At 60.6% G+C, this 51,129-nt stretch carries 54 protein-coding genes, 1 tRNA gene and 2 pseudogenes (1 of these 57 running past the window's edge); 31 read left to right on the plus strand and 26 right to left on the minus strand.

Annotated elements, in window-relative coordinates; translation table 11 throughout:
* The 5 genes from AC5IJH_RS02340 to AC5IJH_RS02360 all read right to left on the minus strand — a co-directional run.
* Positions 1–3,100: the 5' portion of an outer membrane beta-barrel protein gene (locus tag AC5IJH_RS02340; protein ID WP_491901181.1), read on the minus strand. The gene continues 218 nt to the left of window position 1, outside the view; only the first 3,100 of its 3,318 coding nucleotides appear in the window; the start codon lies at positions 3,098–3,100; its stop codon lies beyond the left edge, outside the window.
* Positions 3,101–3,270: 170 nt separating this feature from the next.
* Positions 3,271–5,031: a CRTAC1 family protein gene (locus AC5IJH_RS02345; RefSeq protein WP_491901182.1), complete on the minus strand. Its 1,761-nt coding sequence runs from the start codon at positions 5,029–5,031 to the stop codon at positions 3,271–3,273.
* Between the two features lie 80 nt (positions 5,032–5,111).
* Positions 5,112–6,605 carry a tetratricopeptide repeat protein gene (locus tag AC5IJH_RS02350; protein ID WP_491901183.1) on the minus strand — a complete coding sequence of 498 codons (1,494 nt, stop codon included), beginning with the start codon at positions 6,603–6,605 and terminating at the stop codon, positions 5,112–5,114.
* A gap of 48 nt (positions 6,606–6,653) precedes the next feature.
* Complete coding sequence (locus AC5IJH_RS02355; protein ID WP_491901184.1) at positions 6,654–9,293, minus strand: glycoside hydrolase family 127 protein; 2,640 nt, start codon at positions 9,291–9,293, stop codon at positions 6,654–6,656.
* A 516-nt stretch (positions 9,294–9,809) separates the two neighbouring features.
* Complete coding sequence (locus AC5IJH_RS02360) at positions 9,810–10,886, minus strand: LacI family DNA-binding transcriptional regulator (RefSeq protein ID WP_491901185.1); 1,077 nt, start codon at positions 10,884–10,886, stop codon at positions 9,810–9,812.
* Positions 10,887–11,056: 170 nt separating this feature from the next.
* Here AC5IJH_RS02360 and araD point away from each other — a divergent pair, with 170 nt between their 5' ends.
* The 6 genes from araD to AC5IJH_RS02390 all read left to right on the plus strand — a co-directional run bounded on the left by araD (position 11,057) and on the right by AC5IJH_RS02390 (position 17,495).
* Positions 11,057–11,755 carry an L-ribulose-5-phosphate 4-epimerase AraD gene (gene araD, locus AC5IJH_RS02365; RefSeq protein ID WP_491901186.1) on the plus strand — a complete coding sequence of 233 codons (699 nt, stop codon included), beginning with the start codon at positions 11,057–11,059 and terminating at the stop codon, positions 11,753–11,755.
* Positions 11,756–11,770: 15 nt separating this feature from the next.
* A complete protein-coding gene (locus AC5IJH_RS02370) occupies positions 11,771–13,495 on the plus strand; it encodes a sodium:solute symporter family protein (protein WP_491901187.1) in 1,725 nt (574 codons plus the stop codon).
* A gap of 14 nt (positions 13,496–13,509) precedes the next feature.
* On the plus strand, positions 13,510–13,719 hold the full coding sequence (locus tag AC5IJH_RS02375; protein WP_491901188.1) for a hypothetical protein: 210 nt from the start codon (positions 13,510–13,512) through the stop codon (positions 13,717–13,719).
* A 61-nt stretch (positions 13,720–13,780) separates the two neighbouring features.
* Positions 13,781–15,202 (plus strand): L-fucose/L-arabinose isomerase family protein, encoded by a 1,422-nt coding sequence (locus AC5IJH_RS02380; RefSeq protein WP_491901189.1) that lies wholly within the window; start codon positions 13,781–13,783, stop codon positions 15,200–15,202.
* Positions 15,203–15,205: 3 nt separating this feature from the next.
* Positions 15,206–16,813 carry a ribulokinase gene (locus tag AC5IJH_RS02385; RefSeq protein ID WP_491901190.1) on the plus strand — a complete coding sequence of 536 codons (1,608 nt, stop codon included), beginning with the start codon at positions 15,206–15,208 and terminating at the stop codon, positions 16,811–16,813.
* A 127-nt stretch (positions 16,814–16,940) separates the two neighbouring features.
* Entirely contained in the window at positions 16,941–17,495 is a 555-nt protein-coding gene (locus tag AC5IJH_RS02390; RefSeq protein WP_491901191.1) for a hypothetical protein, read from the plus strand.
* Between the two features lie 23 nt (positions 17,496–17,518).
* Here AC5IJH_RS02390 and AC5IJH_RS02395 read toward each other — a convergent pair whose 3' ends face one another.
* Positions 17,519–18,709 carry an alpha/beta hydrolase-fold protein gene (locus AC5IJH_RS02395; protein WP_491901192.1) on the minus strand — a complete coding sequence of 397 codons (1,191 nt, stop codon included), beginning with the start codon at positions 18,707–18,709 and terminating at the stop codon, positions 17,519–17,521.
* Between the two features lie 80 nt (positions 18,710–18,789).
* Positions 18,790–19,092 carry a preprotein translocase subunit SecG gene (gene secG / locus AC5IJH_RS02400; protein WP_491901193.1) on the minus strand — a complete coding sequence of 101 codons (303 nt, stop codon included), beginning with the start codon at positions 19,090–19,092 and terminating at the stop codon, positions 18,790–18,792.
* Positions 19,093–19,559: 467 nt separating this feature from the next.
* On the opposite strand from secG, the gene AC5IJH_RS02405 reads away from it, so the two are divergent.
* From AC5IJH_RS02405 to AC5IJH_RS02470, 14 genes are all read left to right on the plus strand, one after another.
* Positions 19,560–20,225: a hypothetical protein gene (locus AC5IJH_RS02405; RefSeq protein WP_491901194.1), complete on the plus strand. Its 666-nt coding sequence runs from the start codon at positions 19,560–19,562 to the stop codon at positions 20,223–20,225.
* 9 nt (positions 20,226–20,234) lie between these two features.
* Complete coding sequence (locus AC5IJH_RS02410) at positions 20,235–20,726, plus strand: hypothetical protein (protein ID WP_491901195.1); 492 nt, start codon at positions 20,235–20,237, stop codon at positions 20,724–20,726.
* Positions 20,726–21,121: a hypothetical protein gene (locus AC5IJH_RS02415; protein ID WP_491901196.1), complete on the plus strand. Its 396-nt coding sequence runs from the start codon at positions 20,726–20,728 to the stop codon at positions 21,119–21,121. The genes AC5IJH_RS02410 and AC5IJH_RS02415 overlap by 1 nt, the downstream gene beginning before the upstream one ends.
* Before the next feature lie 133 nt (positions 21,122–21,254).
* On the plus strand, positions 21,255–21,563 hold the full coding sequence (locus tag AC5IJH_RS02420; protein WP_491901197.1) for a hypothetical protein: 309 nt from the start codon (positions 21,255–21,257) through the stop codon (positions 21,561–21,563).
* Positions 21,560–21,952, plus strand: a complete 393-nt coding sequence (locus AC5IJH_RS02425) for a hypothetical protein (protein WP_491901198.1) — start codon at positions 21,560–21,562, stop codon at positions 21,950–21,952. The genes AC5IJH_RS02420 and AC5IJH_RS02425 overlap by 4 nt, the downstream gene beginning before the upstream one ends.
* A gap of 9 nt (positions 21,953–21,961) precedes the next feature.
* Positions 21,962–22,387 (plus strand): cell wall hydrolase, encoded by a 426-nt coding sequence (locus tag AC5IJH_RS02430; RefSeq protein WP_491901199.1) that lies wholly within the window; start codon positions 21,962–21,964, stop codon positions 22,385–22,387.
* Positions 22,388–22,396: 9 nt separating this feature from the next.
* Positions 22,397–22,885: a hypothetical protein gene (locus AC5IJH_RS02435; protein WP_491901200.1), complete on the plus strand. Its 489-nt coding sequence runs from the start codon at positions 22,397–22,399 to the stop codon at positions 22,883–22,885.
* A gap of 9 nt (positions 22,886–22,894) precedes the next feature.
* The gene (locus AC5IJH_RS02440; protein WP_491901201.1) at positions 22,895–23,074 is read left to right on the plus strand and encodes a hypothetical protein; all 180 of its coding nucleotides are present in this window, start codon (positions 22,895–22,897) and stop codon (positions 23,072–23,074) included.
* Positions 23,071–23,298: a hypothetical protein gene (locus tag AC5IJH_RS02445; RefSeq protein ID WP_491901202.1), complete on the plus strand. Its 228-nt coding sequence runs from the start codon at positions 23,071–23,073 to the stop codon at positions 23,296–23,298. Before AC5IJH_RS02440 ends, AC5IJH_RS02445 begins: the two co-directional genes overlap by 4 nt.
* A gap of 135 nt (positions 23,299–23,433) precedes the next feature.
* Positions 23,434–23,865: a terminase small subunit-like protein gene (locus AC5IJH_RS02450; RefSeq protein WP_491901203.1), complete on the plus strand. Its 432-nt coding sequence runs from the start codon at positions 23,434–23,436 to the stop codon at positions 23,863–23,865.
* A gap of 54 nt (positions 23,866–23,919) precedes the next feature.
* Positions 23,920–25,470: a terminase gene (locus AC5IJH_RS02455; RefSeq protein WP_491901204.1), complete on the plus strand. Its 1,551-nt coding sequence runs from the start codon at positions 23,920–23,922 to the stop codon at positions 25,468–25,470.
* A gap of 19 nt (positions 25,471–25,489) precedes the next feature.
* Entirely contained in the window at positions 25,490–25,813 is a 324-nt protein-coding gene (locus AC5IJH_RS02460) for a hypothetical protein (RefSeq protein ID WP_491901205.1), read from the plus strand.
* Positions 25,803–26,114, plus strand: coding sequence for a hypothetical protein (locus AC5IJH_RS02465; protein WP_491901206.1), 312 nt, complete (start codon positions 25,803–25,805; stop codon positions 26,112–26,114). Before AC5IJH_RS02460 ends, AC5IJH_RS02465 begins: the two co-directional genes overlap by 11 nt.
* A 3-nt stretch (positions 26,115–26,117) precedes the next feature.
* On the plus strand, positions 26,118–27,695 hold the full coding sequence (locus tag AC5IJH_RS02470; protein ID WP_491901207.1) for a hypothetical protein: 1,578 nt from the start codon (positions 26,118–26,120) through the stop codon (positions 27,693–27,695).
* A gap of 200 nt (positions 27,696–27,895) precedes the next feature.
* Here AC5IJH_RS02470 and AC5IJH_RS02475 read toward each other — a convergent pair whose 3' ends face one another.
* The 12 genes from AC5IJH_RS02475 to AC5IJH_RS02530 all read right to left on the minus strand — a co-directional run bounded on the left by AC5IJH_RS02475 (position 27,896) and on the right by AC5IJH_RS02530 (position 33,465).
* Positions 27,896–28,126 carry a hypothetical protein gene (locus AC5IJH_RS02475; protein ID WP_491901208.1) on the minus strand — a complete coding sequence of 77 codons (231 nt, stop codon included), beginning with the start codon at positions 28,124–28,126 and terminating at the stop codon, positions 27,896–27,898.
* On the minus strand, positions 28,126–28,656 hold the full coding sequence (locus AC5IJH_RS02480) for a hypothetical protein (RefSeq protein WP_491901209.1): 531 nt from the start codon (positions 28,654–28,656) through the stop codon (positions 28,126–28,128). Before AC5IJH_RS02480 ends, AC5IJH_RS02475 begins: the two co-directional genes overlap by 1 nt.
* Before the next feature lie 871 nt (positions 28,657–29,527).
* Positions 29,528–29,887 (minus strand): hypothetical protein, encoded by a 360-nt coding sequence (locus AC5IJH_RS02485; protein ID WP_491901210.1) that lies wholly within the window; start codon positions 29,885–29,887, stop codon positions 29,528–29,530.
* A gap of 2 nt (positions 29,888–29,889) precedes the next feature.
* Positions 29,890–30,186 (minus strand): hypothetical protein, encoded by a 297-nt coding sequence (locus AC5IJH_RS02490; RefSeq protein ID WP_491901211.1) that lies wholly within the window; start codon positions 30,184–30,186, stop codon positions 29,890–29,892.
* On the minus strand, positions 30,183–31,070 hold the full coding sequence (locus AC5IJH_RS02495; protein WP_491901212.1) for a lambda exonuclease family protein: 888 nt from the start codon (positions 31,068–31,070) through the stop codon (positions 30,183–30,185). Before AC5IJH_RS02495 ends, AC5IJH_RS02490 begins: the two co-directional genes overlap by 4 nt.
* Positions 30,953–31,276: an XkdD/Y8K6 family phage-associated protein gene (locus AC5IJH_RS02500; protein WP_491901213.1), complete on the minus strand. Its 324-nt coding sequence runs from the start codon at positions 31,274–31,276 to the stop codon at positions 30,953–30,955. Before AC5IJH_RS02500 ends, AC5IJH_RS02495 begins: the two co-directional genes overlap by 118 nt.
* Entirely contained in the window at positions 31,269–32,015 is a 747-nt protein-coding gene (locus AC5IJH_RS02505; RefSeq protein WP_491901214.1) for an ERF family protein, read from the minus strand. Before AC5IJH_RS02505 ends, AC5IJH_RS02500 begins: the two co-directional genes overlap by 8 nt.
* Positions 32,012–32,269, minus strand: coding sequence for a hypothetical protein (locus tag AC5IJH_RS02510; protein ID WP_491901215.1), 258 nt, complete (start codon positions 32,267–32,269; stop codon positions 32,012–32,014). The genes AC5IJH_RS02505 and AC5IJH_RS02510 overlap by 4 nt, the downstream gene beginning before the upstream one ends.
* Entirely contained in the window at positions 32,266–32,622 is a 357-nt protein-coding gene (locus AC5IJH_RS02515) for a hypothetical protein (protein WP_491901216.1), read from the minus strand. Before AC5IJH_RS02515 ends, AC5IJH_RS02510 begins: the two co-directional genes overlap by 4 nt.
* On the minus strand, positions 32,619–33,128 hold the full coding sequence (locus tag AC5IJH_RS02520) for a hypothetical protein (protein WP_491901217.1): 510 nt from the start codon (positions 33,126–33,128) through the stop codon (positions 32,619–32,621). The genes AC5IJH_RS02515 and AC5IJH_RS02520 overlap by 4 nt, the downstream gene beginning before the upstream one ends.
* A complete protein-coding gene (locus AC5IJH_RS02525; RefSeq protein WP_491901218.1) occupies positions 33,125–33,331 on the minus strand; it encodes a hypothetical protein in 207 nt (68 codons plus the stop codon). The genes AC5IJH_RS02520 and AC5IJH_RS02525 overlap by 4 nt, the downstream gene beginning before the upstream one ends.
* Complete coding sequence (locus AC5IJH_RS02530; protein ID WP_491901219.1) at positions 33,328–33,465, minus strand: hypothetical protein; 138 nt, start codon at positions 33,463–33,465, stop codon at positions 33,328–33,330. The genes AC5IJH_RS02525 and AC5IJH_RS02530 overlap by 4 nt, the downstream gene beginning before the upstream one ends.
* A gap of 139 nt (positions 33,466–33,604) precedes the next feature.
* On the opposite strand from AC5IJH_RS02530, the gene AC5IJH_RS02535 reads away from it, so the two are divergent.
* Entirely contained in the window at positions 33,605–33,829 is a 225-nt protein-coding gene (locus AC5IJH_RS02535; RefSeq protein ID WP_491901220.1) for a helix-turn-helix domain-containing protein, read from the plus strand.
* 208 nt (positions 33,830–34,037) lie between these two features.
* Positions 34,038–34,937 carry a tyrosine-type recombinase/integrase gene (locus AC5IJH_RS02540; RefSeq protein ID WP_491901221.1) on the plus strand — a complete coding sequence of 300 codons (900 nt, stop codon included), beginning with the start codon at positions 34,038–34,040 and terminating at the stop codon, positions 34,935–34,937.
* A gap of 55 nt (positions 34,938–34,992) precedes the next feature.
* Here AC5IJH_RS02540 and AC5IJH_RS02545 read toward each other — a convergent pair.
* Both AC5IJH_RS02545 and AC5IJH_RS02550 read right to left on the minus strand, forming a co-directional pair.
* Positions 34,993–35,077: transfer RNA gene (locus tag AC5IJH_RS02545), tRNA-Leu, on the minus strand.
* A 225-nt stretch (positions 35,078–35,302) separates the two neighbouring features.
* Positions 35,303–36,556, minus strand: coding sequence for a hypothetical protein (locus AC5IJH_RS02550; RefSeq protein ID WP_491901222.1), 1,254 nt, complete (start codon positions 36,554–36,556; stop codon positions 35,303–35,305).
* A gap of 888 nt (positions 36,557–37,444) precedes the next feature.
* Between AC5IJH_RS02550 and AC5IJH_RS02555 the strand changes: the two genes are divergently transcribed.
* The 6 genes from AC5IJH_RS02555 (at position 37,445) to AC5IJH_RS02580 (ending at position 46,240) form a co-directional block, all read left to right on the plus strand.
* Positions 37,445–38,353, plus strand: a complete 909-nt coding sequence (locus AC5IJH_RS02555; protein ID WP_491901223.1) for an NADP-dependent oxidoreductase — start codon at positions 37,445–37,447, stop codon at positions 38,351–38,353.
* Between the two features lie 135 nt (positions 38,354–38,488).
* Positions 38,489–39,235: an SDR family NAD(P)-dependent oxidoreductase gene (locus AC5IJH_RS02560; protein WP_491901224.1), complete on the plus strand. Its 747-nt coding sequence runs from the start codon at positions 38,489–38,491 to the stop codon at positions 39,233–39,235.
* Between the two features lie 285 nt (positions 39,236–39,520).
* Entirely contained in the window at positions 39,521–40,171 is a 651-nt protein-coding gene (locus AC5IJH_RS02565; protein WP_491901225.1) for a hypothetical protein, read from the plus strand.
* A 294-nt stretch (positions 40,172–40,465) separates the two neighbouring features.
* Positions 40,466–43,468, plus strand: a complete 3,003-nt coding sequence (locus AC5IJH_RS02570; RefSeq protein WP_491901226.1) for a sensor histidine kinase — start codon at positions 40,466–40,468, stop codon at positions 43,466–43,468.
* 134 nt (positions 43,469–43,602) lie between these two features.
* On the plus strand, positions 43,603–44,271 hold the full coding sequence (locus AC5IJH_RS02575) for a response regulator (protein WP_491901227.1): 669 nt from the start codon (positions 43,603–43,605) through the stop codon (positions 44,269–44,271).
* Positions 44,272–44,467: 196 nt separating this feature from the next.
* Positions 44,468–46,240 carry an FAD-dependent oxidoreductase gene (locus AC5IJH_RS02580; protein WP_491901239.1) on the plus strand — a complete coding sequence of 591 codons (1,773 nt, stop codon included), beginning with the start codon at positions 44,468–44,470 and terminating at the stop codon, positions 46,238–46,240.
* Positions 46,241–46,514: 274 nt separating this feature from the next.
* Here the strand turns inward: AC5IJH_RS02580 and AC5IJH_RS02585 are convergent, their stop codons facing one another.
* Complete coding sequence (locus AC5IJH_RS02585; protein ID WP_491901228.1) at positions 46,515–47,423, minus strand: NADP-dependent oxidoreductase; 909 nt, start codon at positions 47,421–47,423, stop codon at positions 46,515–46,517.
* A 163-nt stretch (positions 47,424–47,586) separates the two neighbouring features.
* Here AC5IJH_RS02585 and AC5IJH_RS02590 point away from each other — a divergent pair, with 163 nt between their 5' ends.
* The 3 genes from AC5IJH_RS02590 (at position 47,587) to AC5IJH_RS02600 (ending at position 48,899) form a co-directional block, all read left to right on the plus strand.
* A complete protein-coding gene (locus AC5IJH_RS02590; protein ID WP_491901229.1) occupies positions 47,587–47,937 on the plus strand; it encodes a UBP-type zinc finger domain-containing protein in 351 nt (116 codons plus the stop codon).
* An 86-nt stretch (positions 47,938–48,023) separates the two neighbouring features.
* Positions 48,024–48,626: a TMEM175 family protein gene (locus tag AC5IJH_RS02595; protein ID WP_491901230.1), complete on the plus strand. Its 603-nt coding sequence runs from the start codon at positions 48,024–48,026 to the stop codon at positions 48,624–48,626.
* Positions 48,627–48,650: 24 nt separating this feature from the next.
* Positions 48,651–48,899, plus strand: coding sequence for a hypothetical protein (locus AC5IJH_RS02600; protein ID WP_491901231.1), 249 nt, complete (start codon positions 48,651–48,653; stop codon positions 48,897–48,899).
* 317 nt (positions 48,900–49,216) lie between these two features.
* Here the strand turns inward: AC5IJH_RS02600 and AC5IJH_RS02605 are convergent.
* The 4 genes and pseudogenes from AC5IJH_RS02605 to AC5IJH_RS02620 all read right to left on the minus strand — a co-directional run.
* Positions 49,217–49,417: pseudogene (locus tag AC5IJH_RS02605) on the minus strand (hypothetical protein); the annotation flags it as partial.
* Between the two features lie 77 nt (positions 49,418–49,494).
* Positions 49,495–49,776 (minus strand): annotated as a pseudogene (locus AC5IJH_RS02610) (cyclic nucleotide-binding domain-containing protein); the annotation flags it as partial.
* Between the two features lie 270 nt (positions 49,777–50,046).
* Positions 50,047–50,442, minus strand: coding sequence for a YybH family protein (locus AC5IJH_RS02615; RefSeq protein WP_491901232.1), 396 nt, complete (start codon positions 50,440–50,442; stop codon positions 50,047–50,049).
* A gap of 243 nt (positions 50,443–50,685) precedes the next feature.
* Positions 50,686–51,129: MarR family winged helix-turn-helix transcriptional regulator (locus tag AC5IJH_RS02620; RefSeq protein ID WP_491901233.1), on the minus strand; the 444-nt coding region annotated here is incomplete at its 5' end.

The following is a 51,129-nucleotide window of genomic DNA, read 5'->3' on the forward strand; positions in this document are numbered from 1 at the left end:
ACTGCATCGGTCTCTGGTTGCCCTCGCTGCCAAAGGCAGGAGTGGTGAAATCGGTCTTTGGAATGGCCCCGGTTAACCACGCCTTGTTGTCATGCGATTGCTTATACGTGACCACGTCGGGGTAGTCGAGATTGTTGCCGTCCGCGTTGTAGTCACCGCTTCCCGGCGCGTATCCAACGGCTGGATTCGCAGCCGAAGGACATGGCGCCGCGCTGTCGGAGGTGTCCTGGCACAGCGGGATATACGAGTTGAAGTTCGTTGGTGTCAGCGGATATCCCGACTGGAATACAGTCGTGCCGCTCAATCCGTATCCACCCGTAAGACGCCCGATCGCGCCCTTTCCGTCGTTGAGTCCTTTCAGCGAGTAGTTCCAGCTGAGCGAGACTCGATTGGGGACATCGAAGACGGACGGCGCATAATACCGGCCCGGATTATCCGGCGTGGGGTATGCCAGGGCGTCATCTTTCGAACTGGCACGCGTGTACGAAGCGTCCACGAACCCGCGAGAGAATCGTCCTCTAACTGCGAAGAAGACTGCGTGGTAGTTAGCGTAGCGATCATTCTGAACATAGGTGATCGAGCCGAAGCTAGGGTTGAGCCGGGTTGGTGAGATTCGTTCATGCGTGATCAGGTCGCCTGGCTGGACATTGATGTCCACACCATAGGAGACGAGCCCGATCGCATTTCCATTGCTCGCCATATCGTAGGAGTGGGATGCGCTGTAGCCAACGGAGGCGGCAAATGCCTTGTTGATCTGGCGCTCCACACTGGCGGACCAGATATTGGACTTGGGTGATTTCAGCAAAGGATCAATGCCGCCAATGGCGAAGTTCGCGCCCGTGACGCCGCCCTGTGCATTCAAGCCGCCAGAGAACGTTGGGAACGTGAATCCAAACGGGGGCTTACTCGTGTTCCCGAGTCCAAAGATCGGAGCATTGGCCGACCCGGCAAAGAATACTGGCATGACCAGTCCGGGCGGGCTGCCGCGGAACTCCTCCTGCACGTTGGCGGATGTGAGCCAATTGTTATAGATGCCGAAGCCACCGCGAACTACCCAGTCGCCTTTGCCCGTAGGATCCCACGCCACGCCAACACGCGGACTGTACAGGTTGTTGACCGAGTGGAGCAGGGCATTGTGAGTGGCCTTGGCATACCCATTGGCGATCTGTTGCTGGCGGGTCGTGCCTGTGCCGAGATAGAAGTTGCCGAAGACAGTCGAGGGGCTCTTCGACCACGGATTGCCGCTGTCATCGTAGCGGAGACCCAATGTAAGAGTGAGGTTGTTCCTCGCTTTCCAGGTGTCCTCGACGAAGATTCCAAAGGTTCTGGCCGCGGCATTCCAATTCCAGAGCTGCTGCGTGCCGGTTGCCGGGTTGTAGGTGACGCCGTTCTCGTTGGTGGGCGCGTCTTGAGCGAGCTTCAGAAGATTGTCGAAAGCGAACTTTGGCTGCGACCACGGACCCTGGAATGGCTCAACGTCATCGCCGTACCAGCCTTCGTATCCAAGTTTGAGCGTGTGCGTGCTGCGAACGTGCGTGAGCACATCGCGCCAGTGATAGTTGTGTTGAATGAAGTCGCCCTGCGCGAAGCCCACACCGTAGGCCTGGCCGCTATCTGCGTTGATGCCGTTCACGGAGATTGAGGGCACCGTGTAGTCTTTCGCACCGCTACCCGACACGCCCTCTACCCGACTCTGTCCTGCGGTGACTTCGTTCAACGTGGCGCCGGAGAAGGTGTGCGTCCATGAGACCTGGCCAGCTACCTGCCAGGTGTGATTCAACGTGGAGAACTGTGGCATCGGCGAGGCCGCGCCATTTTCAAGAAGCGTCCGGAAAAGACTGACGTAGATCCGTTCCTTCTTGAACCCCTGATCGATGCGGGCAAAGTACTGGGTGCCATTGCGAATCTGCGTGGCGCCGAACGAGCCCTGGTCGATCATGGGCAGATCGCAGGGGACGCCGTTGCCGCCGCATGCGGAGCCAAAGACATCCTTTGCCGTTTGCTGGACGCTGACCGCACCCACCCCGGTTGGCGTGTACTTGGTGAGTACCTGGGTGCCGACCGTGTTCGGATAGTTCGTCTGCGCAAAGGAGATGAACTGCGGGTCTGCGAAGGTAACAAATCCGCCCGAGCTCGCGGACGCTCGCAGGGGCTCTACCGCGAAGTAGAAGAAGCTATTGTGGTGCGGAAAGATCGGACCGCCGATGGAGAAATCCATGTTGTTCGAGTGGAAGGGCTTGTATGGATTGTCCTTGGACGTGACGAAGTGCTGGTTTGCGTACATGCCCTGGTAGTTGAACCAGTCGGCCGCCGCACCGTGAAACTGGTCCGTGCCCGAGCGGGTTGTGAAGACCGTCTGCAGGCCTGCTGCGCGGCTGTGCTCGACCGAGTAGGTATTCACCTGAACGCTGGTTTCCTGGATGGATTCCGGCTGAGGCGTCAGGTTCAACACGCCCTGCCGGATGCCGCTGGTCACGTCCAGCCCATCGATCACGTACTGATTGTTGTTCTGTCCCTGGCCATTGGCGCTGGCGTCGACCTGCTCTTCAGTGGAAAAGTTATCGACACCGGAAGCGGGGCTGCCGGATGTGCTGGTGCCTAGCCCGGAGACGCCGGGCGCCAGCGTCACAAGGGTGACGAGGTTGCGACCAACAATAGGCAACTCAGTCACGGCCTGGTTCGACAGCGTGAGCTGAGTGCGGGTATCTGCCGTATCTACAATGGGAGTCGCCGTGGTTACGACGATCGACTCCGACGCCGACCCCACCTTGAGAGCAATGGGAACGTTCAGATTCTGTTCGGTCAGAAGGGTCACATCTGTCTGAACCTTCGAGAATCCCGCGGCATCGGCCGTGATTGTGTATTTGCCGGGAGCCAGACTGATAAATCGATAGTTGCCGGACGCATCTGCCGTAGCAACCTTGGTCGCTCCCGTGGCGTTGTTGACGAGTTGCAGCGAAGCGTTCGCGACATCTGCTCCTGACTGGTCTTGAACAACGCCCTGAATGCTCGCGGTGAACTGAGCGAGCACGGGAGTTGCCATCAGAATGAGCAGCACGCAAAGCACACGGATAGCGCGACAATTCACGAGCCGAGCCATAGAACCTCCACGGAATGTTTCAAAAGTGGCCCGCGTTTTCTTTAGCGATGTCTGCTTTAGGTGATGCAGACGTGGAAAACGTTTGCTGGCGACTGTGTATAGGTGTTCCAGGAGGCGATTGTCAACCACTTTTTCGTAATGCCCGATAAGTCGAGAACAAGCTGCGCGCTTTAGCGCTTCCAGCCCTTGTTCTTGACGAGTCCCACACCTTCGCGGATCGTGACGAGCTGGTCGGCGGGAACTTTCCGGTACTGCTCGCGCAGCCCGTTTGGCCAGAACACCTCGACATCAGCGATCGAGACTGAGCCCAGTCCAAAATGCAGACGGGGATCGTCGCAAGAGTAATAACTCGACTGACTCACGACAGCCTGTGCTTGTACCTTCGTCCCGTAGCGCACCAGAACCCGGGCTCCGATGGCGCTATGGTTCGATTTGACTCCTTCGAGCTTTACCTTGAGCCAGTGCTCGGTCCCGGGCACGTCGTTTCTCAGGAGCGAGGGCGGCTCATTCAGGTTCACAATCAGCACGTCCATGTCGCCGTCGTTGTCGAAGTCGCCGAAGGCGCAGCCCCGGCTGCTGTGAGGGGCGGCGAGTCCGCTGCCAGCGGGTGGATCCACTTCTTCGAACGTTCCATTGCCCAGGTTGCGGAACAGGACCCGGGGAGTCTTGTACGGGTACTGCGGAAGTTTGCGCTCCACCTCGGGGTACACGCTTCCAGTGACGAAGAAGACATCTGGGTTCCCGTCGTTGTCGAGATCCACGATGCCGGCGCCCCAACTGGTGAAGCGCGTCTCAACCCCGATCCTTGCGGTTCGTGTCACCTCGTCGAAGTTGCCGGTGCCATCATTGCGGTAGAAGCCGCAGGTGTCGCCGATGAAGTGGGTCTTGAACAGGTCGAGGTGGCCGTCCAGGTTGTAATCGCCCAGGCCAACCCCCATTCCAGCCTGTTCCATACCGTCGTCACTCAACGCAACGCCGCGTGTGACTCCTTCTTCGCGGAACGTGCCGTCGTGATTGTTCATGAACAACAGGCTAGGGGTGGAATCGCAGGCTACGAATATGTCGGGCCAGCCATCTTCGTCAAAATCGGCTGTAACGACCGTCATACCGTAGCTTTCGACCGCGCCGCCAATGCCCGCCTGCTTGGTGACGTCGGTGAAGGTTCCATCGCCATTGTTGCGATAAAGAGTATGCCTGCCGGTGGGGAGGCCACGAGGGCCACAGTTGACCGGTACGCCTTTCCAGTTACACGTAGAGTTTTCGCCGGGCGCGGGAGCGTGTTCGATAGAGAAGCGTATGTAGTGGGAGACAAACAAATCGAGATGGCCGTCTCGGTTGTAGTCAATCCAGGAACAGCCGGCTCCCCATTGCGCCGGGCCGGAGTCCCACAACCCCGCCTGTTTCGTCACATCGGTGAAGGTGCCATCGCCGTTATTCCGATAGAGACGATTCTGCCCGAAGTAAGTGCAGAAGATGTCGTCGTAGCCGTCGTTGTTGTAGTCGGCGATGCACACCCCATTGGCCCAGCCGGCCGCATGAAGTCCCGCCTTTTCGGTGACATCGATGAACGTGCCGTCGCGATTGTTCTTATAAAGGCGGTTCGTCGCCTCCGGAGGATCGCCGCCGAGACGTGTGCCGGAGAGCAGGAAGATATCCATCCAGCCATCGTTGTCGTAGTCGATGAAGGCGCAGCCGCAGCCATTGGCTTCGATGATGTACTTCTTCGAGTCGACGCCACCGTAGATGACAGGCGCCCGCAGGCCAGCAGCTGAGGCGACGTCAGTAAAGTGCGCGTTGAAGGGTCGCCCGGAGGGTGCCGGCCGGGGCTGCCCCTTCACATCGCGGGAGGCAATCCCCTGGTTTTGCCCGACGAGTTGCTGGGCCGAGGCGCACAGGGACAAAAGCACGAACGAACGGCGAGAGAGAGTCATGAGCGGAGCACAATGTGGCCTTCATATTGTCAGTATCGGAGCCATGAGTAAAGACGCTGACACCTCTTGAACGCCGGCAGCTACTGTGAAACGAAGGAAGTAACGACCAGCTTGTAACGGTTCTTTTCCGCTTCCTGTCTGGTTGCGTCCTGACGTGCTTTCGCCAGGCGCTTGAGCAGATCGGGTATCTCCGCTGGTTGATTGGTTTTTCGCAACGCGAGAACCAGGTGGTAGAGCGCGGACTGGTCGGTTGGGTTTTGCTCGAGAACTTTGCGGCACTCCTGGGCAGCTTCCGCGTACTTGCCGGAGTCCAGGTAGTACTTCGAGAGCACATTGTGAGCGGGAGTCAGAGAGGAATCGAGGGCGACGGCTTTTCGCGCCGAAGCGAGGCCTCTCTGGAACTCAGGCGAGCCAGGTTCCGGCGCTTTCTGCGAGAGAATCGCTGCCTTGAGATACCACAGAAACGCATCGCCAGGTGCCTTCGCGAGTTTGGCTTGCAAGGTTGCCAGCGCCTGCTCCGGATCTTTCTGGTTGCGCTCCTCGGCAACCATTCCCTGTGCGGCGGCACTCAGGCCCTGGAGCGGATCGAGCCGCTCGGACTTATCGAAGTCTGCCTGGGCCTCGTCATACTTGGCCAATTGGACATACAGGACGCCACGAGCAAGATAGAGGTCCGCCGCAGACGGCTGGAGTTTGAGACCCGCATCGATCATTTCGATGCCGGTCTGAAACGATTGATGACTCATCGCCAGGTTTGCGAAGTCAACATACAGCGAGGTCTCGAGCGGATTTTTGACGATCGCGTCATGCAGGATCTGCACAGCATGCGGCGTGTCCTGGCAGGCCTCATAGACCTTTGCCGCGAATCGCATGGTGCTGACATCGGGATTGGCGTTCAGCAGCGGCTGCAGGGTCGCGAGCGCATCCTGGGGGCTCCCTGCAGCGAACTCCATCATGGCCAGTTCGCGGCGTGCGCGAGGGTCGTCCGGCTTCGACGCGAGTAGTTCTCGAAACAGCCGCAGAGCTTTCTCGGTTTGCTTCAGCTTCAGAAGGCAGGCGCCGTATTCCTCCACAGCGCCGGGCTGAGAATCCAGAACCTGGCCGCTTTCAGAGAAATGCCGCACCGCAGTCACACAATCCGATCTCTTGTAGGCCAGAACGGCAAGCATGGCGTGACTGGTGGTGTCTTGCGGACGCAGCCGAAGAACATGTTCAAGCAGGGGCGCGGCACGCGCGCTGCCGGCTTCGTACTCGAGTTGAGCTGCGCCTTCGAGAGCCGGCAGATAGTCCGGAGACAGCTTCAGTGCCTTCGCATAGGACTGGCGCGCTGCGGCCTGATCGCCCTTGCCGGAGTAGGCCAGCCCTTGAAACATCCAAAGCTGCGGATTGCCGTGAGCGCCTTCGAGGAGGGGCTGCAGCAACTCCAAGGCCCGGTTGAACTCGTGGTGCTCGAGTGCGGACACGATCGACGCAGAGCGGTCGCTCTGCGTCTGCGCGATGACCGTTAACGACAGTGCCAGAAATACCGCGACAAGAGCAACAACGATCGGATTGCGGCCGCAAGGGAGCTTCATCGGTACTCGCGCGGATTCCTGGTGAGTTGTCTGCCTAGATCTACACCTTCAGATCCACACCTTCGAATCCACAGACGGTCCTGAGGCCGTGGGCCGATTGCTCTCTGGATCGCTCGGATATTCGCGTGGAGGTCCGCTCCGGTTCATGCGGGCGAAGTTCGGGACTGCCAGCATGGGGGAACCGTCCTCCCACTTGCCGGTGAGCACCATGACACCGCCGAGAAGGTCCGGACGCCATTCGGCTTGCAGTGGAGCGTCGCTTAATTTCCGTTCGATTTTGCCATTGTCCGCCGTCTCTACGTTGTAGACGAGCGGCCCATACTGCAAGGCGACGGTTCCCTGGTCAGCCTTGATGCGACTGTCGGCCACGACGCGTTGCGGCTCCATCGGCAGTTCCAGGTCGATGCGATCGCCCGCCTTCCACTCACGTGTGACGATGGCATAGCCCTTGCTGATGATCGGTGTCTGTTCCTGGCCATTGATCGCAAACCGCTTCAGGCCCTGGACGTGGGGAGAGTCCTGGTAGAGCTTGCTGGTGGTGCGGTTCGGAACCCGCACATACACAGAGAAGGTTTTGGCCTCGTCAGGATTCACGGTGATCGTAACTGCCCCGTGCCAGGGATAGTTCGTCTCCTGCGTGACTTGCACGTTGGTGCCTGCCACCTCGCCCACATGAATGCGGCTCCCCGCGAACATGTTGACGTACAGGCCGTCGTTGCTCTTTACATAGGTCCAGGTGGGAATCATCAGCAATGTGCGAGCCACGTTGCCGACGCAGCAGGGGCACACGTGCCACTTCGCGCGTTCCGTGTTCACCAGGGGGTTGGTGTAGCAGTAGCTCTGTCCGTCGAGAGCCAACCCACCCAGGACAGCGTTGTACATCGTCTGTTCGTAAAGGTCTGCATACTTCGCGTCGTGGTAGGCCAGGTTCAGTTTGTATTGGAAGAACACCAGTCCGCAGCTCGAACAGGTCTCGCAATAGGCTTCGTTGCGCAGTGAGTAATTCGGTCCGAAGCCCTCGGAGGTTTCACCGCTGCCGATGCCGCCCGTCAGGTAGTACTTGCGATTGACCATGTTGTCCCAGAGCGAAATCACCGCGCTTTGATAGTCGCGGTCCTGGGTTTCAGCAGCAATATCTGCCATGCCCGAGTAGAAATAGGTCGCACGAACGGCGTGTCCCACGGCTTCGTACTGCTGGCCCGGAGGCAGGTGGCTCTGGTCATACTCGTTTCCGCCGCGGCGCGAATCGAGAAGGAACTTGGCGAGCGCGATGTAAGCATCGCCGCGATGATTTCCTTCCTGGTCGTTGACGAACCGGCCAAATCGCACCAGGGCCTGCTCCATCTCCTGGTGGCCGTCGAACCACTCCTTCTTGCCGGGTCCGATATTCGCGACCCAGCAGTCGGCCAGCTTCTTCGCGCCGTTGTACAGGCGAAGGTCTTTGCCGTCCGAGAGCGTGTAGTGATTGATCGCGGATTCGATGAAGTAGCCGGACACGTACCCTTCGTGATTGCCGCGATGCTCGGGCGACCAGCGCTCCGGCCACTCCTTGCGATCGGCGAGGATGTATGCGGTCTGCAGATAGCCGTCCGGCATCTGTGCAGCCAGGATGATAGGGATCCACCGCTCCAGCGTAGTGTGCAACAGTTGCTGTGCCTGAATGATCTCCGGGTCGCCCTCTGGATCGACCATCAGGGCGATACACATGGACTCAACTGTCTGGTGCACCCAGGCATTCGAGAAGACAAAACCCTTGTGCTTGCCGTGCGGCTCGCCGCGGTTGGCCTTGGCGGCCTCGACGAAGTTGTCGATCCCGCCGTCACCACGCATCGTGGGGATGTCGGTTTTCTCACACATCGCGATGCAATGCGGAATCCAGTTCACGATGAGAGCCTTGGCGCGTTCTTTCCACATCGGGCTCGTGATCGAATACTGCCGCGTGTACACGACATTGAGACGATTCGCGGGAGGTGCGGATTCCACGTGCACGCCGATGGTGTGCGCCGGCCCCTTGCTCTCAGACGCCTCGAGCGCCAGCGTGTAATCGCCTGGTTGAGAGAACGTCGCCGTGGTCACAGTCGAAGCCGCATCGGCAAAGGCGACCGCGCCCGGTCCTGAAGCCTTGACCCAGCGAGCCCTGTTCCTGCGTGACTCTTCGAGCCACGTCACCTTACCCGAGAGATAAGTGCGACCGTTGCTGACGACAGAGCGGTCCACGCCCGCATCGACCACCGGGGGAAGCGACGGATTCGGACCATAATTGAACACGCGCCATTCGAGGATTCCCGCCGGGCGGTCCTGCTGGGGGACCACTTCAATGCGGAGCTTGCTCGTCTTCACGGGTGCGAAGGTTGTGACATTGAAGGTGTCGAGCGCGACGCCAAGACCCCTGGCGTCAGACACCGGAACGAAGTCGTTGCCATCCCAGTGGAGAATCCGGTAAGTCTCTGGCGCTGCGATCCGGTACACATAGCTGCCCGCGAATTCACCTGGGCGCGAGCGATCGACCGCCCAGTAGATCTCAACTTTGTCGACCTTGATGGGCTCCGTCCAATCGTACTGAACCCAGCTTTTGCGACTGGCCTGCGACGGGTCTGCCGACACGGCATAGTGCGCGTGCGAGCGGTCCAGCGAGTTCGCTGGTGTGAAGCCGTCGTTCAGGGCGGAGATCTTGTTTTCGCTCGCCATGGTCAGACTCGTTGGAATGGCTACCCGTGCGACGTTAAGCGGATGAACGGGCGCCTGGGCAAAGGACCGGCGGGCCGACAGGGCAGTCAGGACAGCGGATCCCCCGAGCCCCGTGAGGAACTCTCGACGGTTTGGCTCCGATGACTGGCTATTTTTCGGCGAACGGCGGGTGAATTGGCCCGGCGCGTCTGAACGGTGATTCCGACTCATGAAGGACTCCTGCAAACTGCTCGTTCCGCCGGGGTGGGCATCCAGGAAACGTTTGCTGGCTGAGTAGCGTAAAGCTCCGAAGAGCCGTTGTAAAGAGAAACACTCGCCCAAATGAGCGCCCTGCGACCCAGCCTGGGTCGTTCCCGAGTGGCAGCCTACCAGCAGTGATCGTGGAAGTGACCGCCTCGCCGTCTTCTGGGCGACTTCCTACAGTTAGATGAGCGTCATCCCTCGGCAGCGTCCGAAATGGCGAGCTGCTGCGGCGCGACAGAACTTCGCAGCAGGTGCAAACTCCTGTTCCTTACCTCAACTCGTTTGCGACCCTCGTGGTGGCGCCGTGGTCTGCCGGACGACCAGGCTGGTGTGCACCGGGGGTGACGCCTTGCGTGTACCGCTTGCCTCGATACGGTGGCGCAGGACGGAGAACGCTGCCTCTGCGATATCGGCGCAGGACATGCGCACCGTGGTGAGTGGCGGCAGCATGAACTGCGCAATATGGACATCGTCGAAGCCGATGACGGAGAGTTCCTCAGGCACGTGCCTGCCTGCCTCAAATAGACCGTGCAGCACGCCGATTGCGGTGAGGTCATTCGAGCAAATCACCGCAGTCGGCGGCTCGGGTAGGGCCAGCAGGCGATCGACCGCAGTCATGCCGCCTTCGAGTGTGTGATCGCCCTCCACCACCAGATGGGGCGGGACCGTGAGCCGGTGACTGCGCATGCCGCGCCGGAACGCTTCCTTGCGCAGATGTGCCGAGGTCTGCTGCAGCGGCCCGCTGACGAAGGCGATGCGACGATGACCGAGCTCGGCGAGGTGCGCGATTGCCTCATGGATGCCCGCGTTGTAGTCCACCTGGACCGCATCGATGCGGCCGCGCGGTGCACGGGCGGGGCCGCTATCCATCACTACCAGCGGCACAGCATGGCTGGCGAGCTCTTCGAGAATCGGCGCCTCGCGGCCGAACATCATCACCGCGACTCCGTCGACCTTGCGCTGCAGCACACGGCGCACCGAACGGGCGATGCTCCCTGCGTCGGATGCGGTGGAGGCGAGCAGCACCTCGTATCCGCTTTCGACTGCCAGCTCCTCGAAGCGCTGGATCAGCTCCGGGAAGAACGGGTTGGTGATCTCCGTCACCATCAGGCCGATGATGTGGCTGCGGCCGGAGACCAGTGCGCGCGCCTGGGCATCGGGTTGGTAGTTCAGTTCGCGGACAGCGCGCCACACGCGGTCGGCCATCTCGCGGTTGACGGTGCCCTTGCGATTGGTGACGCGCGACACAGTCGAAATGGAAACGCTGGCGCGCTTGGCCACATCACGAATGTCGACGCGGGCAGAACGTTTCTCTTGTGGGGCGGAGCGGCGGCCCGGGCGTACTGACATGGCGCGAGTATAGATGGCCTGAGCACGATTACGTGGCAGAATGCAGACCAGGGGAGTGCCCGGAAAACGTTTCTTACGAGGGGTCTGCTGTGCGATACTGCTGCGCGGCTCGACAAAAGCTTGCAATCGCAGGCTCGTTCCCGTCGTCCGAACTCGTCGAGGATACTTGTATGCGTGCTGAAGCTCTTCGTGTCGCCGTTCTGGAAGCCAATCTGGAACTGGTGCGCCGCGGGCTGGTGCTTTACACCTTTGGGAATGCCAGCGGCATCGACCGGAGCAGTGGCATCGTCGCCATCAAGCCGAGCGGGGTTCCGTATGAAGACCTGAAGCCCGCCGACCTGGTGCTGACGGATCTCGAGGGGAACATTCTGGAAGGAAAGCTTCGCCCTTCGTCGGATCTGGGCACGCACCTGCTGCTCTATCGCGCGTTTGAGAGCATTGGCGGCGTGGTGCACACGCACTCCGAGTTTGCGACCGCGTGGGCACAGTCCGGACGTGAGCTCCCGGCCTATGGCACGACGCACGCGGATTATTTTTACGGCCCTGTGCCAATAACGGAAGAGCTGACAGCGGACGAGGTCGCGGGCGACTACGTCGGCAATACGGGCCATGCGATCATCCGTCGCTTTGCTGGCCTCGATCCGCTGGCTATTCCAGCGGTGCTGGTGGCCGGCCACGCACCGTTCTGCTGGGGCCCAACGGCCGGCGATGCGGCGCACAACGCAGTCGTGCTCGAGTCAGTGGCGCGCATGGCGTACTACACTGCCACATTGAACGCCGCCTGCTCCGGAGTGCCGCAGCACCTGCTGGACCGCCACTACTTTCGCAAGCACGGCGCCTCCCGGACCTATGGCCAGACAAGGAGCTGATCCATCCCGCCACTCATGATCTCTGCCTTCCTCTCGCCATTGCTGGCCGCCACCTTCGCCACGCAGTCGCTCGCGCGGCTGAACGCGGTCGACATCCTGGTGATCGCGATCTACTTCGCGATCGTGTTGTTCATCGGCTTCTACCTGAAAGGCTCCTCGAACACGAGCGAGGAGTTCTTCATGGCGGGTCGCGAGATGACCGCCTGGATTGCCGGGCTGAGCTTCGTCTCGGCAAACCTCGGCTCGCTCGAACTGATGGGTTGGGCGGCGGCGTCCTACCAGTACGGCATTCTCGCCACGCACTGGTACTGGATCGGCGCGATTCCGGCGATGCTGTTTCTCGGCATCGTGATGATGCCGTTCTATTACATCTCGAAGACGCACTCCGTCCCCGGCTACCTGCAACTGCGGTACGGCGATGCGACGCGCGCCCTCTCTGCGATCACCTTCGCCGCAATGACGGTGCTGATGAGCGGCATCAACATGTACTCGATGGCGCTGGTGATGAAGGTGGTGCTGGGTTGGGATCTGAACTTCTCGATCTGGGTCAGCTCCATCACGGTCGCCGTCTACGTCATGCTCGGCGGTCTGCGCTCAGCCATCTTCAATGAGGTGCTGCAGTTCATCCTGATCTGGGTAGGCGCGGCGGTCGTGCCGATCCTAGGCCTGATCGAGGTCGGTGGCTGGACCAACCTGCGCCGGCAGATCGCGGTCAACCTGGGCCGCACCGATTACATGCACCTGTGGAGCGGGCTTGGGCACTTCAACACCAACCCCATGGGCGTGCACTGGTCGGGCATCGTCTTCGGTCTCGGCTTCGTGGTCGCGTTCGGCTACTGGACCACCGACTTCCTCGTCGTCCAGCGAGTGCTCGCCGCGGACAACATCCGCTCGGCGCGCATGGCTCCGATCATCGGTGCCGCGTTCAAGATGGCGGTGCCGTTCATCGTCATTCTGCCCGGACTGCTCGCCCTCTCGGTGCTGCCGTTCCATCTGGTGGGCGAAGCGCAGGCCGTGGCCACGCACCAGCACAGCTACAACGAAGTGCTGCCACTGATGCTGGTCCACTACTGCGGTCCTGGGCTGCTCGGACTGGGTGTGACCGCGCTGATCGCAGGCTTCATGTCCGGCATGGCGGGGAACGTCAGCGCCTTCTCGACCGTGTGGACGTACGACATCTATGGGGCGTTCCTGAACAAGCGCGCGAACGATCAGCACTATGTCTGGATGGGTCGCGCGTCCACGCTGGTAGGCGTCCTCGTGTCCATCGGCACGGCGTACCTGGTGCAGCACGCGGCCAGCATCATGGATTATGTACAGGCACTGTTCTCGTTCTTTATCGCGCCGCTGTTCGGCACCGTGATTCTCGGCATGCTGTGGGCACGCGCTACCAAGCAGGGCGGCTTCTGGGGCCTCCTGGCGGGTACCTGCACCTCGATCGGGCTCTTCCTGTGGGTGAAGCACGATCCGTCGGCGCTCCGCTACGTCGCGCTCTCGCCCGATGCGAAGGACATGGCAGAGAACATCTATCGCGCGCTGTGGTCGTGGCTGGTCTGTGTGCTCGTCACGGTCGTGATCAGTCTGCTTACGAAACCACGCCCGATCGGCGAATTGGCCGGACTGGTCTATGGCGCGTCACCGCTGCCCGAAGAGCATGACGAACACTGGTACCAGAAGCCCGTAATCTGGGCGTCGGTCGTGTTCGCTGTGTTCCTCGTGCTCAACATTATCTTCTGGTAAGGGAGAAAGACCCGATGCGAGCCACTCTGTCGATCTGGTTCTTCGCCGGCGTCATGCTGCTGGCCTACGGTGTTGTCATCCTGGCGGCCGGGCTTTGGGAGTTGAGCCACCCACTGCCGAACCCGCCGGCGCTCGCGAATCTGCACGCGCCGATCTGGTGGGGCGTGCTGCTCACTCTTGCCGGCGCGGGGTACACCATGCGCTTCTGGCCGCGTCGCCACTAACGATCAACCCGGTGCTTCCTCTGCGTGGAAGCGCCTCACACCAAGGAGAGTTTTGTCCGCCATGGCACAGCAGTTGACGTTCGGCTTGATCGTCGGCAATCGCGGTTTCTTCCCCGATCACCTGGCCCGCACCGGGCGCGAGACGATGCTCCGCGTGCTGGAAAAGGCCGGCATTCGCGCCATCGCGCTCACCCCGGAGCAGTCGAAGTTCGGCGCGGTCGAGACGCCCACCGAGGCGCGCCACTGCGCGGAACTCTTCCGCAGGCATCAGGACGAGATCGACGGCATCCTGATCACGTTGCCGAACTTCGGTGAGGAGCGCGCGCTTGTCGACGCCATCCGCCACTCCGGGCTGACGGTGCCTGTGCTGGTGCAGGCCACGCCGGACCGCACGGACGACATGAAGATCTCCGACCGCCGCGACAGCTTCTGCGGCAAGATGTCGGCCTGCAACAACCTGACGCAGTACGGCATCCGCTACTCGCTGACCTCGCTGCATACGTCGGCGCCGGAATCGGAGAGCTTCGCGAAGGACCTGGAGTGGTTCTCCAGCGTCTGTCGCGTGGTGCGCGGCTTTAAGAATTTGCGCGTCGGCGCCATCGGCGCACGCCCGGGAGCCTTCAACACGGTGCGCTACTCGGAGAAGCTGCTGGAGCGTGCGGGCATCTCCGTCGAACCGGTTGACCTCTCCGAAATCCTTGGACGTATCGACCGCATGAAGGACAACGACGACGCAGCGCAGGCGAAGCTGCAAGCGATCAAAAATTACGTCTCGACGAACAACATCCCTGAGGTCGCGCTGGTAAAGATGGCGAAGCTCGGCGCCGTCATCGAAGGCTGGATGAAGGAGACTTACTGCACCATCTCCGCTGTGCAGTGCTGGACCGCGATGGAGGAGTACTTCGGCGTGGTGCCTTGCACGGTCATGAGCATGATGAGCGAAAACCTGTTCGCGGCCGCCTGCGAAGTGGATGTCTGCGGCGTGCTTGGCATGCACGCGCTCGCACTGGCCAGCCAGACACCGAGCGCGCTGCTCGACTGGAACAACAACTATGGCAACGATCCGAACAAGTGCGTCTGCTTCCACTGCTCCAACCTGCCGAAGCACTTCTTCGAGGATGTCGTTATGGATTTCCAGGCGATCATCGCCGGCACGGTCGGCAAGGAGAACACCTACGGCACCTGCGTTGGCCGCGTGAAGGCCGGCGCGATGAGCTTTGCCCGCTTCTCGACGGACGACTTCACAGGTCGCATCCGCGGTTACGTGGGCGAAGGCGAGTTCACGCGCGATCCGCTTGAGACCTTCGGCGGCGCGGGTGTAGCGTACATTCCTCGGCTGCAGAAGCTGCTGCACTTCATCTGCGAGCGGGGGTTCGAGCACCACGTTGCGGCGAACTTCTCGAAGACTGCCAACGCTGTCTACGAGGCGTCCGTTCGCTACCTCGGTTGGGACATGTACTACCACAACCAGCCGGAGAGCTAGCCCATGCCGATCGTGGCGGGAGTCGACTTCGGAACCCTGAGTGTGCGCGTCACGCTGCTCGACAGCGAAGCGGGCAGCAGCGGCCGTGCGCGTGGCCGGCTCGGCACTGCAGTCGCCGAGTACCCACTGCACCGGCGGCGCGAGGATCCCGACTACGCCACGCAATCGCACGATGACCAGATGAGTGCCTTGGTGCGCGCCATGCGAGCAGCGCTCGCAGACACCGGCGTGCAGGGAAGCGACGTGGCTGCACTTGCGCTCGATACCACTGGGTCGAGCGTCGTGCCGGTCGACGCGCAGATGCGTCCCCTCGCCGAGTACTACCTCTGGTGCGATCACCGTGCGAAGAAGGAGGCGCAGGAGATCACAGCGCTTGCGCATCGCGAGCGGCTGGCGGCGATTGAGTGGTGCGGCGGTGTCTACTCGCACGAGTGGGGCTTCGCTAAGCTGCTGCACTTTCTGCGGCACAATCCCGACAAGCGCGATGCCTTTGCAAGTGCGTTCGAGCATTGCGACATGGTGGCGGCAACGCTGTGCGGTATCACGGATCCGAAGCAGGTGAAGCGCAGTGCCTGCGCGATGGGTCACAAGTGGATGTGGAATCCGCGCTGGGATGGGCTGCCTCCGCAGAGCTTCCTTTCAAAGCTCGACCCGCTCTTCGATGGCGTGCGTGACAAGCTCGACGGCGAGTACCTGACCTCGGACCACGTCGCCGGCCACCTGAGCGAACACTGGGCGGAGGCGCTAAGCCTGCGCGCCGGCATCCCCGTCCCTGTCGGCGCCTTCGACGCGCACTGGGACGCCATCGGCGCTGGTTGCCGCGAGGGCGACGTCGTGAATGTCGTCGGTACGTCCACCTGCATCATCGCGATGGAGCAGCGCACGGCTCTTGTGCCCGGCGTCTGCGGTGTTGTGCCCGGCAGCGTGCATCCCGCGTACACCGGTGTCGAGGCGGGGCTATCTGCGACAGGCGACATCTTTGAAGCCATCGCGCGCCGTGCAGGCACGGACGTCCGGCAATTGTCACAGGGGCTGGATCAATATCGGGCGGGACAGACTGGTCTGCTGCGCCTGAGCTGGGATAACGGTGACCGCACGGTGCTCGTAAATGCCGAGCTGGGGGGCATCACGCTTGGCTGGAACCTGGTCCACACGGCGCAGGACGAGCTCTTCGCAGCCATCGAGGGCACGGCGTTTCACACGCGCATCATTCTGGAGCGCATGGCCGAGCACGGCGTACCCGTGGAACGCATCATCAACGCAGGCGGCATTCCACAGCAAAATGCGGTGCTGAACCAGGTGTATGCGAACGTGCTGAACAAGCCGGTCCTCGTACCGGACGGCACGCCGACCAGCCTCGGCAGTTGCATCTTCGCCCTGCTGGCTGGTGGAGGCATCCAGTCGATTGAAGAGGGGCAAAAGCTGCTCTGCCTGCCCCACCGGACGTTTCTGCCGCAACCCGAATCGGTCGTTGTCTACGAGGAGCTCTTCCGTCAGTACAGAGCTATTTACTTCGCTCTGGGGAGTCGTGACGCGGCGCCTGTGGCGCTCGGCGCGGTGCTTCCGGAGCTGAAGCGTATCGCTGCAATGGCGCGTAGCTCCTTCGCTTAGCCGTCCCTATTCCGGAACGGGATCGCCGCCACGTCGAACCAGTTCGGGAATGATCTTCGCTTTTTTATCGCTTTTCCCTCTCTCGCCAAACTTGTCCTGCCGATAAGGATGTTGACAGGGGAGAGCCATGGAGCACACCGGTTTACGAGCGCAGGGAAGTCTTTGGATACGTGTTGCTGTCTGGCTGACGCTGCTGATGGTCGCGCTCGGTCCGGCAGTGCGGCAGGCCTTCGGGGAGGCGCACCCGGTGACAAATAAGGTGGTCGTCGCCTCCATCGAAGCGCCGTCATCCGCGATCTCCAGCTCTTTTGACCGCTCGTTCCTGGTGCGTCCGGCAATGACTCCTCTACCCCGCCCGGAGCAGCCAAAGTTTGTTGACCACGCGCTCTACCTTGCAATTGCTGCGTATCGCACCATGGACCTGGTCAGCACCCAACATGCCATCGCTCTCGGTGCCCGCGAGGTCGAGCTGCCCCAGTGGGTGGTGGCCAACACGGCGACATTCGCCGCCTTCGAAGGGCTGGCCACCGCAGGCGAGGTGGGCGCGTCGGTCTGGCTCATCCATCGTCATCACCGCCGCCTGGCCCGCACAGTCAACATGGTCAGTATCAGCCTGGGCACCAACACGGTGCTGCACAACTACCACCAGAGCCTCTGGTCACCGGTCACAGGCGGACGCTGACACGAGCGGACCCCGCTCGAGACCTAACGGAAGAGCAGCGGCGCGAACTGGATGAGGTTCTTCCGCCAAACCATCCAGGTATGGCGCCCTGGTGTCTCGATCGCCGTCACCGGGACCTGCTTCTGCCTGAGCCACGCTACCAGTGCGCGATTGGGCGTGATCAGGTGATCATCCACGCCGCAAGCGACCCAGAGTAGCTTCAGTTGATCCTTTTGTTGTGCGAGTTGCGGGAACGCCTGGTCGTAGTTCATCTCCTGCACTGCGGAGGAGAAGGCGCCCACATATGCGAACTGGTCGAGGTGATCCAATCCGGTGAGCACGCTCTCGCCACCGCCCATCGAGAGCCCCGCGATCGCGTGCTCTGTTCGGTCGGGTGAGATCGAGTAGGCGCCCTCGACCATCGGCTTCACTTCATTCAGCAGAATCTGCGTGTAGCGCGAGAAGTTCCGGTCGATCAACGTCCGATCGCTCCACGCCGTCCAGCGGCGCTCGATGACCTCCATCGTGCCGTAGCCGAGAGGCATCACCACGATCATCGGCTTCGCCTTGCCCTGCGCGATCAGGTTGTCAAGGATGACGTTCGCGCGACCGACGGCGGTCCAGCCGCTTGCATCGTCGCTGTAACCATGCAGCAGGTAGAGGACGGGGTACTTCGTCGCGGGGTTGTACTGCGGCGGCGTGTAGACGTACACATCGCTCTGCCGGCCGAGGATCTCCGAGCGATAGAACTGGTGATGCAGGGTACCGTGCGGCACATCCTGCGTGTCCCAATCCTGCGGCGTCGGTCCGGGAACCTCGATCATGTTCTGCAGGCTGATCAGGTTCGTTTTTACTGACACGCTTCCCGGGTCGAGGAACGGGATGCGATCGATCAGAAAGCTGTAGCCGTAAACCTCGGGATCCAGGGGCTTCGTGGTGAGGCTCCAGCTTCCGTCGGCGGCGCGCGTCATGGACTGTGGGTCCGCGCCTTCCAGATTCAGCTGGACAGTGGTGGCTTGGATCGGGGGCAGACGAAATGTGATCGTTCGGTCGGGATTGACGGTCGGACCAGGGGCGGTGACCGGCTGGGTTTGCGCCGTAGGCGCAGGGGGGATCGTCACCTTCTGGGGCGGGGTGTGGTGATTGCGCATGGTCGGCTGGGCAGTGAGTGGGAAGGTGCTGAGCGAAACGAAAACCAGCAGGGTTGAGGAGAGGACGCGCAGAGGGTTCCGCATATGGCCCAACAGTCTACCCCGGAGCCCCATTTCATCTCGCAAGCCAGCAACCAAGAGACGCGCGCGCTCGTCCCGCAAAACTACTTCTTGGCAGGTGCCTGCGAGTGCGCGGGGGCCGCCGTCGTTCCGTCGAGGACGGAATGGCCGGTCGCATGGCGACCGATGAGCACGAAGAGCGAGATCGACGTGAACATGAAGATAATGGCCGCCCAGGTCGTCAGGCGCGTCAACAGGTTTGCAGCGCCACGCGGCCCGAAGGCTGTCTGCGATCCCTGGCCGCCGAAGGCACCGGCCAGATCAGCACTCTTGCCCTGCTGCAGCAGGACGACGCCGATGAGAAAAACACAGACAATGACGTGAATGATGGTGAGAAGGATGATCATGCGACTGCTTTCTACTGAGGTCTGAGGAGGACCGATTGGTGCGGAAGGGGGGACTTGAACCCCCATTTCAGTTGCTAAGTTCTAGCAGCCACTCGCAAGCACTAGTCAGGAGTACTCCACTTTGCCACCATTTTACAGAGAATCGTCCACGGATCGTCCAGAGTTTGAAAACGGGAATCGAGACTCCGGTTTTCATGTGACGATGACGCTCTCCTGTTGCTTCGCTTGGTTCCAGGAGATAGGGTTTGCCGGATGCTAGTGCATTCCCTAGGTCTTCCGTCCCGAAACGGACATACAGTCGTCTCAGCGCGGCGCTCCGCGTTCGAGGTGACTCATGAAGAATCTGCGTCTTGCCTTCTGCGTGGCCATGGTGGCCGCGCCCATGTTTCTCTTGCACTCTGGCACCCGCGCCGCTTCACTAATCGGCCCACCAGGATCGCCACAGCCCCCGTGCTGCAAGGTGACGCGTGACGCCGGCACAGTTCAGCTACCCGCTCATCGCGCTCGGTGAGCTTACCCTACTGCTTCAGGCGCGGTCGTCCACTGGTCCTGTAGCGACCGCGCTGCGTGTCTGGCTCGCCGGCCAGCTTCTCTGCTTCGCCGTGCTTGAGCCCGCTTTCTTGTTTCATCTTCCGATATACGCGGCGGTCTACTCCGCGGCCTCCGTGGCCAGCTTCTTGCTAGACCTAATCGTCCTGTCTACGGTGCTCCGCCAGCAACTACCAGCACGCGAAGGCCTAAGGGCTCTGGCGATCTCGGCATTGGTGGCCATCACCTTGGGCCTCACCCTGTTCGGGATTGCGCGGGAGGCGACGGGGGTCTCCTGGCTGGTCACTGAGCAGCTCCTGCAATACCTGCGGACTGCTGCGCTCATCGTTATAGCTGTGCGCGGGCGGCGCTCGCCCGAGGCATGGCCGAGCCAGATCGCTTGGGCATGGCTGGCACTCGCCGGCTACGCCTTTCTTGATGCGGTCATGATTCGTATTCAAATCGCCATTGCACATACGGGCGGCCCGCTGGATGTCCTCGGCGCGAGCGCTGCCCTGTTTGAAGTGTTTGCCTTCCGCCAGTCTCTGAAGGCAGTTGCGCGGTCGGAGTCTAGCCAGCTTGTTGCAGTGCTGGCAAAGGCGTGAGAGGGAACCATGGGTCTTGCTATCTTCGCCGCGTTCGTAGGCGTTCTTCCCGTATTGGCAGTGCATGTCATTCGCGACATGATTCGAGCGCGCAAGCCCTTTCACGACCTCGTAGCAGACTTCCATGCCGTCCCGGGCGCTTGGTCGCAGGTCGCTGCTGGGCTGTCCGGCGGTGACCTGAAGACCATCTGGCACAACATGGACGTGACTCGAGTGGCCGCCCGTCGCCTCCTGCGGGTAGCCGATCGGTGCAGCGACCCGCAGGATGCCGAGGAAATACGTGGCACTTACCGTAACTGGTTACTAAACCGTTGGAAGCTGTATTTGTCACTCCCCCTTGCTGTGACTGGTTTATTCTTGGCAAGAATAGTGACTTCCCCCACCGTTGACCTCACTGAGCCGACGGCAAGGCTTCATGGCGAGGACGTACTTTTCTTGAGGGACATGACAGAAGTGATTGAGCCCGGCTACATCGACCGCTTCGACGCGCGGTTTCTGTGATGGTTCTTGAACTGGATCCAGCAAAGCTGCTTCAGGATCTGCTGGAACAGAAGCGAGCTATCGATAGCCGCATTGCCGAGGTGCGTCGCGTCCTGAGCCAGCCGTTGCCGTTAGATGGCGTTGTCCAAGGCAAGCCGAGCGGCCGATCCAGCGGCTACAAGGTGCTGGATGGTATCCGGCTTGTGACTGAGGACGGCGCTCTCAAGATGACTCCCAATGACCTGGTCCAGACCCTGCTGGACCGTGGCCTCGTGGCCGGCAAGAGCTTTTCTCATGCCAAGGCCAACGTCATGCGCAGTATCGCGCTCTCGAAGGGTGCTGCCGAGATCGTTGACGGGATGGTGCACTACTATCCGACACGGAAGTCACGGGTGGGGAAGAATCACTTCAGCTAGTTCGCACTAGTGAGTACTAGCGAATTCCCATTGCATCGCTGCACCGTTTCCGCTACATTCCTGTTGCACCCCCTAAATTAGTCCCTGCCTGTGACATCACGGTTTCGAGGACCGATTCCTCCGACCTCCAGATATGTCCAAAGACACTCGTGTCCTCAATGTGACCCGCGGCTTCCACCTGCGCTTCAACCAGGCATGCCGCGCCGTGGAAAATTGCGCCTGCGAATGGGTCGAAGTGGGCGTGTCCGTCCGAAGCCTGACGCTGCAGGAGTCGATCGCGGCCCGGGCCAAGCAGGCGGCGAACCGCGAACCGCTGCCGTTCTCCGAGCTGCCAAACCTGCGCTACGAGCCACAGGCACGCGGCGAGCGGGCGTACTGGGAGAGCCGTGTCCTGTCTTATGAGGCCGCAATCTTCGCTCAGGACGTTGTGCGCGCCCAATGACGCCCTGCAGTTTAGACGATCTTGCCCAGCTCATCACGGCGGGTCAGGAGAGCGCAAAAGAGCGCTTCGCTGAACTGAAGAGGGACTTCGAAGCGAAGCACCAGGAGAACCAAAAAAGACGGCACGAGCTGCGCGATGACCTGCAGACGGTTCGCGACGAGGTCTATGAGCGCTGCAACAAGCTTGCGGATCGAGTCATGCGGCTCGAGACGACTAACAGTTCGATCGTTGGCAGCGACAACTCAGGGGCTTCGGGCTTGCTACATGAACTCAATCGGAAGGTCGATGCACTTCGCAAGCTCGTCTTCATGGCTCTGGGCATCTGCGTCTTCCTTGCGTTCGTCGTGCCCGTGATCGTGACCGTCGTGCTGTTCATGCTGAAGCACTGAGGAGTGAACATGGACCCGAATGAGCTTTGGGCACTGTGCCTCTGGCGGGAAGCGCGCGGCGAAGGCGTCGAAGGCATGCGCGCCGTTGCATGGATCATCTGGAACCGCTCGCGCCATTGGGGCAAGACATTGCCAGAAGTGATCATGGGGCGGAACCAGTTCACGAGCATGTCGGTCGAGAAGAACCCGCCGAACCCTGAGCAGGATGATCTCCAGATGGCCGAAGCGCGGCAGATCGTCAAGGACATCGTCACGCACGCGGACACGATTGATCCGACGAAGGGTGCGCTCTACTACGCGAACCTCGCTTCCGTGAGAGCGGCGAACCTGAAGGCCAAGATGCCGGCAGATGCGGGCTGGTTTTTCCAGGCCATCGTGCATGGGCCCGACCATCCACAGCTTGCCGTCATCGGCGAGCACACCTTCTTCGCCTAGGAGGCGACCATGAGCGTACTGGACACGATCGCATCGGCGGCCGGTGCCGCGTCGAACCCGATCTCGGCGATCGCCACTGTGGTGGAAAAGGCGTTGAGCTTCATCCCTAACCCGGCAGACAAGCTCGCACTCGAGACACACGCCCTGGATGTGCAGGCGGATCTCCGCAAGGCCGAGCTAGAGGCTGAAGCGCGAGAGATCGAGTCGAACAAGGGCGCGCAGAGCGACCATTATCTTGGCACGGCGCGCGCCGGATTCTGCTGGGTGCTCATAGGCATCACGGCGTGGAACTATGCGGGAGTGTTTATCGCAAACTCACTCTTCAAGGCCCACATGGCATATGTCGAAGTGCCGTTCTCGATTCTTTCGATCTTCGCCACGATCATGCTCGGGTGTATCGGCGTACCGGCCGGAATCGAAGCCGTGAAGCAGATTCTTGCCATGCCTGGCGAGTCGTCAGTGAAGCTTCCGGGCCTGAGCGCAAGCAACAAGAGCTAAGGAGGCGTCATGCTCTACGCAGTCGCGATATTCGTAGGGCTCATCGTTGGCCTCGCCTTGGAAGCGCGCTTTGACCTGATCGGCACAGCGAAGAAGGACACGCTGCAGGCATACGAGCGGGCTTCGCAGATGTGGCTCGAGACCAATCGGCGCGTCTCGAAGGTCGAAGACGTCATCAGGGGCAAGTGAGCACCTATGTTCGCTGGGATGTGGTTGTTGTCCTGGTGCTGATGGGCGTGATCTTCGGGTTCGAGATGCTGGGCGTTTTCGACTCGGAGTACATCACGCTGACACGCATCCTGAAGTCATACGTGCCGATCCCACTGCGGATCATGGTGCTGGCGTGGCTGTGCTGGCACTTCGCTGCGTCCGACATCGTCAGAGCTATTCAGACCGGAAAGCCGATTCAGTAGCGACGTCCCGACAAGGGCAGAGGGAGGCGTGGAGCCAGAGCGAGGCGGGCTGAGCAATCGGCCCACTTCAATGTGCACACGCAGGAAGCAGGGAACAAGATGCCATCCGGACGACCGACGATGTACACAGATGAGTTGGCGGACGCAATCTTGGCTGAGCTTGCGACGAGCAGCGCGGGGCTGAATTCAATCTGCGCTCGCGAAGACTTTCCGCATCCGGCGACTGTGTATCGGTGGGTTCTGGATCGCCCTGGCTTTTGCGAGAAATACACGCGCGCGAAAGAGCATCAGACGACTGTTCTCGAGGAAGAGATACTGCAAATTGCTGATAACACACAGCTTGGAGAAGTAGTCACGCTGAAGGCAGACGGCACAGAAGAGCGCAAGATGGCCGACATGCTGGAGCACCGCAAGCTGAAGATCGAGTCGCGCAAGTGGCTGATGGGCAAGCTCAGGCCGAAGAAGTATGGCGACCGGCAGGCGATTGAGGTCAGCGGCGAACTGGCGTTGGCCGAGCGGATCAGCAAGGCGCGCCAGCGAGTGCCGGATTCGCATGAGAATTCGTAGGGTGGCCGCGAATCGGATAGATGATTCGACGCCGAAACATATAGGCGCCCGCGCTTGCCATACGAATTGACCCCTGAAGACGAGCTGGTTGCAGACATCGCCGGGTTCAGCGCGGACCCGTTAGGCCATGTGCGGTACGTGTTCCCATGGCTTGAGCACGGCGAGCTGCTGACATCGGCCGGGCCGCGATGCTGGCAAGAGAAGACGCTGACAGACATCCGGGATCACTTGCAGGGGTCGCAGCGATTCCAGCCGCTGCAGCTGGCAATCAGTTCCGGCCACGGTATCGGCAAGTCGGCCCTGATCGGGCAGGTCATCCATTGGGCGATGAGCACCTGTGAAGACTGCCGCGTGGTGCTGACAGCGAACACGGAGACGCAGCTTCGCACGAAGACCTGGCCCGAAGTCTCGAAGTGGTTCCGCATGTCCATCAACAGCCACTGGTGGAACGTGACCGCGACGTCGATCCAGGTGAAAGAGCGCACGCACGAGCGGTTATGGCGTGCGGATGCGATCCCCTGGAGCGAGCAGAACACAGAAGCGTTCGCCGGACTACACAATGCCGGGAAGCGCATTCTGGTGATCTACGACGAAGCATCGGCGATTGCGGACCGCATCTGGGAAGTGACCGAAGGCGCGCTGACCGATGAGCGCACCGAGATTATCTGGCTGGCGTTCGGCAACCCGACGAAGAACACAGGCCGCTTCCGTGAGTGCTTTGGCCGGTACAAGCATCGCTGGATCTCCCGCCAGATCGACTCACGCACAGTCGATGGCACGAACAAAGAGCAGCTGGAGAAATGGGTCCACGATTACGGAGAAGATTCCGACTTTGTGCGCGTCCGCGTTCGCGGTGAGTTTCCCCGGGCGGGCTCGACGCAGTTCATCGCTGGTGACGTTGTGGCCGAGGCAAGAAAGCGCCAAGCGCTGCAGGTGGACGGGCAGTGGAAGATCCTGAGCGTGGACGTCGCCAGATTCGGTGACGACCAGACGGTGATCGGACTGAGGCAAGGCGACTCGCTCAAGGTGCTCGAAAAGCTGCGCGGGCAGGACACCGTTCAAGTGGCGATGCGCGTGTCGCAGCACATCAAGACGGAAACGCCGCGCGTGACAGTGATCGACGGCGATGGCATCGGTGCGGGCGTTGTGGATTACGTCCGCCATCACATGGGCGCCTGGTTCAAAGCGCATGCTCCCTGCCGGCTCATGGAGTTTCACGGTGGTGGAACGCCGCGGGATGGCGACATGTACTTCAACCAGCGCGCGGAGTGCTGGGGCAAGATGCGTGACTGGCTCGAGACAGGCTCCATCCCGGATGACCCGGAGCTTGAGTCCGACCTGACCGGCCCGGAGTACTTCTTCTCGAGCAAGAACCAGATTCAGCTTGAGAAGAAAGAGGACATGAAGAAGCGCGGGCTGTCGTCTCCGGACCTGGGCGACATGCTCGCGATGAGCTTCGCCGCAGTGCCGACACCAGCGACGCGGGACGAGCGCCTGGCCGAAGAGATTGCGAACACGGCAGACCCCTTGGAGAGACACATCAAGCGGCTGCGCGAGACGGAGCGGCGCCAGAAGAGCGGAGCACCGTTGCAGTACTGGGAGTGAGACGACGATGACGTGGCCTATGGCTTTGCTCGTGCTTGTGTTGGTGGCGATCATCGCCTATCTCGGCTGGAAGCTGATGGAGGCCGAGAAGCGTGCCGAGCGCGCAAGCGCTGCACTCACGCAGGCCTTTGCGGAGGGTGCGCTCTACAAAGAGCAGCGTGACTCGGCGGAGTCGTCCTTGGTGGAATCCCGCGAGTCACGGCAGCGCCTCGCAGCGACGCACGAAGAGTATGTGCGGGCCCATCCGGCTCGCAAGCCTGCATTGCCGACCGCTCCTCTCGATTGGGAGCAGGCACAGAGCACTGCATTGAATGAATTCACGGAGGCAGCCAATGGCGTTTAGGGACAGTGCCGGCAACGGCTTCACGAACCACTCGGACATGAAGCGCTCCGAGATGAAGATGAAGGCCAAGGCTCCGGCGCAGAAGCCTGCCGTAGCCGATGACGAAGGCGCCGAGCAGGACGGTGCCGCGATGGCCCAGCAGCACGGCCCCGCAGCGTCCATTGACATTCAGCACGGCCAGACGCACACGGTGCACGTGACGCATCCGGACGGCCACACGCATGAGTCGCAGCACGCCTCGGCGGCGGCGGCACACAAATACGCAGCTGACTGCGCAGGCGGCGGCATGGAGGCGATGTAGGTAGTGACGACTCCCCCCGTAGCCCAGCAGCCCGAAGAAGAGCAGGGTCCGACGCTGACCCCGCTTGTCTTGCCCGAGGGTCACGTGCTGGGCCAGTACGCCTCGTTCAACGTCTCACCGTCACCGATGTATGGACCCGACGAACTGGGCGATTACAAGGGCGCTATCGATGATCTGGACGAGACGGTCACGCGTGCTGATTCCGCCGGCCGGACATACGAGGTCATGCAGGCGTGGGAGGCACGGCAGTTCGCGGAGAATCGCCAGTTCCTGATCGCCGGGCGTGGCGGATGGTCGCTCTACGGCGCGATGAATGGCAGCCGGGCTTCCGGTGGAGAGATCTTTCAGACGCAGAACGCGGGCAAGCTGTTCTCGTGCAACGTGTACGGCGCGCGGCAGGACAAGATCGTCGCTGCGCTGTCACGCGAGGTCCCTGGATTCACCTTTGTGCCGAAGCGCGACAAAGACCCGATGGATCAGACTGCTGCCGATGAGGCGAAGCGGTACCTCTCCGTCTGGATGCAGGAAGCCGGGATCAAGAACGTCGTCGGCAAGACGGCCGCGCTGTTCTACACCGATGACCGTGTCGTGCTGTACACGCGCTCGGTGGCCGATCAGCAGGCGTGGGGTACGGAGTCTCCCGACCAGCACGACGCATTCGGCGAAGCATCCGCAGACGGTGTAACACCCGAGACTGAGATGCAGGCGCAGACTTCTGGCACGGAATTGCCAGCCGTGCGTGAGCTGACAAGCGCGTTCGGCAAGCTCGAAGCCAAAGTGCCGCTGATGGCGGACAGCCTGAGCGAGATGGGCTGGGTGCAGATCGAGACGGAGCAAAACGTCAACACACTGCGCGAGCGCTACGCCTGGATCGAAGACAAGATCACCGCCGGCGGCAAGAACGGCAAGGAAGACATCGACCGGCAGGCGCGGATCAACGTCAGGCTGTGCGTTCAGAGCACGCAAACCTCAGGCGAGTCGTGGCAGCAGGACACCACCGAGACGCTGCGCTGGTATCGACCGAGTCAGTATCGTGCGATCAAGAACGCGGAGACACGCAAGCTGTTTCGCGAGACGTTTCCAGATGGATTACATGTGGTTCGCGTCGGCGGGGAACTGGCGGTTGTCTGGAACGAGTCGATGGACAAGCACATCCGGGTCTTGCATCCGCGGCATGGCTCAGGCCAGAACCGCCGCGCCATCGGGTCGAACTACCTGCCGCTGCAGAAAGTCTTGAACGCCAACATCAGCCTCGTGGATCGCTACTTCCGCTCAGCGGTGCCGCGGCGGTTTGCGATGGAAGGCCCGCTGGACGTGCAGGCCATGAATCAGCAGCAGAACGACCCGGCACGCGTGACGCCGGTGGCTGGCGACTCGATTCCGAGTGGTTTGGGCCTCGACGGCATTACGGCGATCGAGAAGACGCCGACGCCGAACGCCACGATGATCCAATTCGTGCAGTGGCTGATCGAAGGCGCGCCCGAGGTGATGGATGGCGCTTCTCCGGCAATCTTCGGCACGGGTGAGAGCGAGCCGCAACCCATCAAGGACGAGGCTGAAAGGATCGCTGGGAGTGAGTGAGGCCACGCAGAAGTTGACGGAGTTGCGCACGTCCACTCGCGATCGCGTCCAGCGCACCCGCGCATCTGCCTCGGCCAGTTCGTAGGCTGCCACTGTCCCAAAGACCTCCACCCTGACCGGCAAAACTGTTCGCATGGCAAAAGCCCTCAGGGCACCCTCGCTAGCGCTGTGGTGATAGAGCGCAACCAACTTGCGCAGCCTCACTGGTTCGCTCGCAACGGGCTCGACTCAAGCATCTCGTCCATCAGCGCCTTTTTCTCTTTGCCGAGGCGTACGCGCGCCATCTTGGCCTGATTGGCTTCCTCGGCCTCGCGGATCAGCAGCCAGTGGTGAGGGCAGTAACTGCTGCCCGGCGTGGTGACCTTGTTGCAGGTCCATCCGCGCTCGAAGTGAATGCATCCTGTCGGTCGGTTCTTTTTCTGCTCGCTCATCATGCCCCCGCCGCCACACTCTTGCGATCACCCTGTGGTGTTGCCATCTGCCCAGCCCAGCGCTTCCAGCAGTTGCACCGCGCCACGACGCGCCTGCCCTCCTGCATCACCCAGGTCCAGCCATCCATGCGCACGCTGTGCTTCTGGCACTCGCATTCCGGATCTGGCCGGAACTTCGTCTTCGCTGCCTCTGTCTTCGCCATGGCCTCAAGCTCCTCCGCGACTTCGCTGGGATGGGGAAAGAATCTCTGGCCCGGCCGAATGCGCAACGCCAGCAGGATCGTTCTCAGCGCCGGTAGCCCATGGATCGCCGCCAGCCGCTCCAGGTCGAACTCGAAGCCCTCCACCGTCTCCGGTGAAAAGTTCTGGCTCGGGTAGTAAGCCCACATCTGCTGCATCAGCGCCTCGAATTGAGCGAGATTCGCGTCGGCGAGCTGCTGCCTGTCGCGACGCTGCGAGAGCGCTGTTGACGCGTCCGGCTGCCCCAATGCCAGTCGCGTTGCTACTGCTGCTGCCTTCGCTCTTTCCATCGCGTCCCCCTCGCTGCCACTCCGCTGCGTCGTCGTCGTACCGCCCCTGCCGCAGCCACGTTGCCGGGTGCGGCGTGAATGCCCCTTCCATGCCGGCCGGGGAGCGAGCGTAGGCCTGGACACGGCGGAATAGCCACTCCTGCGCCTCGCGAGCTGACAGCGACCGCGCTGCCTGGATGCGCTTCAACGCAGCAGCCATGGCCTTCATCGCCGCCTGCTTGCCCACTTTGCGCGGATAGGCCTGGTAGATCGCCTCCGAGGCCGCATCCCCGACGGGTCGGGGTGAGGAAGCTTTAGCTTCCGATACTTGCTTTACTGTCTCTGTAACTGTCTGTGTCTGTGTGTCGGCTTGGCGTTGCGGTGACCGTTCGCTCTCTAGTCGCGGACCGTCACGGTGACTGTGCGGTGACCGCTCGGTGACCGATGGGTCAGCGTCATCATCCCGACGCCGATTTGTGCTCTTTGCTGCATCGCGCCGCGCCTCGAAGACGCGCTTCGCTTCAGACCATTCATCGAACAACACTCCATTGCGGTGCTGCCCTTCCACGATCGGGAAGTGGCGCAGGATGGTGCGGCTGAACTCACTCCAAAGCGAGCCGAGACCGCTGAGTGCTGCTAACTCGTCCTCATCGATCGGAAGGAAGCAATCATCCGACTGCCACTGCGCGGCCAGCAGGTAGAGATAGCCGGAGCGAGCGGTCGGGTGCATCGCCTGCACATAGCGAGATCCCATGAAGCGATCGATATGGAACGGCATCCAGCGTTGCCACTTAGCAGGCACTGTCGGGTAACTCCAAAGGAAAAGCACTGCAGGAAAAAGACGGGGGCGGCTGTTTTTCTTTGTGTCCCACCCCCGGTTCAGAGAGAGCGTTTAGGCTGCGGGAGCCTGTCCGTTAACTTCGGGCTGAACAGTGGTCAGAGCACCGGTGATCTGGTCGGACATCGCCTTGACCTTGGCATCGACGGTGCTGAAGTCCACAGCCGGATTGTTGGCCTTGAGAGCGGCGACTTCATCCTTCAGGCTCTTCACGCTGCCATCCAGGCCGGTCAGCGTGGTCACGGCGGTGGCGACGTTGGTGTTGAGGGTTTCAAGGTCAGCGGCAAACTGTTCCTGGGTCACTGCATTGGTGGACATGAATCGCTCCAGTAATTCGTGGTTGGTGTTTTGTTTACGAAGAACCTCATGCAGCAGGCCCTCCAGCTTTTCGAAAGACTCTTTGTGCTCCCACATACCTAGCCCTCCGACTCGAAGCGCATGTTGCCCGCGAATGGCCGGCCGCTGCCGTAGCTCTGCCGCGGCATGTCGAACAGCACGCGCCGATGCAATGCGCCCTTCATCTCTCCGCGCGTGAACCCGAGGCAGCTACAATAGAGCAGGCGATCCGAGAATGGAAACGCATCAGACTGGATCAGCACGTAACCGCATGGGTTATCGATGTGGACGATGATGCCCGGCAGGGAAGTGCCACCCTTTGCGAGCCAGTCGCGGAAGGCCTCCCGGCTCGGCACGGGAGTAGGAAGAGCGCTCATGGAATCACTCCCTCACTGCCGATCATGTCGGCCAAATGATCCATGTACTCATCGCCCGCGTCGTAGCGCACAGGGTCGATCTCCAGTGGCCCTACCGGCCCCATGATCGGGATCATCCAAACAGTCGGCGGAAGCCCGCGAGCCTGGATGAACTGCTCAATCTCTCCGTCAAACTTCACGACCTCGGCCTCGATCTGCTCGATCAGTGCCTCATTGCGTGGCACCCGCTCGTAGACGTGGCGCATGCCCTCAGGCAACCGGGGATCGTAGCCGTAGAAGTCGCACCACTGCCGTTCCGTGCAGGCCAGCTCCCACTGCATCTGGAAGATGTATTCGTCGGGGATCTCCTTCGAGTCCATCCACTGCAGCAGAGTCTCGGTCTTCGGGCACTTGATCTCGAGAATGCCGTCATCACCGACCAGGCCATCCGGTGAAGCACCGGCAAAGTCGAGCGTCGGGTGCAGCACAAACCCGACTGGCTCGACCAGAGTCTTAACGGCAAGCTCGTAGAAGCTGCGAGCCTCTTCCTCGGTATCGCTGCCGTGCTGCATGTAGGGCGACACGTAGTGGTCAGCCGATCGGCCGGAAAGGCGTTCCGCGACCAGTTCCAGCTTGTAGCCGCGGCGCTTGGCAGACTCACTGCCTGACTCGCCAGACTTGCTCTTGCGCGATGTGTAACTCATCACGTCGCAAATCCGCGAGGCAGTGATTCTGCCGACCCGATTTTTGATCCACGCGTCGGACTGCTGGGCACCGTAAAGTTCTCTCACTCGGCACCGCCTGTAGCCTGGGTGATGACGTCGCAGATCATCCCCTTGACGCGCATCGCGTCGTTTGGTCGGCCTTCGTCGTCGATATCTTCGTGGCTGTCCGCCCACACCCATACGCGCTGCAGCGCCTCGAGCATGTCCGGCGCGGCGGCGATTAAGCGAGCGTTCGCGAACGCGGTGAGAGTTTCCCCGTAAGTGACCGCCGCTATCGTCCGTAGGTCGAAGCGACTATCGCCGGTGGCCCGCTTGATATACGCGCCTTCGCTGCCCGCCTCGAATGAGCGCCAAGGACCCGGCGTATGCGGCGTCTGCTCACGCATGCTTGGCCCCCTTCAACTGCCGATAGCGCTCATCCTTCGCCTTGAGGAACTTCGCCATGGCAGAACGGTCGCCAAGCGAGCTGGCCTTGTCTGCCGCCTCTAGGTAACGCCTCTTCAGCTCATCCACATCCGCGGCGGAAGCGATCGCATCGAGCCATGAAACCTCAGCGTCCTCCGGCATCGCTGTGCCGGGCGCAGCCTCTGTTGCCTTGCCGTCGTCATCCTGGTCCGAAGCCGCGAGCCCCGTTGCCGCGAGCAGTGTGTAGCGCTCCAGATAGCTCTTCGCGCTGCCGCGCGCTTGGATCGCATTGCGCCCCGGCCCCGTATCGGGCGCGGCGCCCATGCTCACCTGCTCCCAGTGCCCTTGCGTGTGGCGGATGGTGCAGGTGACCTCCATCCAGTCCTTTTCATCACGGGACAGCTTCCACGAATGACTGAGGCCATGCTTCGCAAGCATCGGGGAGACGGCCTTGACCACGCCGAACAAGTCGGCATACTTCTTGCCCTTGAGTGGGCCATCTGTCACGGTGACATTCTTCAGAACTGCCACGGCCTCAGACTTGAACGCGCTGAAGGCCACGTTGAATGCCTTGCGGGCCTCGTTCGCCTCCCAGCGCTCCTGAATCTCCAGCAGCTTGGACAGCTTGTCCACATCCGCGCCTTGCTGCACGGCGAGCTGCAGCACTTCCATGGGCCGAATCTCGGCAGGCTGTGCCACCACGATCTCTGTGTTGCTCACTGAACACCCCCGTAGTGCGCGCACAGCATGAAGAAGAAGAGAAGCGCCACGGCCAAGCCCATGCCGGCCAGCACCAGGTCCACAAGCTCAATGCGGTGCGCATTGTTGTCGCCGGCTGGGACCAGGTGGCAGGGCTCTTCACCGTCCCAGCGGTGCAGCGCAAAGCAGTTGGGGTCTGCGCAGAGGCACTGTTTGTGCAGCTTGCAGTAGGTGGCGGCGACGCCTTCGCAGTAGGTGCAGACGGCGATGCTCATTCGGCACCGCTCTTCAGGACTGCGAAGTCTGCCTCGGGGTTAAACCAATCGTCTTTGACGATGTGGCCGATTGCTTCGATCCGGCCCCACTCGTCTTCCTTGCGCACCCGGATTGTTTTCCCGGCCAGCTCGTCCCATGTCGTGACGCCCGCAACTTCCAGGCAACGCCAGATGAAGTGGCCAGCTACGCTCTGCAGCGTGTGGTGAGTGAACGTCTTGGGTAGGTAGAGACAGTAACCGCCGAAGCCCTGTCCGGCGCCGCCGTAATTCAAGTGAAGCCACGCGGAAAGCAGACCATGGGAATCTGCGGTCAGCGAAGCACTTACGATGATTGCGTTTTTGATCACGCTCACTGGATCACTCCCTTCACGGTGGGCCCTTCGAGTACTTCCGCGACCCAGATGGGCGGATCGTCATCGCCATCCACGTAGCCCTTGCCGCACAACTTCTCGGCAACGTCACGCAGGCTGCCGTCCAACAAGCGGAGATCGGCTGCATCGACCAGAGGGAGAACGCCGGAGCGCTCCAGGCACCACTTCGGGCTGGGCACGTCAGACTCGACATCCCAGATGCACACGAAGACAGCCAACATGCGGAGCAGTGCCTGCTCTTCCTTGCTGGCGTGGCGATACACCCAGTCCGAAAGGCAGCGCTGGGAGCAACAGACGAGCCTGCCCTTCGCCGGGACCAGGTCACCAATGCACTTGCGATCCATGGTGACGGGGTGCTCGGAGTACCACATCTCGTTCTCGCGATCGAAGACCAACTCCAGATCGCATTGGTCGCAACGGTTGCGACGCTCTTCAGGCAAGCGGTCGCGGCGGTTGAATTCGGCAATGGCGCCGACGGGGATGTTCATCGCGCACCACCGACGATGACGGCCACACACTTCGCCCGAATCTCGGACTCAAGCTTCTGCGCAGCTACCTGCAGCGTGTACTTGCGCGTCACCGCGGACTCATAGGTGTGGTGGGTGCTCGAATCCTTGCCGAGCAGCGTGTCGAACAGCACGTACGGCGCGCCAGGCGCGGCGGGCTCGCGGACCTCGTAGCGCTCGCTCACAGGCACCCCCGAAGAACCAGGCCGCCGAGGATCTGCAGGACCAGCCACGCGGCGTAGAGGCGGCTGCGCAGGGTGCGTGGAGTGGAGCGCGGTGCGAACCGGATGTGGATCGCGGAGTAGGGCTGGGTTGCCATATCGGGTCTTCCTCTCGGAGGAGAGCCCCCTGTAACAGGTGGGGAGATTTAGGAACAACCCGATAGTCCCACTAGTGAGTACCTGTGTCAACTGGTAAGTTATGGTAGAGTGCACTAGTGAATAAAAGGTGGTGGTGACATGGGAAAGCAGAAGATGATGAAGCTGCCAGAAGCAGCTGAGTACCTAAACATCAGCAAGTCCAAGCTTTACGAAATGGTGAACGAAGCGCGGGTACCAGCCTTTAAGGTCGGCAGCCACTGGCGCTTCAATCCAGAAGAACTTGCGGATTTCGCGAAGTCCGGTGTAACGTCTGCCAAGAGTCAGACAGCGGGTGAAAGCGTTGAGCAAGGGCGAGCGGTATAAGCAAGGAACGCTGGAAAAGGTGAAGCTGAAAGCCGGATGGTGCTGGTTTCTCCGCTACACGGTAGTCACTAGTGAACGCACTAGTCGTCCCAGAGAGCGCATTGGTCTTGTCTCGGAGTTTAGGAACCGGACAGAGCTCAACCGCGCTGCTGACGTGGTCCGGCGTCGGATCAACCAGCCCGGGGAGGGTAGCCGGTCCTTCGGGGAGGTGATCGAGCGTTATATCGCGTCAGCCAAACTGCCAGAGCAGCACTCGACGCGGCGTGGCTACCTGTCGATGATCAACTGCCACATCCGGCCGCGGTGGGGCAAGGTGGCTCTGGAAGACGTGCATGCCGAGCCCGTGGATACCTGGCTGCTGGCTTTGCCGGTCGGGAACAAGCGCAAGGGGCACATCCTGAACGTGATGCGGCTTCTATTCGTGCATGCCAAGTACATCCGTTGGTATGTCGGCGAGAACCCGATGCGGGACTTCAAGATCGTGGGCGGGACGAAGCGCGCGAAGTCCCCGGGGACGCTAACCCGGGAAGAGTTTCACGACCTGCTGACAAAGCTGGACGAGCCGGTACGGACCATGGTCACCGCAGCGATGTGCTGGGGGCTCCGGATTAGCGAGCTGCTGGCCATCCAGTGGCAGGATCTGGACTTCCTGAGCGGCACAGTTCGGCTGAAGCGGGGCATCGTCGAGGGCCGGGTTGGCCGGCTGAAGAACATGCCGTCTGAGGCCTCATTGCCGATGCACCAGCATCTCGCCAGCGTGTTGCTCGAGTGGCGCAAGCAGACAGAGTTCACGGACCTGGAGCAGTTTGTCTTCGCGTCGCCCTGGACTGCAGGGGAGCGGCCATACAACGGCGGCAAGATCCAATCGTCGATCCTGCGGAAGGTCGGCAGGGAGATGAAGCTGCCTTACTCGCTTGGCTGGCACACGTTTCGACACACATACCGCGCCATGCTGCGTTCTGTCGGGGCGCCGATCGATGTCCAGCAGCACCTGATGCGGCACGCGGACATCCGGACGACAATGCAGACGTATGGCGGAACTCGGCTGGAGGAGTTGCGGCCAGCGAATGAGGCTTTGGTAGAGGGGCTGTTCGGGAGGAGGCAGTGAAATCGTCCTCCAATCGTCCAAGCCTTACAGCAACGCCTTTAGAATGAAAGTCTTATGGTGCGGAAGGGGGGACTTGAACCCCCATGCCTTTCGGCGCCACCCCCTCAAGATGGTGTGTCTGCCAATTTCACCACTTCCGCACGCTGGTTAAGCCGAAGTATACCTCATTGATGTCGGCAAGCCGAGCCCCAGACAGCCCACTGCCGTGCTCCAGATATGCGGCCCCGCCACCGGCCAGATCGATGTCTCGAGATCGCCGGGCGCGAAGCACGAGACCATTCAATCAGGGTGACTGTGCATGTTTGCGAAGTATGCGGCGCTCTCCAGAGCGACATCCGAGAAGTGGTGAGCAGGATCTGGATATCTCACTCCGCAGCAGGACGGTGGCCAAGGAATCCGTCCTCAATACTGAGCGAATCGATCACGCCTTCCTGCTCCAGTGCCGCTACACCAACCCCGTGAGCTTTTAACCCGCCCGCGATCGTCAATCGTTGAACCGAGCCGCCGGGCTTGATGCTCAAGGCAACAGCAGCGAGCTGTGTGAGTACGCCTTTGACCAATGAGGGTCCAGTGCCACCAAAGGTCTCAATGCCGCGCCGTACGCGCAGTTGCCCTATGGGTTGGCTGATTTGCACGCCGACGGCACCGTCACCGTGCGTAACGATACGATCGAACTCTGCACGCCGCACTGTTCCGGCATACACATTGAACCCGCGGGCCCCCGGTCCAAAGGTTTCGATCGGAGCGTCCAGCTGCAGAGATCCGATGGTCCCGAAGTTCACAAAGCCGATGGCGCTCGGACCTGTAGTCGTCACCTTTTCCTGAACGAACCACCGATCGACGGTGCCCCAATTGTCGAGAGCCATATCGTTACTACCCAGAGTGACCACCGGCGCAAAGTTTCTGACTACATCCACTCGAGCGCCGTAGAGGACAAACACCCCGCCACTGATCTGGTCGGCCGTCCCCGCCGGGATCATTCCATTCGCGTACACGGCACCTATGGTGAGTTGTTCCACCTCGACGGTGCCCGCGTTTTCTCCGCCACACACAAAAAGGCCCGTCCCAAGCACAGGGCTCCCCGGCCGACCGATAGAGATGTCCTGCAGGTTGGCCGTCAGCACAGAGTCCTTGGTCGCCTGCATGTTCCAGAGCGTGAAGGCCCCCTGCACCACACGGACACCGTAACCTTTCGGCTGCTCGGACTCTCCCCGCGAGTCCGCCTGAGCCACATGCAATCCCCGAATCTCGACATGTCCGTTGCGAGTCTGGTCCCGGCCGAGGATTTGCACGCGGCCTATTGTCTGAATATCTCGAAGTTGTAGATAGCCGCAGCTGCGGATGGACGTGTCATTCCAGACCGCGCGCTTGTTCGGCGTCACACTGATCTTGAGGAGACGCAGCTCATTGTCCGCGGTGCAGCAGATACCGTCTTGTTCTGACCGGAACGTGAGGGTAAACATTTCGCCTCCACGGCTCCGCAAGCGCTGCCCAGGCTGTAAACGCACTTCTGGCAAATCAACGAGATCACGCTCCAGGATGAGGTCCCGTACCTGTGCCTCCCCGATGGCTCGCAGCAAATCATCGTTCGTCGCGATCGATCTGGATCCATCCTGCATTGGCTGGTTCCCCCTCTTGCGTGCTCGCCATTGCCGCCGCAGAAGGATTCGCAGGAAGGGTCCTTTTGCTAGCCGGCGATAGACGAACTCTAGGGGGCCGAGACCTTGAAGTCAAGATATCGGGGGATTCGCGTGTGCTCCACCGATCAAACAGACGCCGCCATCCGTCAGACTCCGAGCGCATCCGGTGCCGACGACCTTGTGGAGGAGGGTCGCAACCGAGTGAACGCTTTGCGTTGTGAGCTACTCAAGGAAAGCGAGTTGCTTCGATCGTTCTCAAGCGTGGCTCGTCATTTGAATGCCGGGTGGCGTGTCCTTTGTGACGCGACGAAGCGGCTCTTATGAACCTTTGAAGCAGCCGGTCATTGAAGAGCTTTATTAAATCGCTCGAGAAGCTGTTACGAATGCATTCCGTCATTCAGAAGCGAAAGAAACCGAAGTCGAACTGAAGAAGAGCACTGATCAGTGGTCGTTACGTGCCGAGGTAATGGCGTAGGTGTTGAATGCTCAACCGTGGCCACCTTTTCACGAACACTGCACTAGGAGCTGCGGGGATGATGGAGCGCGCAAAACTTAGAGGGGCAAGCTTTCTCTCCGACAGCTCCTGCTCGAAGAACAGCGATGGAAGCGCCTGATTCGAATGAAAATCTGCATGTAAGCTTGCGATCGACCTAAGAATCCAGGGTAGCCGCTGGCGTCTCCAGGTGGTACCTTGACATCAAGCGGACGCGGTGAGTAGTGTCTCCGTGTTGCGTGGCGATACGGAGCGGCGCATAGCTCTGCCGCACTGCAACACGTCCGCTAGTCTCTGCGCTCTCGTTGATCAGGCTACCTGGCGCAACTGAGCTTGACTGACGCTGCGCAAGCGTCGGGTTCCCGGAGGTGCAAGTGAAAGCAGCAGTCATTCTTGCCTATGGTGGCTCTGACGTTTTCCGCTATCAGGATCATCCGGACCCGAGTCCCGGCCCTGGGCAGGTCCTGGTGCGCATCGCGGCTGCGAGCATCAATCCAGTCGATCTGCTGGAGCGTGCGGGCATGCTGAAGGAGTGGAAGCCGCTGGCATTCCCTGGCATCCTCGGCTGGGATATGGCCGGCATCGTGGTTCAGGCTGGCCCTGGCGTGGAAGGTTTCCGAACCGGGGATCGCGTGTTTGCCTGGACCTTCGGCACCTATGCGGAATTGTGCGTTGTGGACGTAAGCGTCCTCGCCAAGGTTCCGGATGCTGTGGATCTCATCGACGCGGCAACTCTCCCATTGGCGGGAACGACGGGTAGTCAACTGATCGCTGTGAGCAGCGGGCTCCAGCCGGGTCAGACGGTGTTGATCTCTGGCGCCCTCGGGTCTGTGGGTCGGGCAGCCGTATGCACCGCAAAGGATCGCGGAGCTCATGTGATTGCGGGAGTGCGCAGCGGCGACCTCGATGCGGCTAAGAAAACTGGCGCGGATCGCGCGGTGGCGCTCGACGATGAGGCTGCGTTTGCTTCGCTGGAGCAAGTGGACGTCGTTGCGAATACTGTGCGCGGAGAGACGGCGAGCCGTCTGCTGGCGAAGGTCAAGAGCGGCGGCGTCTTTGCCTCCGCGACAGGCCTTCCGGAAGAGAGTGCCGCATTCCCATCCGTGCAGGTGAAATCCTTCGTTTCAAAGCAGGATCCAGCTACTTTGGCCTTCCTTGCCAAAGCCGCAGAACTTGGGAAGCTTCAGATTCCGATCGCTGGCAAGTTGCCTCTCAGCGATGCACGAGAGGCGCACGAGAGGATGCAGCAGGGCGTGAACGGGAAGATTTTGCTTATTCCATAGTCTGCGTTGATGCATGCGCACGATGCGTAAGCTTCCGGCCGGCCTTCTTTGCTGCCTTGACATCAAGTAGTATCGTCTTCGTGCTGGTCGCTCAGCTCGTTATCGATGGCTGTTGCCGACACAGGAGGCATACACATGCAGGGTCTATCGCAGAAGGTGGCATTGGTCACCGGGGGCTCTCGTGGAATTGGAGCCGCTATCGTTCGGCGGCTTGCGGCAGAGGGGGCAGCCGTCGCTTTCAGTTACGTCGGCTCAAAGGAGATTGCCGAGAAACTAGCACTCAGCCTCGACGCTACAGGGAAGCGGGTCTCAGCGATCCAAGCTGATCAGGCCGATAGTGCGCAGGTCACGGAGCTTGTGCGGCGTACGCATCGTCAGTTCGGACGCCTGGATATTCTCGTCAACAATGCGGGGGTGTTTGTCACGGGATCGGTCGATGATCCCTCTGCCGACATCGATGCGTTCGACCGACAGTTCGCAATCAATGTAAAAGGTGTGGCGACGGCGGTGCGCGCCGCGGCGCCCCTCCTCTCGGACGGCGGACGCATCATCAATATCGGAACCGTCTTTGCTACCCGTGTTCCGGTCCCGGGAGTTGGAGACTATGCGGCAAGCAAAGCAGCGGTCGCTGCTTATACACGTGCGTGGGCGCGCGACCTGGGACCTCGCGGCATCACGGTGAATGATGTGCAGCCTGGCGCCATCGCAACCGACATGAATCCCGAGACATCCGACTTTGCGCCCTACCTCAAGCAGATTGCAGCGCTCGGTCGCTATGGACAACCGGAGGAGATCGCTTCCGCAGTAGCGTTCCTCGCAAGCTCCGACGCCAGTTACATCACTGGCACAGTCCTCAATGTCGACGGCGGTCACCTCACCTAACGCTTGATGCAAATTGGCCTCGCATCGCCACCTCTCTATCAAAGAGCACGCATGTTCAATGCCGCATGTCATCGCAGGATGATCCCTCAGAGAAGCGGCACCTTTGAGTCAAGTCATCGATGGAACATACCTCACCCAAGGCAGGGCTAGTTGAACCTCGCAGTGTTCGTGATCCTCGCCATCGCCTTCGCAATGCCTTCCCCATTTGCTGCAGCGCAAGGCTGGTTTGGTACGTGGAAACTGGACCGAGCGCACAGTCATCTTCAGGGGCCAACGATCACGATAGTGCGCGTCCCAGGTGGCTACCACTTCGAATTCGGCGCCACCAGTTTCACCATCGGGGATGACGGCAAAGACTACCCGACTGTTCCGACGCGCTCCACGAGTCTGAAGCAGACCGGCGGCCGCTCATGGTTCCGCGTGCACAAGATCAATGGCCGCGAGGTGGATCACAGCACCCTCACGATCAGCCCCGATGACAAAACACTTCTGATCCACACCACGGCTACCGACGTCGCCGGGGTGGAGCACTCCTCTGACGACAAGGAGGAACGCATCGGCGAAGGCGACGGGCTAGCGGGGACCTGGCGGAGCACAGTGGCTGGTATCAATGTCTCTGAAGAGATCACTCTCAGTGATGCTGGGCAGGGCAGAATACGGTGGGACCTACCCAGGGAAGAGCAGTTCTACATCGCTCTGCCGAATGGGGTGGCCGTGCCGCTCCAGGGGCGACACTCTGTTCCTGGTGTCACGGTTAGCGTGTGGAAACAGTCTGCGACCGCAATGCATTGGACTGTTTTTGTGGATGGTCGCGCCTACACGAATGGCGAAGACGTACTATCCGCGGACCGCAAGACACTGAGCGAGACGACCTGGCCGGCTGCCAACACCCAGGAAAAGCAAAGAGCGGTGTACCGGCGGGAACGGAGTTTCTAGACCCGCCGGCTAGCTTGTGAGTTTCCGGGCATTTTCACCTTCCGCTGTCACTTGTGAGACAGATCCCACTCGTTCTCGCCTTCCGGATGGTATCTTGATGCAAAGATATTGCGCCATCGGCTCGCGAGGGGTGGATCGATCATGTTTCCGCGCAGACACAAGGCGCCCAGAGCGAACGAGCCGCGTCTCTGCAAGTCCCTGGCAGCAATCCTCATAAACTGGCCAAAGTCAGTCGTACACAGCTTCGGTGTCGCACTCAGGCTTCGCAGGTTGGGGACACTTTTCGCTCTGGTTGTGATCGGCTGCGTCCTGTTCTTCTGCACATTCAACGTGAGTGCGTCGCAGGGCTTGCATCTGGACGAGTTGGACCGCCGGAGCTGGACGGCTGCGGATGGTGCGCCACTCCACCTGTACAAGCTCGTCGAGGATCGCGATGGATTTTTGTGGATGGTGTCGGTCTACGGCCTGTACAAGTTCGATGGATTCCGTTTCTCTGAAGTACGTCTGCCGTCCGATCTGGATCCGACTGGAATTGGCAGTCTGAAGTTAACTGCTGACGGTACGATCTGGACCGCATCCAATCTTGGAACTTTCCTCAGCATCGAGCACGGCAGGGTCACCTCACACCTGAAAGATGAAGGAATACCCTCCGTAGCCAGTTTCGGTGGAATTTCGGAATTTCCTGCGGGCAGCATTTGGGTCGTCTGCAATCACCGCTTGCTGCAGTTCCGATCAGGCAAGTGGTATGACGAGACGCGCACGAGCGGTTTACCGGGAGAGCCCGTCACCACCTTCTCCGACCTTTCTGGTATGCAGTGGGTGGTGACCAGCAGAGCGGTCGTGTCTCGAAGTCCGGGAGAGTCGCGGTTCCACGCCACAAACCTGTCATGGTCAGCAAATCTCAAGATGCCACAAGCGATCGCAGAGAACGCAAAGGGTGATCTGTGGATTGATTCGGTCTCGCCTGGCGAGGCAAAGTCGATCGTGCGCCAGATCAAGGCTGGCAATGCAATTGTGCCGCATGGGAATTCGTTCTCATTCCCGTATATCGTCTACGACATCAATTTCGACCACTCCGGAGCACTATGGATTGCTGGATCGGGTGTCACACGTATTACAAATCCCGGCGGGCAGGGTTCCGCGAAACCTGTTCTTGAGCATCTCGGCGGCTCACAAGCCGGAATATCGGTTGAGGCGCATGGGATAGCCATCGACACGGATGGTGACGTCTGGATCACCTCGAAAGCGGGAATCGAACGTTTCCGGACACCTGTTCTTGTTGGTAGCACGGAGGCCATGGATGCTGCGAGCTACCCGGATGTCGCGCAAGGGAGTAACGGCGACGTCTTCCTCGGAGTACGCAATCGGCCGATCCTGAAAGGACATGGTGGGAAACTTACGCCAGTTGGGAAAGTGATCAAAAATGGCGTCTTTTGTCTCTTCGTGGATCGATCGGGAACGCTATGGTTCCACGATCGCCAGTCTCTCTGGCGTGAAACGAAGGATGACCTGACCAGGGTAGCTATTCCGCAAGGACTCGATTTGTATCACCTGCGGAAGATCTTGCAGTCGCCAGAAGGGCTCCCCCTCTTCATTTTCCGAGAGCAAGGAACGTGGACATTCACGGACGGAAAATGGAATAGAGTGCAGTCGCTCGAGCGGAGCGGGGCTCCTATCGCAACAGCTATCGTCGATCACAAAGGAGACCTCTGGGCTGGCTATACATCCGGAGCGGTTGTAGAGTTCACGAGCCGCGGACCGCGCAGCTATCTGTCGCCCGCTTCTCAGGATCTCGGTTACATCTACGGCATCTTCGACACCACTTGCGGGACGTTGGTGACCGACAAGAACTCGATCGCGATCGCGCGGGATGGTCGACTGAGGCGGTTACACTTTGCGGATGACTTACCGGTCCGGGGCATTTCCGGCATCGTGCAGTCAGCCGACGGAGCCTACTGGCTCAACGGATCCGATGGCGTCGTCAGAATTTCTGCTCAGGAGTTCATCACCGGAGCAAAAGATCCGAAAAAGTCGCGAATCCATGGCAGCCTCTTCAGGGAGACGCATGTGCGCGGGCCTGCTCCCGTGACATTTGACATGCCGACTGCAGCCCGCGATGCCACTGGGCGGCTCTGGTTCAACACATCAGACACCATCGCCTCGGTCGACCCGGCCGCATTGAAAGCCGAGAAAGAACCTCCGATTTTGAGTGTGTCGGCCGTGGTAGCGGACGGTCAGAAGCTCCAGCTGGACCAATCGATTCCAGCAGGAACCAACACCGTCCGTATCCAGTACTTCGGCAGCAATCTGACGGCGCCAGAGAAGGTGAGGTACCGCTACAGGCTGACCGGGGTCGACCGGGATTGGCAAGATGTGGCGGACCGAACCGAAGCGGTCTACACCCAGTTGCGGCCGGGCCGACACAAGTTCGAGGTCTTGGCGACGAGTGACGAGGGTATCTGGACAGCACCTGTTACAGAAACCATTCTCGTCTTGCCCCTGTTCTATCAAACGAACTGGTTCCGCATACTCGTTGCGCTCTTGTGTTGCGTCGTGGTCGCTTGTCTCTATCACCTTCGCATCCGGCATATCAAGATGAGACTGCGTCAGCTTGCGGAAGAGCGGGCAGACGAACGCGTGAGCATCGCACGGGATCTGCACGACACGCTGCTCCAGGGTGTGCAAGGCCTCATGCTCAGCTTTCACGTTGCCGTGCAGGAGGTACGCACCGAGGGAACCGCGCGGCAGATGCTCGAGCAGGCATTGGACAAGGCGGAACGGATCATTATCGAGGGCAGAGATCGCGTCAGCAAACTTCGCTCCGATAACCTCAGAGAGGTCAGTCTTCCGGATGCACTGCAAGCGCTGGGGTCGGAACTGAACGAGCCACCGACTGCCGCTTTTCACCTGACTGTGGTTGAGCGGGAGCGGCAAATCTACCCGCCCGTCAAAGAGGAGTTCTTTTGCATCGCGCGTGAAGCGATTACAAATTCTTTTCGCCATTCGCGAGCACGGGAGATTGTGATTGAACTCGCGTACGAGACGCGAAGGCTCACGATGACCTGCCGGGACGACGGATGTGGATTTGACCCGTGCGGCATCCGGGAGCTGCCCCGCAGCGATCACTACGGCGTGGTCGGCATGCAGGAGAGGGCAAAGAAAATCGGTGCGTCTTTCGAGTGCGACAGTTCTCCCGGCCATGGTACGAAGGTCGTGATCTCTGTCCCTGGCCGGTTGGCGTATCTGCGGGTGCGGTCACGGTTTCCATGGCTTCTCGTCGTCTCAAAAGAGGTCTAGCACTCGCGCCTGTTCAAGAACGGGTGCAGAGGCTGCTCCAACCGCTGCTAGGCCACAGAACTCATTGCTGCTTCGCGCGCAGGCGCGTCGAGCCCCCCAAAAGTAGGGCGTCTTTCCCTAGGAACCGTGAAACCATGGTCCTGCTGGTCGCTAACGGGCGATTGGTCATGGTCATGATCCAGGCGAAAAAAATCCGGATTGCTGTCGTCGATGATCACCCGGTGCTTCGCGAAGGGCTTGTCTCGATGATCAACAGCCAGAGCGATCTGTTGATTGTCGGCGAGGCTGCAACCGGCCAGGCCGGCATCACGCTCTACGTGCAGCACCATCCAGATATTCTGCTCCTGGATCTCAAACTGCCGGATCTGAGCGGTATTGACGTGGTCACGGCCGTTCGCGAGTCTGACCCTGACGCGAAAATCATTATCCTCACAACCTATCTCGCAGACGCACAGGTACTGCGAGCCCTCAAAGCTGGCGTTCGCGGATATCTGCTGAAGGCGACTCTGCGGCGAGATCTCCTGAGTACCGTACGAGCCGTTTACAACGGCCAGCGCCGTCTCCCTCCGGAAGTCGCTTCGGAGCTTGCGACCCACGCCATGGATGATGCGCTCACTCCCAGGGAGATAGAGATCTTGCGACACGCACTTGCAGGCTGCTCAAACAGGATCATCGGCGAACGCCTCTCCATCAGCGAAGACACCGTCAAGGGGCACATGCGCAACATCTTCTCGAAGCTCGATGCCAACGATCGGACTCATGCGGTCACCATCGCGTTGAAGCGCGGGATCATCGAGCTGTAGAAGAGTGACACCGCAACAGCACTCTCCGGCTGCTTCTGCCCCCTCCGAATAGGGGGCCTTCTTTCGCTCCGAAGGTGAGTTGGGATCGTGCTGCGGACTGAGTAGCCTCACAGCAGTAACAGCCCGCTGAAGCTTTCATTGGTTTCTCGCGGCATGCAGTTCAGTCCGGCGCTTGATGAGTCCAGGAGCGGTGATGATGCACCCAATCGAACAGATCAGTGACGGCGAAGCTACTCATGTGTACGCCAAACGCGGCAGAGTGCGCGTTGCCAGAGGGAAGAATGATAGGCACGCCTATCTGGACCATCGCTCAGACCTTGTCGCCTATCCGTGTCTCGAATCTCACCAGATTGCAGATGCAGCAGAATTCGGCGATGCCTGTTCCTTCCGCAAAGGAGAGCACCTGGTGCGAACGGGCGAAAATCCGTTCAACTGCTTCGTTCTCCTCTCGGGCAGTGCGTGCGTGCTTGATTTCACGGCTGGCACGCGCCGCGTCTTCACACGCTATGGTGCTGGATATTTCACAGGAGACGTCCACTTATTCACCGGCAGAAGGGCGCTCATCACCATTGAGGCGGAGACGGACATCGAAGCAATCCGGCTGACCCCGCAGAAGCTTCGGGAAATCTTCACCAGCAGGCCGTTATTAGGCGAAATCCTGTGGAAGGCCTTCCAGCGTCGTCGTGAGCTCCTGTCCTCCTCTCATTTTCGCGGCCTGACTGTGTTCGGTGCCCGCGAGGACAGTGTCACGCATGAGCTTGTCGAGATGCTTTCACGGAACATGGTGCCTCACGAGTGGCTCGATGTGTCTATGCCAGAGAACGAAGCGCGCCTCGTGGCGTGTGGATTGAGGAAGGGACATTGTCCGGCAGTAGTGCATGGCAGTGAGGTTCTGTTCGAGCGGCCGACTCGTGTGCAGGTCTCTGAGTACCTCGGACTCCGGCGCAAGGTCTCTGGCAGACACTACGACGTCGCTATCTTGGGCGCCGGACCATCTGGACTGGGAGCAGCTGTGAATGCGGCTGCGGAGGGACTATCGACGCTGGTGCTGGATACGGTCGGGCCCGGCGGCCAGGCAGGAGCAAGCTCCCAGATCGAAAACTATGCCGGCTTCCCGGCGGGCGTGAGCGGTAGGGAACTCGCGAATCTCACCTACATGCAGGCCCTCAAATTCGGTGCGGAGTTTGTGTCTGCCGCCACGGTGCAGGCACTTGAACGCCGGCCGGACGGCACTTATGCAGTGAAGACTCGGGAGGGAGATTCAGTGTCGGCTGGCGCGGTGATCCTCGCGTTCGGAGTGTCGTATCGCTTGCTTGCCGTGGAAGGCGTCAGCTCTCACTATGGTGCTGGCGTCTACTACAGCGCGACGATGATTGAGGCCTTACGCTGCAAGGGCGGCCATGTCCACATCGTGGGTGCGGGCAACTCAGCCGGACAGGCGGCCATGTTTCTCTCGCAGCATGTATCGCGCGTCACCTTGATCGTCCGGTCTTCAGACCTGCGCAACAGCATGTCGGACTACCTGGTTCGGCGGCTGCTTGCCAATACGAAAGTAGACGTTCTGTACAGGACACAGGTGACCTCAGTGGAGGCGGATAGCTATCTCAGAGCCGTGTCGGTGACGCATGCCGATGGTTCGCAGTCGCGCTTCGCGTCATCGGGACTCTTTGTGTTCACCGGAGCAGAGCCCCGCACTGCTTCTCTTTCCCCCCAGCTTGCGACCGACGCAAAGGGATTCGTCCTGAGCGGAGCCGCCGTCTCGAAGCTGCCCGGCTGGAGAGAGACACGCTGCCCACTCCCACTGGAAACGTCATTGCCCGGCGTCTTCGCTGCTGGCGACTGCAGGAGCGGCAGCGCGAAGCGTGTTTCTTCGGCCATCGCGGATGGTGCACTGGCCGTCGCCAGCATTCACGAGCATCTTGCTCGATCTCGTCAGCCGGGCTCATGGTTGCCGCCGATGGCGGGATAATCGCGTCGGGCCGTCGACTGCGTCCATGCGCTGCATATCTGCGGATCGATGAGAAATGGTGCGGAGGTGGGGTGCATGTGGTGCGATCCACGTGGCTGAATGCAAGCAACTCGCGTCGCCGATTGCGGCCCAGTCATCGCCGCGGCCGCAAGATGACGAATCTCAATTTGCGACAGAATGCATTAGCGCTCCATCCGTTCAGTAGCTTCGTTGAAGCAGGGGAATGATCTGCCTCGAGCCTTTGTTCGAGTCAGTGGCCGCTACAGACCGACGCTCATACAAGCAGAAGAATTTTGCCGTTCACGCCCTTCTGCAGTTCGATCTGCCCCTGGGCAGCCTCTCTCAGTGCCAGCTTGCGCACGATCGGAATGATGAGTTTTCCTGACTTCACCGCCAATGCCATAGTGACAATGGTTTTCGCATCCGACTTCGCATACACCTCGACCTTGCGGACGTTCGGGCGCGTCGCGGCATTCGCTGGCTGTCCGAGAACAGACGCAAAGACGCCGCCATCCTTCACCACTCCCAGCAGGCTCTCCGCAGTCTTGTGCCCAACCGTATCGGCTACGGCATCCACCGGTTTCAACTTGGCCATCGCGCTCTCATCATCCAGCGCGAGGACTTCATTCGCGCCGAAATTGGTCGGATCGCCCAGGTGACGCTTCAGCACTCCGGCGATGACATGCGCGCCCCGCTGCTTCGCGGCATATACAGCGCTGCGTCCCACGTTTCCCGCCGCTCCGGAGACAAGCACCCGCTGTCCAGAGGATGCGCCCGTACCGAGAGAGATCAGCTGTTCCCCCGTCGTCGTCACCAGCGGCAGGGCAGCGATCTCCTGCAGGTCCATGCCATCGGGAACTTTGGCGAGGTCCGAAGCCTTCACCACGCAGAGCTCTGCATACGTTCTGTTCGTCATGGCGAACACCTTCTCGCCCGCGTTGAACCCGTTGACGCCGTCGCCCACCTTCTCCACGACGCCCGCTACATCGATGCCGAGAATGGCCGGGAACTCAAGCGAAATCATCGACTGCACCTGGCCGGAGCGGATCATCACGTCGAATGGATTGATGCTGACCGCGGCCACGCGCACCAGCACCTCGCCCGGTCCGGGAACGGGATCGGCAAAGTCGCTGTAACTAAGCTCTTCGGGGCCACCATACTTGTGCAAGAGAACTGCTTTCATAACTCGCTCCTCGCTCGACCCGCATCTCTTTCCATGCGCCAGGCCATGGCTTATATCCTCAGCCCAAAGCACCAGCCCAAGATAGGCGCAGGAAGCCTTGACGTCAAGGCTAAGGCGTTAGATCATCAGTGGACTGGATAGAGCAACGAAAGGGTGCATAGCGATGAACAAGGATCAGAAGGGGATCAATCCCGCCGTCAAACCGAGCGGCGATGGTTGCGTGGAATGTCTGCAGACAGAAGGCTGGTGGTTGCACCTGCGCCGCTGTGCGGAGTGTGGCCATGTTGGCTGCTGCGATTCTTCGCCAAGCCAGCACGCGTCGAAACATGCCAAGGCCGAAGGACATCCTATCGCCGCAAGCTTTGAGCCGGGCGAGGACTGGTTTTACGACTACGAGCGGAAACACATGATGGCAGGTGTTGAATTGGCTCCGCCTCATGCCCATCCCACGCACCAGCCTGCACCCGGGCCTGCCGGCAAGGTTCCGCGCGACTGGCAGTCTCTGCTCAACTAACCCGGTTCACTTCGGCCAGCTGCGAGATTGGACGGGCCTTTCAACCGGCCGGCGCGTCGCTCACCAGGCTGTCTTGGAGATCCACAATGGGTAAAGGACGCATGGAGGCCTTCAGCGATGGAGTGATCGCGATCATCATCACGATCATGGTGCTGGAGTTCAAACCGCCACATCAGACAAGCGCAGCCGCGTTAAGGCCGGTGCTTCCTGTCTTTCTGAGCTACGTCTTGAGTTTCGTGTACGTCGGCATCTACTGGAACAATCATCACCATCTGCTGCAGGCTGCGCGGCATGTCAGCGGCGGCATTCTTTGGGCGAACCTGCACCTTCTGTTCTGGCTTTCTTTGACCCCCTTCGCAACTGCCTGGATGGGCGAGCCTCCGTTGTCGCCGTGGCCGGTTGCGCTATACGGAGTCTTGCTGCTCTTCGCGGCGTTCGCGTATTTCATCCTCACGAAAAAGCTCGTGCAGCAGCATGGCCACGACTCGATGCTGGCCAACTCCGTCGGTCGCGATTGGAAGGGCAAAGTCTCTCTCGCGGTGTACCTGGTCTCGATCGCGCTGGCGTTCTGGCGTCCGGCCTTTGCGTGCGGTGGGTACGTACTGGTTGCGCTGATGTGGCTTCTGCCTGACCGCCGCATTGAGAACGCCATTGCGAAAGACGCATCGCTTGTCCACACAGCTGAGTGACAGGGCGGAAGCAAGGAGGCCGAAGTGGAATCGTTCCAGGCGGGAGACCTGATTGAAGTCTCCTTCGAGGAGACTCCAGGTGAAACGATGCTGGCGACAGTCCTTCGCACTTTGTCCGACGAAGAGGAAGGGCTCAGCCCGGAGATCGAGGACTACGTCGCAGGATGGATCGAGGTGAGCGTAGCCGGCAGTGACGCTGTGCGCAGCATCACACTGGGCACCGATCTGCGGTATTCGCTGGACGGGCGTCACGTCACCCTCCGCAAACGCTGATACTCAATCCGCGTTTTTAGCTTTCGAAAGCTGCGAGCGCACGCCGCGGTCATCCTCTAAATCACCTCTCCAAGCACCAGGGCTACCATCTTCCTGTCGTCCTCCCACGCGCGTCGAGCTCTGAAGTCCGAGTCGCGAAAAAGCGCGCTGCTGCGTTGACGTCATGGTCTCCCTTGCACAGCGAATGTAGCCGAAACATCGGCCAACTGGCTGAGGCTCAGCGACGACAGGCCATTCCACACCAGCTGCACTCCAGTCGGTCAAGTTATCAGGAGCAAATAGCTGGACACTCTGATCATTGGCGATCAAGCCGCCAGTCAAGCGGGCTCGCCCTGCGGCATCTCGACGCTTCCGGCTTCGGTGTGCGCCATCATGCTCTGGTCCAAGGAGGAGAGGTGGCGATGTACGTCACCGATCACCACTGAGCCTTCCCCCACAGCAGAGGCAACGCGTATGACCGATTGGGAGCGCACGTCCCCGACGGCATAGATTCCGTGAACATTCGTTGCGTAGGGCGAGCCGTCGAACGAGCTTGCGCCCGCCAGATGGCGGCCTGCAGTATCAGGTTGGTGATATCTCGCTCGGATCGCATCAACCGCTGCAACGCGGCACGCCTCACATGAAGAACGACAGAATCGACGGATGCAAAGCCATCGGCCAACGTGCGACGTGAACTGATCAGGTGCAGCTCGCCCGTGAATTCACCGGGCCCTAGAGTCGCGATCTGTCTGGGCTTCCGGCTGTTGTCGAGCGCGAACACATCGATCGCACCTTGCAGGATGACGTACCAGTCGGCGTTTTGTCCGCCACTCGTGAGCACTTGCGTGCCTGCGGGAATCGACCGTTCGGTTCCATAGCCGCGGACGCGCGCGATCATCTCATCCGTGAGGATCGGATAGGCGAAGGCCGGACGGTTCCCCGTGAGGCCTGTGGGACACCTTCCGTCTCGACGTCGTGGCTCTCCTGTAGTCCCCAGATCCTGTAGCGCCGCACTGTCCTACGAACCGATGCTGAGACTGCACACTCTCCACTTGGACACGCCGGAGGGTCAATCAGAGAGTCCTGTGTGCCAGGGCAGCTGTTCCGGGCAGCGGCAGGCTTTCTGCTCATGCAGCGGTGTGTGCGAGTCTAAGTCCCGACCGGTTTCTTACTTCGGCGGGTTCGTTGGCGAAAAACTGTAGCGTGCAATCTTCCACGAACCGTTCTGGTCTCTCCGAAAGATGAAGAGCTCCTGGTTGCCCTCGGCACTCTTCGCGCCGGTAGCGTGCGTGGTCGTCGTTCCTGCTGAATTGGTGCGCACAAAGATCCAGTCAGGCGCCATCTGGACAAGCTCAACGATCTCAAACTTCACATGCAAGGTGATCGCCTGGAACACGGCATCGTAGGCTGCCTTGACCGCTGCCAATCCCACAGCGGACTGGCTGTAAGGCGGCATGAACACACCATCGTCCGCATACAGCGGCATCACCGCGCTTGTGTCAGATGCATTCAGGGCCGCGTTATACCGAGCAAGCACTGAGGTGACTGCTTCCTGGGGAGTCATACGTCTCCTTCGACCTCTGATGTCTTATATATGTACTCACAAACGGGCGAACCGCAAGGAATCTCTGCGGGGCAGCGCCGTCAGCCCGAGCACCCTCTGAGGCTATGGCTGAGGTACCTTGAAGTCAAGAAATACCCGCTGGATCTTGGTCCTGCCGTGGCGGACGGAAGCAAGCGGCCCTGGCAAGGGCAACGGAAGAGAGCTGGATTCTGCCGACGACAACTATGCTGGAACGCGTCAGAGTTAGGGCTGCGACTCTTCGCTCGCAGTGCCAAGGCGCCGCAGCAGATCGACGAGCTGGCCCCGCTCTTCACGCGAGAGACCGTGGACAGCTTTTTCCATGTCGATGCGATGCTGCGCGTAGCCCTTTTCAATCAAGCGGCGACCCTTGGCCGTTAGCTCGACCACGCGGATCCGCCGATCCTGCGCATGGTTCTTCCTCAACACCAGCCACTTGCTTTCCAGCCGATCGATCGCCGTCGTGATGGAACCCGTCGTCAGATCCACCTTATGCCCGATCACATTCACTGGGAGCGGCCCCTTGTGAAGCAGCGCTTCCAGAACTCGAAAATCTGAATCGCATAGATTGATGCGCCGCTTGCTTGCATCTGCCCGCGCCAGAAGCGCGCGATACGTCTTCCAGAGAACCAGGAAGACGTGGGTCCCGTCTGACTTCGCCTCGTGAGA

Source organism: Candidatus Dedyshia acidiphila, from assembly GCF_051025295.1.
GTDB lineage: Bacteria > Acidobacteriota > Terriglobia > Terriglobales > Acidobacteriaceae > KBS-83.

Excerpts from the sequence above, each read along its gene's own strand:
- AC5IJH_RS02345 (WP_491901182.1), bottom strand. The coding sequence starts at position 5,031 with ATGACTCTCTCTCGCCGTTCGTTCGTGCTTTTGTCCCTGTGCGCCTCG.
- AC5IJH_RS02350 (WP_491901183.1), bottom strand. The coding sequence starts at position 6,605 with ATGAAGCTCCCTTGCGGCCGCAATCCGATCGTTGTTGCTCTTGTCGCG.
- AC5IJH_RS02355 (WP_491901184.1), bottom strand. The coding sequence starts at position 9,293 with ATGGCGAGCGAAAACAAGATCTCCGCCCTGAACGACGGCTTCACACCA.
- AC5IJH_RS02360 (WP_491901185.1), bottom strand. The coding sequence starts at position 10,886 with ATGTCAGTACGCCCGGGCCGCCGCTCCGCCCCACAAGAGAAACGTTCT.
- araD (WP_491901186.1), top strand. The coding sequence starts at position 11,057 with ATGCGTGCTGAAGCTCTTCGTGTCGCCGTTCTGGAAGCCAATCTGGAA.
- AC5IJH_RS02370 (WP_491901187.1), top strand. The coding sequence starts at position 11,771 with ATGATCTCTGCCTTCCTCTCGCCATTGCTGGCCGCCACCTTCGCCACG.
- AC5IJH_RS02375 (WP_491901188.1), top strand. The coding sequence starts at position 13,510 with ATGCGAGCCACTCTGTCGATCTGGTTCTTCGCCGGCGTCATGCTGCTG.
- AC5IJH_RS02380 (WP_491901189.1), top strand. The coding sequence starts at position 13,781 with ATGGCACAGCAGTTGACGTTCGGCTTGATCGTCGGCAATCGCGGTTTC.
- AC5IJH_RS02385 (WP_491901190.1), top strand. The coding sequence starts at position 15,206 with ATGCCGATCGTGGCGGGAGTCGACTTCGGAACCCTGAGTGTGCGCGTC.
- AC5IJH_RS02390 (WP_491901191.1), top strand. The coding sequence starts at position 16,941 with ATGGAGCACACCGGTTTACGAGCGCAGGGAAGTCTTTGGATACGTGTT.
- AC5IJH_RS02395 (WP_491901192.1), bottom strand. The coding sequence starts at position 18,709 with ATGCGGAACCCTCTGCGCGTCCTCTCCTCAACCCTGCTGGTTTTCGTT.
- secG (WP_491901193.1), bottom strand. The coding sequence starts at position 19,092 with ATGATCATCCTTCTCACCATCATTCACGTCATTGTCTGTGTTTTTCTC.
- AC5IJH_RS02410 (WP_491901195.1), top strand. The coding sequence starts at position 20,235 with ATGGGTCTTGCTATCTTCGCCGCGTTCGTAGGCGTTCTTCCCGTATTG.
- AC5IJH_RS02415 (WP_491901196.1), top strand. The coding sequence starts at position 20,726 with ATGGTTCTTGAACTGGATCCAGCAAAGCTGCTTCAGGATCTGCTGGAA.
- AC5IJH_RS02420 (WP_491901197.1), top strand. The coding sequence starts at position 21,255 with ATGTCCAAAGACACTCGTGTCCTCAATGTGACCCGCGGCTTCCACCTG.
- AC5IJH_RS02425 (WP_491901198.1), top strand. The coding sequence starts at position 21,560 with ATGACGCCCTGCAGTTTAGACGATCTTGCCCAGCTCATCACGGCGGGT.
- AC5IJH_RS02430 (WP_491901199.1), top strand. The coding sequence starts at position 21,962 with ATGGACCCGAATGAGCTTTGGGCACTGTGCCTCTGGCGGGAAGCGCGC.
- AC5IJH_RS02435 (WP_491901200.1), top strand. The coding sequence starts at position 22,397 with ATGAGCGTACTGGACACGATCGCATCGGCGGCCGGTGCCGCGTCGAAC.
- AC5IJH_RS02440 (WP_491901201.1), top strand. The coding sequence starts at position 22,895 with ATGCTCTACGCAGTCGCGATATTCGTAGGGCTCATCGTTGGCCTCGCC.
- AC5IJH_RS02460 (WP_491901205.1), top strand. The coding sequence starts at position 25,490 with ATGGCTTTGCTCGTGCTTGTGTTGGTGGCGATCATCGCCTATCTCGGC.
- AC5IJH_RS02465 (WP_491901206.1), top strand. The coding sequence starts at position 25,803 with ATGGCGTTTAGGGACAGTGCCGGCAACGGCTTCACGAACCACTCGGAC.
- AC5IJH_RS02475 (WP_491901208.1), bottom strand. The coding sequence starts at position 28,126 with ATGAGCGAGCAGAAAAAGAACCGACCGACAGGATGCATTCACTTCGAG.
- AC5IJH_RS02480 (WP_491901209.1), bottom strand. The coding sequence starts at position 28,656 with ATGGAAAGAGCGAAGGCAGCAGCAGTAGCAACGCGACTGGCATTGGGG.
- AC5IJH_RS02485 (WP_491901210.1), bottom strand. The coding sequence starts at position 29,887 with ATGTGGGAGCACAAAGAGTCTTTCGAAAAGCTGGAGGGCCTGCTGCAT.
- AC5IJH_RS02490 (WP_491901211.1), bottom strand. The coding sequence starts at position 30,186 with ATGAGCGCTCTTCCTACTCCCGTGCCGAGCCGGGAGGCCTTCCGCGAC.
- AC5IJH_RS02495 (WP_491901212.1), bottom strand. The coding sequence starts at position 31,070 with ATGGGTGTGGGCGGACAGCCACGAAGATATCGACGACGAAGGCCGACC.
- AC5IJH_RS02500 (WP_491901213.1), bottom strand. The coding sequence starts at position 31,276 with ATGCGTGAGCAGACGCCGCATACGCCGGGTCCTTGGCGCTCATTCGAG.
- AC5IJH_RS02510 (WP_491901215.1), bottom strand. The coding sequence starts at position 32,269 with ATGAGCATCGCCGTCTGCACCTACTGCGAAGGCGTCGCCGCCACCTAC.
- AC5IJH_RS02520 (WP_491901217.1), bottom strand. The coding sequence starts at position 33,128 with ATGAACATCCCCGTCGGCGCCATTGCCGAATTCAACCGCCGCGACCGC.
- AC5IJH_RS02530 (WP_491901219.1), bottom strand. The coding sequence starts at position 33,465 with ATGGCAACCCAGCCCTACTCCGCGATCCACATCCGGTTCGCACCGCGC.
- AC5IJH_RS02535 (WP_491901220.1), top strand. The coding sequence starts at position 33,605 with ATGGGAAAGCAGAAGATGATGAAGCTGCCAGAAGCAGCTGAGTACCTA.
- AC5IJH_RS02550 (WP_491901222.1), bottom strand. The coding sequence starts at position 36,556 with ATGCAGGATGGATCCAGATCGATCGCGACGAACGATGATTTGCTGCGA.
- AC5IJH_RS02560 (WP_491901224.1), top strand. The coding sequence starts at position 38,489 with ATGCAGGGTCTATCGCAGAAGGTGGCATTGGTCACCGGGGGCTCTCGT.
- AC5IJH_RS02575 (WP_491901227.1), top strand. The coding sequence starts at position 43,603 with ATGGTCCTGCTGGTCGCTAACGGGCGATTGGTCATGGTCATGATCCAG.
- AC5IJH_RS02580 (WP_491901239.1), top strand. The coding sequence starts at position 44,468 with ATGCACCCAATCGAACAGATCAGTGACGGCGAAGCTACTCATGTGTAC.
- AC5IJH_RS02585 (WP_491901228.1), bottom strand. The coding sequence starts at position 47,423 with ATGAAAGCAGTTCTCTTGCACAAGTATGGTGGCCCCGAAGAGCTTAGT.
- AC5IJH_RS02590 (WP_491901229.1), top strand. The coding sequence starts at position 47,587 with ATGAACAAGGATCAGAAGGGGATCAATCCCGCCGTCAAACCGAGCGGC.
- AC5IJH_RS02595 (WP_491901230.1), top strand. The coding sequence starts at position 48,024 with ATGGGTAAAGGACGCATGGAGGCCTTCAGCGATGGAGTGATCGCGATC.
- AC5IJH_RS02615 (WP_491901232.1), bottom strand. The coding sequence starts at position 50,442 with ATGACTCCCCAGGAAGCAGTCACCTCAGTGCTTGCTCGGTATAACGCG.